Raw genomic sequence first — 57,671 nt, 5'->3', positions numbered from 1 at the left:
CCAGGTCGGCGCATAGAGGATCCGGCGGATGCCGGGTTCGTCCGGACCGAGAACAGCCGTCAGTGCGGAGAGCGCGTTTCGGCGCCGCTCCGCCGCGGTTCCGCGAGAAAGCACGTCCACGCGGGGTTCCCCCGTGACGGGGACCCGGTCTTCGGCCAGGCCGAAGGCCGACTCGAGCCGACCCCGCACGAGCTCCGACGCAGCGGGAAGGATGCGGATACGCGCCTGCGTGCGCCGATAAAGAGCGCGAAGGACCCCGTCGAGAGCAGGCAGCGGGCTCTGCGTCGTGACGGGCGAATCAAGACCTATCCGCTTGAGGGGGATGCCGTGCCACAACTGCGCGATGACGCCCCCGGTCGCCGCGTACCGGTTGACGTCGCCGAATCCGTGCGTGACGACGATCACCCGTGCTCGCGCAGTGAGCCAGAACCCTCGCCAGGATCCCTTCGGGACCGAGGGAATCCCGCGCCGCGCCGCCTCGGCGGCGTCGCGGGTTCCTCCCGTCAGCCAGATCGCGGCATCGCCCTCGGCGACAGCATGCTGCCACAGCGCCCAGGCACCGTCGGTGATGCCCACCGCGCATCCGAAGACCCACAGATCACGACCGCGCGGAACCACCGCGGTCACCAGCCGTCCACCCGCATACAACGGCATGCGCAGAAGCTTTCCGGCGTTGCCGGCGTCGAAGGAGAAGGACGCCACCCGGCGAGCCTATCGCGCGGGTGACGTCCTTCTCGTGGGGAGACTCGTCTCCTACGGAGTGAGCTCACCCAGGGTCACATCCACCGAGAGGGTCTTGCCGTCCCGGAGGTACACGAGCTCTGCGGAGCTGCCGGCGGCGAGCGCGCGCACTTGCGCCGTCAGGTCGGTCGCATCGGTGACCGGGTACCCATTGAACGACGTCACGACGTCGCCCGCCCTCAGCCCGGCGTCTGCGGCTGCTCCTCCGGAGGTCACCTCGCTGATGTACGCACCGGCCGTCGTCGCGTTCTCCTGCGCCGCAGCGTCCCCGACCATCGCGCCGAGCAGCCCATGCGTGGCCGTGCCATCGGCGATGAGTTCATCGGTGATGCGCTCGACGATGTTCGAGGGAATCGAGAAGCCCACGCCGATCGAGCCGGACTCGCTCGAGCTCGCGCCGGCCGCCGTCGCAATGGCGACGTTGATGCCGATGAGCTTGCCTTCACCGTCCACGAGCGCGCCGCCCGAGTTGCCCGGGTTGATGGCCGCGTCAGTCTGAATCACCGCGATCGAGATGGAACCCGCCCCTGCCGACGGCGACTGGCCCTGGCCGTAGTCGAACTGGAAGGGCGACCGGCGGTCTCCGTTGTTCTGCTGATCCTGCGCGTCGCCTTCCGGAGCCGCCGAGGACGCGATCTGGATCGAACGGTTCAGCGCACTGACGATCCCGGTCGTCACGGTGTTCGACAGTCCCAGCGGCGCCCCGACAGCAACCGTCTGATCGCCGACGTTGAGGTTCGACGAATCACCGAACTCGATCGGGGTGAGCCCCGTCGCGTCGGTCAGCTTGATGACGGCGAGGTCGTAGGTCGGATCGGTGCCGACGATCTCAGCCGCGTAGACCTTCCCTTCGGAGGTCGTGACGCTGAGTGCCGCATCGGAGGACGCGCCGTCGAGCGTCACGACGTGCGTGTTGGTGACGATGTAGCCGTCGCTCGTCAGGATCACACCCGAACCGGTCCCGCCCGACGAGCCCGACGACGCCGAGATCGTCACGACGCTCGGGAGCACCTTTGCGGCGATCGCGGTGGTCTGGTTGACGGAATCGCTGTTGTTCACCGTCACGGCGCCGGCTCCCGAGGTCACGACGGTCTGCGCCTGCGGGAAGAACGATGCGCCCGCGGAGGCGACACCGAGCCCCGCCGCGCCGCCGACCAGGGCAGCGGCGACCATGATGCCGACGATCTTGCCGGCGCCGACCTTGCCCGAGGCCCCGCCGTCGGGGGCCGGCGGTTGGTCGGATGAGACCCGCGCGGCCGCGTATGGCGACGTCGGGGCTGTCCCGTGGGGCGAGGTGGGTGTGGAGCCGTAACCCGGGTGGGCCGGCTCCACCCGCTCGGGCGCCGTGTAGGGGGCCGTTGTCTCATAAGGCGCGGGCGCGGGCGCGGGCAACGGCGGAACCGGCGGGACGACCACACCGGGTGGCACTGCCGCATCGGCGGCGGGGGCAGTCCCCTGGGCCCCCGGCTGGCCGTCGAGCGGCTGATCGGTGGAGGGCGTGTTGTCATTCATCTGTTTCCTTCTTCCCAAGACCTCTTCAGGATGCCCCCTGATTCTGTGTGTTGCTTATGCCCGCACCCCGACCGGGCTATGCATGTAACGTGAGCGGAATGCGAGAGATCCCCGGTGCCTGGCGCCGCGCGGCATCCGGGGCCGGCCTACTGGACGCGCACGGCACCGTGACGCCGACGATCTTCGCGGAGATGTCCGCGCTCGCGGATCGCACGGACGCGATCAACCTGGGCCAGGGCTTCCCCGATCAGGACGGTCCGGCCGAGGTGATGGAGGCGGCTCGCGCGGCGATCTCAGCGGGTGTCAATCAGTACCCGCCGGGCCGTGGCATGCCGGTGCTGCGGGAGGCGATCGCGGCGCATCAGCACCGCTTCTACGGCCTGGATGCGGATCCCGACCGTGAGGTCCTCGTGACCGCCGGTGCGACCGAGGCGCTCGCCGCGACCCTCCTCGCACTGATCGAGGGTCCGGACGACGAAGTCGTCGTCTTCGAGCCCTACTACGACGCCTACGCGGCGATCGTGGCTCTCGCCGGCGCGACGCTGGTCCCGGTCCCCCTGTCCTGGCCGACATTTCAGCCGGACGTCGAGGCGCTCGCGCGCGCGGTCACCGATCGCACACGGCTGATCCTCGTCAACGATCCGCACAACCCCACAGGCGCGGTGTTCTCGGCGGAGGTGCGTGCCGAGATCGTTCGACTTGCGGAGCGACACGACGCGATCATCGTGACCGACGAGGTCTACGAGCATCTCGTCTTCGACGCGCAGCACGTGCCGATCGCGACGCTTCCGGGAGCCGCCCAGCGCACGGTATCGATCTCATCGGCTGGCAAGACCTTCTCGATGACAGGGTGGAAGATCGGCTGGATCACTGCTCCCGCGGACCTCGTGACCGCGATCCTCGCGGTCAAGCAGTTCCTCACCTACGTCAGCGGCAGCCCGTTCCAACCGGCGATCGCCGTGGGTCTCGGGCTCCCCGACGCGTTCTTCACCGGGATCGCGGCCACGCTGCGCGTCAAGCGCGACGTGCTGGGCGCCGGTCTGAGCGCCGCCGGGTTCGACGTGTCCGCTCCGGCGGGTTCATACTTCACGATCGCGGACGCCGCACCTTTCCTCGCGAGCGGCATGGATGCCGGCGACTTCTGCCGCGGTCTCCCGGCACGTACGGGAGTCGTCGCCATCCCGCTGACGGCATTCGCAAGCCCGTCCCGCGCCGCGCCGTACCGAACGCTGGTCCGCTTTGCCGCGTGCAAACGCGTCGAAGTCCTCGATGAGGCATCTCGCCGCCTCGCCACGCTCACGCGGTGACTCGACGTCGTCGGGTGACTCAGGCGCGCGGATGAACGCCGAAGCGTCGAAGCTCGAGTGCCGGATTGACCAGGCGCACGCGCGCGACCGACTCGGCATCCAGCCAGGCCACGGCGATGTCACGATCGATGCCGACGCCGGCGATCTCGATGCCCTGCGGGTCGACGATCATCGACGCGCCGACGCCGACGGGCGGCGGGTGATCGGCCGCAGCCACGTACAGGGTGTTTTCGATCGCTCGTGCGTGCAGCAGCGTGCGCCAGTGATGCTCCTTGAGCGGCCCCCGCACCCATTCGGCGGCAACGAGCACGACGTGTGCACCGGCATCGGCGAGAGTCCGCGCGACCTCGGGGAACCGGAGGTCGTAGCAGGTCATCAGGGCGAAACGGATGCCGGCGAGCTCGAAGGTCTCCGGCGCGCCGATCTCACCCGGCTCCACCCAATCGGACTCGCGCTGTCCGAACGCGTCGTAGAGGTGCAGCTTCCGATAGGTCGCCCTCACGCCGTCGCCGTCGACGGCGACGACGGCGTTGCGCACGCGCCCACCATCGGGTGAGCGCTCGAGCAGACCGGCCACGACGACAGCGTCGTTCGCGGCCGCGATCCGGCACAGGCCCTGCGTGAACCGGCCGCCGACATCCTCGGCGTGGGCTGCGAGGCCCTCATCGAAGGGCTGGACGAAATAGCTCGAGTATTCGGGGAAGAGCACGACCCGGGCGCCGCGCGCAGCCGCGCGCGCCGTGAGTTCCTCGATCGTCTGGAGGTTCGCCTCGCGGTCCGACGTCGGTGCGAACTGTGCGACGGCGACCCCGATGCCGGTCACGGCCTGTCCCGCATCCGCCGAACGCGGCAGATCATGATCCCGACTCGTCATCGCCCGGTGTGCGCACACGTGTGTCGAAGGGGGATGCCATGCCCTCATCCTCGCGCGCCCACCTGCGCATCGGCAACCGCGAGGGACGCAACGCCTAGGCCGTGCTAGAGTGGTTCTTTGTGACGCGGGGTGGAGCAGCTCGGTAGCTCGCTGGGCTCATAACCCAGAGGTCGCAGGTTCAAATCCTGTCCCCGCAACGAAAGAAGGGCCCTTGGTCGGGAAATATCCTGATCAAGGGCCCTTCCACTTTCACGGAGAGCGCGTCTCGGTCAGCGCGGCGGACATGTCCGCCAGGAAGCGGACGATCGCCCGCAGCTCATCATCGGTGAACTCGGTCATCCCGTGCCGCATCCGAACCAGGCGCTCCCCGAAGTGGCGATAGAAGTCCGCGCGCGCGACATCGGTGAGCACCACGATGCGAGCACGTCGATCCCTCGGATGCGGGCGACGCTCGACGTGGCCGCTCCTGCTCAGGCGATCGAGGAGCTTCGTGGTCGACGCCGTCGAGATAGACAGGTGCTTGGCGATGTCCTGCGGCTGGACGACCGCCGCAGACCGTTCACGCATGATCAGCATGCGCAACGCCGCGACGTCGGTCGCGTTCATACCCATCTCGCCGCGTAGGCTACCCTTCATCTGGTCCAACGCATCGCTGAAGACCTGCACGGCCTCCAGTGCCCCGAGGACGAGAAGCCCGCGCTCGTCGGCGGGCATCCCGCGCTTCTGCACCGTTGGACACCCCCCGGTTTCGTTGGGTAGCATTTCCGACATCGCTAGATAAACTAGCGAACAAGGAGGAAAGATGACAGACCTGGACCTGGTGGTGCTGCTCGACGACAGTGGCAACGAGATCGGCACTGCTCCGAAGTCCAGCGTCCACGGCAGCGACACCGCTCTTCATCTCGCCTTCTCCTGCCACGTGCTCAACGACGATGGCAACGTGCTCGTGACGCGACGCGCACTGTCGAAGAAGACCTGGCCTGGCGTGTGGACCAACTCCTTCTGCGGTCATCCGCGCCCCGCGGAACCCGTCGCGACGGCCGTTCATCGCCACGCCGGGCATGAACTCGGACTGTCGCTCCGCGGCCTCGAGCTGGCGCTCCCCCTCTTCCGGTATCGCGCGATCGATGCCGACGGCACCGTCGAGAACGAGCTGTGCCCGGTCTACGTCGCCTACGCCGACGAAGAGCCGCGACCGAACCGCGCCGAGGTCATCGAGTCACGCTGGGTCGATCCGGCCGATCTCGCCACAGCGCTGACTTCGACCCCGTGGGCGTTCAGCCCGTGGCTCGTGCTGCAGTCCGAGCAGATGCACCTCTTCGATGCCCCCCGCCTGCGGCGCGCGTCATGATCACTCTCCCCCTGGACAGCGCTGCCCTCGTCGACAGCGCGATCGAGCGGAGCCTCGAGCGCCTGAGTTCCCGTGGCGCACGCTACTCACGGTCTCTCGACGAGCTGGTGCGGGCCACGGCGCACGCCGCGGACGGAGGCAAGAGGTTCCGCCCCGCACTCGTCGTCGCATCCTTCCGCGCCTTCGGTGGCAACACGGACGACCTTCCGGCCATCTGGGATGTGGCAGCGGCGTTCGAGCTGCTGCACACGGCATTCGTCATCCACGACGACGTCATCGACCGTGACGTCGAACGTCGCGGTGTGCCCAATGTCTCGGGCAGCTTTCGCCAGCGGGGCGAAGACGCCGGCGCCGCCCCCGCCAACGCGATCCTGCTCGGTAGCGCCGCCGGGGTGCTGGCCGGCGATCTGCTGCTCTTCGAGACCGTGCGCCTCATCGCGGCGGCCCCGCTGAGCTCCGCGCATCGCGATGGGCTGCTGGACCTCGTCGACGACGCCGTCCTGCGCTCGGCGGGAGGTGAACTGCGCGACGTCGAACATGCGATTCTTCCGAGCTTCCCGGATGCCGACGAACTGCTCTCCACGGCATATGAGAAGACAGCCGTGTACTCGTTCGAGGCGCCGATCGCCGCCGGCGCTCTTCTGGCGGGCGCGTCGTCGGCGCAGCGCGCCCAGGTCAGTGACGCGGCGGGCCGACTCGGACTGGCATTCCAGCTGGTCGATGACCTCATCGGCACCTTCGGATCGCCCGCACAGGCGGGACGCGCAGCGGGGGCTGACCTGCGCGAATCGAAACGAACGACTCTCATCGCTCTCGCCCAGCGCTCGCCCGACTGGGCTCGCGTGAGCGTCGCGCTCGACCTGGCCCCCACGGGCCCCATCGCGATCCGTCGGGCACAGGAAGAACTCACCTCCAGCGGCGCACGCTCGGCACTCGTCGATCTGATCTCCTCGATGATCGGGCAGGCGCGCATCGTCGCCGCCGATCCGCTCCTGCCCGCTCCGGCCGTGGAGCTGCTGGCCGGCATCGCCGATCGCATCGAGAAGCGGATGCCGTGACCACGTCTCTCCCCACCTACTCCCGGGCAGCGGTCGAAGCCGCCGCCACCGTCATCGGGGTGTACTCGACATCCTTCGGCCTCGCCGTGCGTCTGCTCGGACCACGCCCCCGGCCGCACATCCGCACCGTGTACGCCCTCGTCCGGATCGCCGACGAGGTCGTCGACGGTGCCGCCGCCGAGGCGGGCCTCGATCCCGCCGACATTCGCCGCGTCCTCGACGAGCTCGAAGCGGAAACCCTCGCAGCGCTGGCGCGCGGTTTCAGCACGAACGTCGTGGTGCATTCCTTTGCCCGCACAGCGCGCGAGTGCGGCATCGGGCCGGACCTCGTCCGACCGTTCTTCGCGTCCATGCGCACCGATCTCGATGTGACGGCGCACGATTCGGCTTCTCACGATTCGTATGTCTACGGTTCCGCCGAAGTCGTCGGACTCATGTGTCTGCAGGTGTTCCTCAACGCCGGATCGACCCGGCCACAGCAGCCGGCTGCCGACCTCGTCACCGGTGCCAGGCGGCTGGGTGCCGCGTTTCAGGACATCAACTTCCTGCGCGATCACGCGGCCGACGCCGACGTCCTCGGCCGTGACTACCTGGGGATCGATGGCCGTTCGGTCACGCGCGACGACGTGCTGGACCGCATAGAGGGCGACCTCGCCGTCGCCAACGCCGTCATCAGCTCACTCCCCGCGGATTGCCGCCGCGCCGTGAGCTCGGCGCACGATCTGTTCGCCGAGCTCACGCAGCGGCTGCGCCGTACGAGCGACCCGGGCGTGCGCGTGCGCGTGCCGGGGATCGCGAAGGCGGCGATCGTCGCACGTGCCGCCGTCGCGGCCGGCCCGAGACGGGTCGGCGCATGAACGCCGTCGTCATCGGCGGCGGGATCGCCGGTCTCGCCACCGCGGCGCTCCTGGCTCAGGAGGGCGGGGACGTCACACTCGTCGAAGGTCGAGACGAAGTGGGCGGACGCGCGGGCTCCTGGGAGCAGGACGGGTTCCGCTTCGACACCGGGCCCAGCTGGTACCTCATGCCCGAGGTCTTCGAGCGGTTCTTCGAGCTGCTCGGGACGACGGCTGACGCCGAACTCGATCTCGCCCCGCTGACGCCGGCGTACCGGGTCTATGCCGAGCCGTCCGGCGGCGGACCGGGCGAGCGAGTGGATGTCGTCAGCGGGCGCGCATCGGTGCGCGCACTTTTCGAACAGCGAGAACCCGGTGCGGGCGACCGAATCGAGGACTACCTGGATTCGGCGGGAGAGGCGTACGACCTCGCCGTCACGCGCTTCCTGTACGACTCGTACGCGACCACCGCGGGCCTCCGGGATCGCGAGCTACTCCGGCGCCTCCCGCAGCTGGCGCCCCTCCTGACCCGGTCACTCTCGCGCCACATCGAACGCCGGTTCGCCGACCCCGTCCTCCAGCAGATCCTCGGCTATCCCGCGGTGTTCCTCGGCGGCTCCCCGTATGAACTGCCGAGCCTGTACCACCTCATGAGCCACCTCGACCTGACGCAGGGCGTGCTGTACCCGGCGGGCGGGTTGATCGAGGTCATCAGCGCAATCGAGCGTCTCGCGCGGTCCGCGGGCGTCACCGTGCGCACCGGTGCTCCGGTCGCACGGATCATCACCGCCGGGCGTCGCGCGACGGGCGTCGCGCTGGAGTCGGGAGAGGTCATCCACGCCGACCTCGTCGTCTCCACCGCCGACCTCCACCACAGCGAGACCGCGCTCCTCCCGCCGAAGCTGCAGACGTACCCCCAGCGCTGGTGGGACTCCCGGACGCCGAGCCCGGGGGCGCTGCTCGTGCTGCTCGGCGTCGAGGGCGAATTGCCCGAGCTCGCCCACCACACGCTCCTGTTCACGCGCGAGTGGTCGAAAGGGTTCGACGCCATCTTCGGAGACGACCCGCGCATCCCCGACCCGGCATCCCTGTATGTGTGCACTCCGAGCGTCACCGATGCGACCGTCGCGCCGCAAGGCTCCTCCAACGTCTTCATGCTGGTTCCGATCCCCGCTGATCCGTCGATCGGGCGGGGCGGCATCGACGGCACGGGCGATCCGCGCGTCGAGCAGGCGGCCGATCGGGCGATCGACCAGCTTGCGCGATGGGCAGGGATCCCGGATCTCGCTGCGCGCATCCGGGTGCGCCGGACCATCGCACCCGGAGACTTCGAGCATGACCTGCACGCGTGGCGCGGCAACTCGCTCGGTCTCGCGCACACGCTTCGCCAGAGTGCGATGTTCCGCCCCAAGAATGTGTCTCGCCGTGTCTCTGGCCTCTACTACGCGGGGGGCTCGGCCCTCCCCGGAATCGGGCTGCCGATGTGTCTCATCTCGGCGGAGCTGGCCCTGGAGCGGATTCATCGCGACCGACCGGCCGCCGGCAGCTGATGCCGGGCCTCTACCTCCTCGCGATCCTCGTGTCCGCGTCGGGCGTAGCCGCTCTCGACGCGCGCCACCGACTCGCATTCTGGGATCGCCCCGTCCGTGCCGGACTGGCAGTCCTGGCGGGCACGGTGCTGCTGCTCGCATGGGACATCGCGGGTATCGCAGCGGGTGTCTTCGTCAAAGGGGACAGCGCCCTGCTCCTCGGCATCGATCTCGCGCCTCACCTGCCCCTGGAGGAGCCGTTCTTCCTGGCCTTTCTCTGTCAGCTCGCCCTGACGCTCTGGGCCGCCGCAGAGCGTCGAAGCACGCGCCGGCGAGAGGGGATGCCGTGACCTACGCTCTGCTGATCGTGCCGTTCGCAGCGGTGACGATCCTCGTGACACTCGCCACCGCACGGCGGGCCGACTTCGGCCACCGCATGGGTTCGTCCGCGATCGCGGCACTCGCGCTGTGCGTGCTCACCGCGATCTTCGACAACATCATGATCGCTCTGGGTCTGTTCACCTACCCGCCCGAGCACCTCTCGGGGATCCGCGTGGGCCTCGCCCCGCTCGAGGATTTCTCGTACCCCGTGTGCGCGGCCTTCTTCGTGCCCGCTGTCTTCACCCTGCTGAGCCGGCGGCGCGCATGAGCCGGCCGGGTCTGCTCGGCCAGCTCATCGTCTCTTCGCGACCGGTGAGCTGGATCAACACGGCCTACCCGTTCGCGGCCGCCTACCTGCTCTCGACCCACCAGGTCGATCTCACCCTCATCATCGGGACCGTGTTCTTCCTGATTCCCTACAACCTGGCGATGTACGGGATCAACGACGTCTTCGACTACGAGTCTGACCTGCACAACCCCCGAAAGGGCGGCGTGCAGGGCGCGGTGCTCGACCGCAGCCTGCACCGCGCCATGCTCTGGGCGGCAGCCCTGGCGTGCCTGCCGTTCGCTGTGTACCTCGTCGCGGTCGGCGGACCCCTCTCCTGGATCGTCCTGGCCGCGAGCCTCTTCTTCGTGGTGTTCTACAGTGCCCCGCCGCTGCGTCTGAAAGAGCGGCCATTCGCCGATTCGCTGACCAGCAGCATCCACTTCTTCTCCCCCGCGGTCTATGGGCTGATCCTCGGCGGCGCGCGCGGCGACAGGTCACTGGTCCTCCTGATCATCGCGTTCGCGCTCTGGGGCATCGCCTCCCACGCGTTCGGCGCGGTTCAGGACGTCGTGGCCGACCGAGAAGCCTCCATCGCGTCGATCGCGACCGCTCGCGGAGCACGGTGGACCGTGCGTTTCTCGCTCGCCTGCTACACAGCGGCAGGGCTCACGATGCTCGGCGTCACCTGGCCCGGACCGCTGGCGGCCCTGGCCGTCCTCCCCTACCTGATCGCCGTGTGGCCCTACCGCGACCTCGACGATGCCGAAGCGGCGCGCGCCACGACCGGCTGGCGCCGATTCCTCTGGATCAACCAGCTTTCCGGGTTCATTGTGACCCTCCTGCTGATCTGGTGGTGGCAGCTCACCGCGTGAGCCGTCACCACCACATCAGCGGGGAACGGTCACTCGCCCGAGAGCGAGAGGAGCTGGGTGACGGCCGCCGTCAGACGGGCATCAGCTTCCGCGAAGGCAGTCAGGTCTCCGGCCTTCAGCGCCGCATCACGGTCGAGCATCGCCTGCTGAGCATCGGCCAGCGCGGCTTGGAAAGCGACGTCCGTGGTGGTCGATCCGCCGCCGGTCGCATCTCCCGGGGCGCTGGACTCACTCGGCGCGGGAGTCGGTGTGGCGCCGCCGTCGCCGGCTTCGGCGCCGGAATAGCCGCCGAAGAGCGTGTCCAGCGCCCCCTGCAGGGTGTCCTCGAAGGCAACCTCATTGCCGAACGCGACCAGAACCTTCTGCAGCGTCGGCAGCTTCGTCGAACCCGACGACTGCACGAACACCGGTTGCACGTAGAGCAGGCCGCCGCCCACCGGGAGCGTGAGCAGGTTTCCGTTGAGCACCTCGGACTGGCCCTGCTTGAGGATGTTGATGAACGCCGACACATCCGGATCCGCATCGAACGTGTTCTGCACCTGACCGGGGCCGGGAACGGGTGTTTCGGCGTTGATCTCCAGCATCTGAAGCTTCCCGTAGGTGTCGCTTCGGACACCGTCTGCGGCGCCGGCATCCGAGTCCACCGACAAGTACCCCATCAGGACGTTTCGCGTGTCCTCACCGCCCGGGATGAACGTCGTGAACATGGAGTAGGTCGGCGCGTCCTGCCCGGGCATCTTCATCGTCAGGTAATACGGCGGCTGCAGCACGTCAGTCTTGGAGACCGGATCGTTCGGCGTCTTCCACGCGTTGTCACGCTGATAGAACGACTGCGCATCGTCGACATGGTACGTGCCGAGCATCGCTCGCTGCACCTTGAACAGGTCGGTCGGGTACCGCACGTGGCTCATCAGATCGCCGCTCATGTCACTGATCGGCTTGAGCGTCGACGGGTAGACCTTCTGCCATGCCTGAAGCAGCGGGTCGGTCTCATCCCACGCGTAGAGCGTGACCGAGCCGTCATACGCGTCGACCGTGGCCTTGACGGAGTTGCGAATGTAGTTGACGTCGTCCAGCGCTACACGAGGCGCCGTGTTGGTCGTGTCGCTGATCGCGTCCCGCAGACTCACGATCGACGAGTACGGGTAGTCGGCGCTCAGCGTATAGCCGTCGACGATCCAGACGATCCGTCCGTCCACGACCGACGGATACGGGTCGTTGTCGAGCTCCAGGTACGGCGCGACCTTCTGCACGCGCGTGACGGGATCACGGTCGTAGAGGATCTGGGACTCGTCATTGATCCCCTCCGAGAACAGGATGTCGGTCGACTGGAACTTCAGCGAGTAGATCAGCCGGTTGAAGATGCTGCCGACCATCGGTCCGCCGTCGCCCGTGAAAGTGGTCTTGGTCTGGGCCGCTCCGTCTTCCCCGCGGGGGTAGTCGAGCTCGATGCTCCCGGTGCCCTCCGGTGCGCCGACGATCGAGTAGGCAGGCGACGTCTCGCCGAAGTACACCCGCGGCTCATACTTCTCACCGTTGGTCAGGTCGCCCATCGTCGGGATGCCGCGTTCCACGAACACCGGGTTGCCGTCGGCGGTGCGCTCATTTCCCTTGGCCGCGACCATGCCGTACCCGTGGGTGTACACGAGTGTCGTGTTGTACCACGATGCCGCCTGTCCGAGCTGCTCGAGGTTGAGCTCCCGCACCGAGACGACGGTGTCTTGAGACTCGCCCTCGATCTTGTAGCGGTCGACGTCCAGCGGATCCGTGAACTGGTAGTACGAGCGGTACTGCTCGAGCTGGCGAACGGTCGGCGAGATGATCGCTGGATCCATGATGCGGATCGACGCGGTCGTGTCGGCGTCGGCGCGCAACTGGCCGGGCTCAGCGTCCGTCACGGCTTGGAAGTCGCTCTTCTCAAGCCCATCGATCCCGTACGCCTTCTGCGTCGCGTCGATGTTGCGCTGGTAGAACTCGCTCTCCAGCGTCTCCTGATTGGGGCGCACCTGGATGTTGGAGAGGACCCAGGGGTACGCGACGCCGACGACGAGCGCCGAGACGATCAGCAATCCCGTGCCGATGAGCGGGAAGCGCCAGCGTCCGATGATCGCCGTGACGAAGAAGAGCGCAGCGACGATGATGGCCGCCACCGTAAGGATCGTCAGCCCCGGGATGATCGCGTGTACGTCGACATACGTCGCGCCCGTGATGCGCTCACTCTGCTGCGTCAGCGTCTTGTACCGATCGAGCCACAGGCTCGCCGCCTGCAGCAGCATGTAGAGCCCGGCGATGATGGCGAGCTGAATACGGGCGGGCTTGGAAATGCGCAACTCGCCCTTGCCGACGCGGATCGACCCGTAGAGGTAGGTCACCAGCACCGTGACGACGAGGCAGACGAGGATCACGGCCGACGCGAAGCCCAGCACCGAGGTGAAGAACGGCAGGGAGAACAGGTAGAAGCCGGTGTCCATCTGGAACTGCGGATCGAGTTCCCCCGAATCGACCCGATTCATCCAGAGCCACGCGGTCTCCCACTGTGCGGACGCGGCGAATCCGGCGAACAAGCCGAAGAAGATCGGAATGCCCCACATGGCCAGGCGACGCAGCGGCTCCACGACTTCCTGGTAGTGGTCGAGCTGTGAGCTCAGACGTGCGTAGACGGGCCTGAGCCCGTACCCGAGCTGGATCGCCAGGAACACCGGCACGGCCATCGCGACGAAGCCGACGAGGAACATCACCACGCGAGCCGTCCACTGCGTCCACAGCACACCCTCGAAACCGAGCTGGTCGAACCAGAGCCAATCGGCGTAGAGGCTCGCGAAGATGAAGAACACCACCACGACAACCGCGATCACCGCGATCGTGATGCCGATCGCGCGGCGGAATGGATTGGGCGTGGCCTGTGTCGGCGCTGAAGGCGTGGTCACCCCTCCATCCTAGGCGCGTCCCACCCGACCCGGGCTCCGTCAGCGGCACGTGGGGAGCGAGTCCAGGTCCGCGCTGTCGCGGATCGCGGCGAGCACGGCGAGCGAATCATCCAGGTCCGCGACCGAGAAGACGCGCAGGCCGGACGGAATGTATCCGACGACCTCGTCGCAATTGCTCTCCGGGGCGAGGAAGAAGTCGGCGCCGGCGCCGAGGGCGCCGTGCATCTTCTGGCGGATGCCGCCGATCGCGCCGATCGCGCCGGACGCATCGATCGTGCCCGTGCCGGCGATGTTCTCACCGCCGTTGAGCTCGCCCGGAGTGAGCGTGTCCATGATGCCGAGTGCAAACATCTGACCGGCGCTCGGGCCGCCGACGTCGTCCAGCTGGATGGTCACGTCGATCGGAAAATCGTAGTCATGCAGGGTGGAGATCCCCACGAGCCACACCGACTCGCCGTCGACGATCGACTGCCTGGGCGTCACGGTCTCGGTCAGCGGCTGGCCGTCACGATCGATCGTCAGCTCGATGGGCGCTCCGTCGGCGGAATTGATGATGTCTCGAAGTTCGGCCGTATCGGCGACGGGGATACCGTCCGCCGCGCGGACGATGTCATCGGGCTGCAGCAGCCCCCGCGCAGCCGAGTCCTCCGTGAGCGAGTAGACCCGTACCATCGCCTTCACGTCGTAGCCGAGCTCTGTCAGCGCCGCGGCCGTCGCCTCCTTCTGTGAGTCGACCATCATGACGGCGCTCTCCTGGTTGCGCTCGTCGGTGCTCTGTCCCTGTGGAAAGACATCGTCCAGAGGCAGAACGGCCCGCGACGAGTCGAACCACGCCATGGCGAGTTCGAACCAGGTAGGTGTGCGCTCGCGGTTGCCCAGGACCTGCACGGTCAGCAGATCCAGCGTCCCGGCGGTCGGATACGTGTCCGCGCCGTCGACGCTGATCAGCGGCACCTCGTCGCCGTCGGCGCCGGTCACGGTCCCGAGCGTGTTGAAGACGGGGCCGGGCTGCTGGATCACGAACGAACTGGGCAGGAAGGTGAGCGCCAGCAGCGCGACCAGAGCCACCGTGAGCGCCCAGATGCCGGCCAGGGTGCCGCGCCGCACGCGCCGCCGCGGGGCCGGGACGATCGTCGAGTTCTCATCGAACAGTGCCACGGAGAGAGCCTTCCTGGCCGGCCGTTCGCGACCGGCGTACACGCGAGATCCTCCGCCGAGGCCGATCCCGGCCGCCGCGAGAGGACGTGCGACTAGCGTAGAGCGAGACGAGTTCTGCCCGCTGAAAGGCGCCTGATATGGCTGACGACAATCGCGACCGTTCCAACGACGACTCCCCCGGCGATCCCTTCGCCGACATGCTCCGCAACCTGTTCGGCGGAGGGGTGGAGGGGTTCGATCCGGCCCGAATCGAGGCCCTGTCGGGTCTCGGAATGGACCCCGCGATGCTGCAGCAGATCATGCAGCAGATGCGGGCGGCGTTTGCCGCGGATGGGGACGGCAGCATCGACTGGTCGGCCGCGAAGGCGGGTGCGCTCCATCTGGCCAACAAGGACGGACTGGGCATCACGACCGGCAGTCGCCAGGAGTTCGATCAGGCGTTCAGCCTGGCGACCCTGTGGCTGAGCGAAGCCACGACCATCTCGGACCTCCCCCGGGCGCCGCAGGCGATAACGCGCGGGCAGTGGGTGGAGCTCACCCTGCCGGTGTGGCAAGAACTCGCGGAACCGGTCGCCGACTCGATCTCCGGAGCGCTGACCACCGCGATCGGCGACCATGCTCCCGAAGAGATGAAGGGCATGATCGCCGGCGCCGGCCAGTTCATGCGTCGGATCGGGGGCTCGCTGTTCGCCGCTCAGCTGGGCGCGGTGATCGGACGCCTGTCGCTCGAGGTCGTTTCGGGCGGAGATGTCGGCATCCCGATCCTGCCCGACGGGGACGCCGTCATCGTTCCGCAGAACTTCGCCGATTTCGGCCGTGACCTCGACGTCGACGGCGACCAGCTCGCCCTGTACCTCGCGACGCGCGAACTCGCCCACGCCCGCCTCTTTCGCCACGCACGCTGGCTGCGCCTGCACGTGATCTCGCAGGTGAGCGAGTTCGCGCGTGGGATCCACGTCGATACGGTCGCGCTCGAAGACCTCGCCTCGCGGTTCGACCCGTCGTCCCCCGGCGAACTGCGCGCCGCCCTCGAGTCCGGTGCGCTGCTGCCCCAGCGCACCGCGGAACAGGAGGCCGCCCTCACCCGACTCGAGAACCTGCTCGCCACGATCGAAGGCTGGGTCGACGTCGTCACCGCAGATGCCACGGCACGCCTGCCGGAATCGGCCAAGATCGCCGAGGCCGTGCGCCGTCGGCGCGCGGTCGGGGGCCCCGCCGAGCAGGCCATGGGGTCGCTCGTCGGACTCGAGTTGCGCCCCCGGCGCCTCCGTGAAGCCGCCGCGATGTGGCGCGCCGTCACCGACGCAGTGGGCAAAGCCGACCGGGACGGTCTGTGGGACTACCCGGATCTCATGCCGGACGCGGCGGACATCGACGACCCGGCCGCGCTCGTGGCCCGCCTGCAGGCGCGCGCACGCGGCGAGGGGCCCGAGCGAGACGCGTTCGACGAGGCCCTGGACGAGCTGCTGAGCGAGGCCGACCGCGCCGCTGAGCCGGATGCCGGAGACTCTGACCCCGACGGCTCGGACATGCCGGAGGATCCGCGCCCCGTCTGACGCGAGGCGCTTCTGTGGAGAGCCGGTGCGCCGTTTCATGCTTCCGCGGCACAATCGGCGTATGCTCCGACTTGCGCCCTCGAAAGAACCCCTGTGGCGGACACCCTCCAGTCTGCAGCTGGGTGCGGACCCGGCCATCCGCGTCGACGATGTCACTCCGTGGCAGGAGAGCCTGCTGTCGGCACTGCACGACGGCATCCCCGATGCGATGATCCTGCCCCTGGCCGCGGCATCAGGTGCACCGGCTGAGGACGCGGCAGCGTTCGTCGAACACATCTCGCCCGCCCTCACCTTCGTGAGGGGCCGGCGCCAACGGACGCGGGTGGAGCTGCCCGGCGAACTCGGCGTGGGCGAGACCGACGCCCTCCTCGGCGCGCTCGACGCGGTCGGACTCGACGTCGTCAGCACCACCCGCTGGGCGCAGGCCGACCCCGATCCGGCCGTACCCGTGGTCATCGTCGCCCATCGCCTGGTGGAACCCCGCCGTGCGGCTCGGCTGATGGCTCGAGACGTGACACATCTGCCGATCGAACTCGCCGGCGACCGCGTGACAGTCGGCCCCCTCGTGGTTCCCGGTGTGACGGCGTGTCTGGCGTGCGTGCACGCGCACCGACGCGATGCCGATCCCGCGTGGCCGCTGCTGGCGGCACAGATGCTCGAGCGCGGCACGTTCCGCACCGACCTCGCGCTGCTCTGGGAAGCGGGCATCCTGGCCGGACGACTCCTCAGCTCGCCTCACCCGCAGACGGCGTCGGTGACCGTCAGCGCCGCGGACGTCCGCCGGAGTTGGCACGGACACCGGCCGCACGCAGAGTGCTGGTGCCGATCTCCTGAAGGAATCGCGACATCTGACGAGGTCGTTGCCCGCTCGCCCGCGACCACGACAGTGACAGAGTTCGACCGGCCCGCGTGATGCCGACGTAAGCGAGGCGGCGCTCTTCATCCACCTGCTCGAACGTCGTCGCGTACGAGATGGGAAGCAGGCCCTCGCTCATTCCCATGAGGTGCACGTGGTCCCACTCCAGACCTTTCGCAGCGTGCAGGGTCGCCAGGGTGACGGTGCGCAGGGCGGGTTCGTGCTGGCTCCTGGCGCGAGCGAGCAGCTCATCTGTGAAGGCACGCAGCGTCGTACCCGCCGGGGCTTGCTCAGCGAGACGCAGCACCGCCGACCGTGCTTCCCACGCATCGCGAAGGGCCCCGCCGGCCGGCGGGGGGTCGTCGCTCAGGCCGAGCGAGCGCAGGACGTCACGGACGGCCGCGACAAACGTCGTCTCGAGCGGAGCCACCGACGCGCCACGGAGGGCCATGACAGCCTGACGGACTTCGGGCAGGTCGAAGAACCGCCTGCCGCCGAGAACAGTGGCAGCGATCCCCCGACCGGCCAAGGCCGCCAGCACGGGTGCGGACTGCGCGTTCGCCCGGTAGAGCACGGCGATGTCGTGCGCGTCGATCCCGGCGGCCAGCTGCGCTGCGACCGCAGCCGCGACTCCGTCCGCCTCGGCCGTGTCATCCGGGTACGCCGTCACCGTCGGCTCGCCACCCGGTGCAGCCGCAGACGCGAGCTCGAGCGCACCGGGGCGCCCCCGCATGAGCGAATTGGCGACGGCGAGCACCGCGCCATCCGACCGATAGTTGCGCTCGAGTCGTACGACCTTGGCATCGTCGTACCGGTCGGCGAAGTCGAGCAGATAGCGCGGATCGGCACCGGCGAAGGAGTAGATCGTCTGGCTGGCATCCCCGACGACGCACAGATCACGGCGGTCGCCCAACCATAGTTCCAGCAGCCGCGCCTGCACCGGGGACACGTCCTGATACTCGTCGACCGTGAGGTGCCGGTATTGCTCGTGCACGGCGGCGGCGACGCGGGGCTCGGACTCGAGCATTCCCGCGCAGGCGAGAAGGACATCCTCGAAGTCGAGCTGACGGCGTTCGTCCTTGACCTTCTCATACGCGCGTTGCAGATCGGCGAGCGCCTGCACATCCATGCCCGGCAGACCGGTGGGGTGGTCAGCGGCATCGCGCTCGATCGAGTGCATCCGAACTTTGCGGGCTTCGATACGCCCGGCGACATCGCGCAGCGTCGGCGCGTCGATCCGCAGCCGCAAGCCGTCGGCGGCGTCGGCGAGCACGCGAACCTTCTTGTCGATGATCGCGGGGGCGGCATCGCCCGCCAGCTGCGGCCAGAAGAAGTTCAGCTGGGCGAGCGCCGTCGCGTGGAACGTGCGGGCCGCGACGCCCTCGACGCCGAGCGCGCGCAGGCGACCCCTCATCTCACCGGCAGCCCTGGTGGTGAATGTGACCGCCATGACCCGTCCGGGTGAGTATGCCCCGGTATCGACGCCGTGGGCGATGCGATGCGTGATGACCCGGGTCTTCCCGGTTCCCGCACCGGCGAGGACGCACACCGGACCCCGCAGCAGCGAAGCCGCCTCGCGCTGCCGGTCATCGAGACCCTCCAGCGCGCGATCGCTCACCCGTGAAGCTCCACCCAGTCGATGATCAGGCGATGCGCGATGGATGCCGTGCCCGGCAGCGCGAAGTCCGCCTCCCCCGCCAACCCCCGGTTGAGCTCGGCGCGGGTGAACCATCGGACGTCCACGATCTCCTCGCCGTCGGGGCGCGCCGCCGCATCGTCGACGGCGGAGGCGAGGTAACCGAGCATGAGCGAGTGCGGATACGGCCAGGCCTGCGAACCGCGGTATCGGATGTGTTCGACTTCAACCCCGGCCTCTTCGAGCATCTCGCGGATGATCGTCGCCTCGGCCGACTCACCAGCCTCGATGAAGCCCGCGAACGTGGAGTAGACGTTCTGGCCTTTCCACATCGCGTTCTGGCCGAGCAGCAGCCGTGACCCGTCAGCCGACTCGATCGCGACGATGACTGCGGGGTCCGCGCGTGGGAAGTGGTCGCGCCCGCAGTCAGGACAGCTGCGGGACCAACCGGCCGTGCGGACGATGGTGTGGCCGCCGCACGCGGGACAGAACGGCGCACCCAGCAGCCAGCGGCCGAGTGCGACCGCCTCGACCAGGAGTCCGGACTCGATCGGCGACAGCTCGCCGCCGATCGAGTAGAGGCTTTCCCAGTGCGCCGCGTCGATCGGTGGTTCGGCCGACGCGGCCACCGCGGCCAACAGCCGGGCCGATCCGTCCGCGTCTCGGCCCAAGAACGCCCATTGCGCGCCCTCGGCGACCGCGGCCGGCGCGACCAGCAGCAGCGTAGGAGTCTCCTCGCCGGATCGGAGCGGAGCCCGGTCTCCGTGAAGAGCGAGAACGCGGGTCGTGGGATCGATTCGCAGCGCGCCGAGGAGGCCCTCCTGGGTGCGTTCGTCAGCCGCCCGGTCGATCGTCGCGCGAGCCAGCGCGGGAGGGCGGAGATCATCGGTGGGTGTCATCACGAACCTCTCTCCGCCGGGCGCGGTGCGAATGCCGGGCGTGGCACGGATACTTCGCACCGCCGCGCGCCTACCCTGGGGGCATGCCACGCTCACCCCTCACTCTAGCCGCGTCGGTGACATCCGCTCTGCCCCGCGCGACCGTGATCGGCGTCGGTCCGCTGACCGAGGGCGTATCCGGTCGTTACGACAGCGCGATCGCCACTCTCGACGACGGGCGACGCGTCGTCGTGCGCGTGCCCACCGATCGTGAGGCCGACACCGACCTTCGAGCCGAGGCCCACGCGCTGAAAGCGCTGACGGCCGGCGTCCGCGGCGTGCTCCCCTTCGGCGCACCGGATGTGCTCGGGGAAACCTCCGTCGACGGCGTGCACGCCGTGGTTCAGACCCTGCTTCCCGGCTATCGCGTCGATGCCGTCCACGTTCCCGCCGGGGAGGGCGTGGCAACGGCGCTCGCCGTCGCGATCGCGAAGGTGCATGACCTGCCCGTCACGGTCATCCGCGACGCCGGGCTTCCCGTCCTCACCGCTGTGCAGGTGCGTGACGAAGCCGAACGTCTCCTGGATCGCGCCGAGGCCACCGGCCACCTGCCGTTCGGTCTGCTCCGTCGCTGGAGCACAGCACTCGGGTCCGAAGCGCTCTGGCGATTCGAGACGACCGTCACGCTCGGCGGCGTCGACCCGGCGTCCTTCGTTCTGGAGGACGACGACGACGGAGTGCCCCACGTCACCGGCCTGCTCTCCTGGGGGGGAGTGGGCGGAGGGGATCCCGCGGTCGACTTGCGCTGGACCGCCTCGGCACCTGATGCGCGCGAGGCCGTCATCGACACCTATACGCGTGTGTCCCACCGAGCACCCGACCGCCTGCTGCTGGCGCGCGCGCGCCTGCACGCCGAGCTGGAGTTCGCGAAGTGGCTCGTTCACGGCCACTCCACCGGCGCGGAGTCGATCGTCGCCGACGCGATCGAGCTGCTGACGGCGCTGGAGCAGAGCGTTCGCGATGAACCGCCGCTCGCCCACGAAACCGTGACGGTCGACGATGCGATCGCGGTCCTCGGACGAATCCGCGCGACGACGGGCGATCTCGGGCACAGGGAGATGGAGACCGACGCGTTCGACGCCGAGTCACTCGCTTCGTTCACCACCGACGAACGGGATGCCGGGGGAATCCCCACTTCTCCCATCGAGATGTCGGACTGGGCGCCGCTGCGCGGCGATACCGGTGGGGCTGTCGTCGCGCCACGCGACGACAGCGACGACGCCACGGACGACGATCCGGATGCGGCAGCGCGAAACGCCCTGCGGCGGTGGACCGACACGGCCTGAGAACCGTCCGAAGCGTGCTCAGTCACGCACGACGACGTCATCGGCGACGTAGTACAGGACGACGTCGATCTGCTCGAGCGGCACTCCGCTGCGCTCGTGGTACGCACGGCGGTACAGCCGCAGCTGCAGAAGGCGGTCTTCGCGCTCGCGCGGTGTCCGCGGCGGGCGCCCCGTCTTCCAGTCGACGATCTCGATCCGGTCCCCGCGGCGGTACACGGCATCCAGCTTGCAGATCGCTACGTGCGCTTGCCCATCGGCGAGCAGATCATCAAGAGCGACATCGATCTCGACCTCAACCTCGATCGGTGCCAGGTCCGCCCATTCAGACGCCAGAAAGCGCGTCTTGAGCTCCTCGAGCGCGCGAGTGTCGGCATCCGGCCCGCCGATCTGATCCTCGTCGAGTTCCCACAGGGCATCGTCGGCCGACACCCCCGCGCCGGTCAGCCCGGAACGTTCCTCGACCCATGCGTGGAACAGCGTGCCGAGGCGGGTCTGGCGATACGGCCGCTCCGGGAGTGGTCGCGCGATCGCCGCGACGGTGCCGGCATAGTCGGCGACGAAGTCCTTATAGCGAGACGCGGGCACCCGCACGGGCGCGGCGGCGCGAGTGCCGGCCGCCCGCTCGGCACGCTCGGCCAGCAGCAGCGTGAGATCGCGCGACGGAGCCGCCGGAGGCGGGGCGGCAGCCTCGCGCACGCGCGCAGCGGCCGCCGTCACGGCCCCCCGGCGCGCGCCGAGGGGGTCGATCGGCCAGGAGAGCAGGCGGCTCCGGTCGAGGTACGGGTCTTCGCCGGGCTCAGGGATCTCGAGCGGCAGCTCGAGCGCATCGGTGATCTCCGAAAGGAACCGGCTGGGCGCGCGTGGTGCCTTCGTTCCGGCCCACGCGGATCCGGTCAGCAGCAAATGGTCGCGAGCGCGGGTGACGGCGACGTAGGCGAGGCGGCGCTCCTCGTCGAGCCGGCGGTCTTTCAGCTCCTGCGCGAACCGGGTGAGCGCAGTGCGCAGGTCTTGCTGGGTCGGAGCTTCGTCCGCACCCCATGCGAGTCTCGGCAGCCACGCGCGGTCACCGCGGAACGGGTAGGGCAGGACCCCGAATCGGAGCCATCCGAGGCCCTCGCGCGGCTTGGCGGGAAGCTCGTCCTCGACGCAGCGCGCGAGCGCGACGGCGTCCCACTCCAGCCCCTTCGCCCCGTGGATCGTCAGCAGCTGTACGACGTCGTCCTCGGCCGGCTCGGTGCGAGGCGCAAACTCGTCGACGCGCTCGGCGCGATCAAGCCAGGCGAGCAGAGCGGGGAGCGACCCGCTGTCGTCGGCCGCGAGGAACCCGTGCAGCTCGTCGACGAACGCGCGCAGCTGGTCGCCGGCCACGCGCGCGGGCCCGCGCGCCTCATTGGCGGCCAGCTCGATGTCCAGCCGCAGTTCCACCGCGATCAGACGCACGAGATCCGGCACCGGAATGCCGGACGCCCGGCGCAGCCCCGCGAACACGCCCGCGGCGTCACGGAGGCGCGCGCGGGCCTCGGGGGTGAAGTCGCTGAGCCAGCCGTGGTCGTCGGGCTGCCGGCCGACGAACTCGACCGCATCGACGAGCGAGGCGCCGTCCTCGCCTGCACCGCGCAGGCGCGAGAGGATGTCCGCATCCAACGCATGCAGTGCCGAGTCGTGGCGTCCGATCCGCCGCGCCAACGCGGCCAGCGCACGCAGGTCGGGCAGGCCGATGGCCCAGCGCGGGCCACTCAGCAGCCGGATCAGTGCCGACCCCGCGCGCGGATCGCTGATGACGCGCAGCGCGGCGACGACATCGACGACCTCGGGGGTGGACAGGAGTCCCCCGAGTCCCAGAATGCGATGTGGTATGCCGCGGCGTCCGAGCGCATCGGCGAAGCGCACCATGTGCTTCTTCGCACGGAAGAGGATCGCCCCGGTCGTGGCCTCTCCGCCCGCAGCGCGCCGCGCTCGGACATCCTCGAACCACTCCGCGACGTGATCCGCCTCCGCGTCCACATCCACCTCGAATGATGCCGTCACATTTCCCGGGGGGGCGTCCGGACGTGAACGCAGTGCGCCGACCCGCACGGGCGCGCTAGCCGCGAGCGGGGCGAGCACGGCGTTGGCCGCATCCAGGACACGCTCGCTGTTTCGCCAGCTCGTCAGCAGCGAATACGTCGGCGCGGTCCCAGAGGCGCAGAACGCCTCGGCGAAGCCGCCGAGGTTGCCGGCACTCGCACCCCGCCAGCCGTAGATCGACTGATGGGGATCGCCGACGGCCATGACGGCCGAATCGGCGAACAGCGCCGCAAGCAGATCGCTCTGCACGACCGACGTGTCCTGATACTCGTCGAGCAGCACGACACGGAAACGCTCACGCAGCTCCTCGGCCACGGGCCGGTGCGCGCGCACGATCCGCAGCGCGCCGGCGACCTGATCGGAGAAGTCGATCAACCCGCGTCGCCGTTTCTGCGCATCGTATTCGCGCGCCAAGTCCGTCAGCACCTCGAGCCCGCCGACCGCGACCAGGGCCTTCTCGACGTCGGCATAGACGGTGGTATTCGCGCGCGTGGAAGGGCGCTCACGCACCTGCGCCAGCCGCGCCGGCAACGCCGCGACGTCGGCGAGGTCAACAAGGTTGTCGACGCCGTCCCGAGCGATCCGCAGCGCGGCATCGATGATCGTTGCGGGACGATACGCGACCGTCTCGAGCCGCGGATCGTCAGAGGCATGGACGATGCTGCGCATGAGCAGCCACGCCGCGGACTCGCTGAGGACGACCGCCTCCGCATCGCGTCCGATGCGGACGGCGTTCTCGCGCACGAGCTGATCCGCGAAGCTGTTGTAGGTGGCGACGGTCGGCCGGTGCAGCAGCACATCGACGTCGGGCGGCTGCGGGCCGGCGAGGACCGCGAGCGCGTCCAGCGCGGCGCGGCGCTGGGCTTCAGCCCCCGCACCGGTCGCCTCGCGCTCGATGCGACCGAACACGTCCAGGCGTCCGTCGCGGTACAGCTGTTCGAGCGCGGGCAGCAGTCCACGCTGCTCGAACTCGGCCAGCCGGGTCAACCGGCGTTGGATCCGCCCGGAGAGCTCACCGGCGGCCTTCCGGGTGAACGTGAGTCCGAGGATCTCCTCTCGGCGCACGAGACCGTTGGCGACGAGCCAGACCACCCGGGCCGACATCGTCTCGGTCTTGCCGCTTCCGGCGCCCGCGACGACGAGCACGGGCTCACGGCGTGCGGCAATGACCGCGGACTGCTCGGCAGTCGGCGGGAACTGGCCGAGAGCGGCCGCGATCGCCTCGGGAGAGATCAGCTCCGTGCCGATCATCGGAGGTGTCATGAGCTGCTCACCGGTCCGATCGTGTGGATGCGGCAGAACCCGTAGGTGTGCTCGTCTCGGCAGTGGGATTCGTAGGGCGCAAGGAACTCTCCCCCGCCCATGGCACGCGCGGCGTCGCCGATCCGCTCGATGAACGCGGCACGCCGGTGCTCGTCGAACGGATCCTGCGTGGGCGTCGCATACGCCCCGGTCCGGTTCTGCTTCAAGACCAGCAGCTTCGCTCCGCCGGAAGGGCGGCCGGTCGCGACGGGGATGGCGCCCTGCTCGAGTGCGAGCTGGTAGGCGCTGAGCTGCGGGTTGTCGGCCGCGGCGGAGGGACTCGTGGACTGACTGCGGCCGGTCTTCAGGTCGATGATGACGACGGCGCCCTCCGCCGTCAGCTCGACGCGGTCGATCGTTCCGCTGAGGACGGCGGGCAACGGCACCCCCGCGAGGGGAACCTCCAGTTCGAAGTTCGGCTCAGCAGTCAGGAGAGTCGTCCCCGCTGCCTGCGCGTCCTGCAGATAGCGACTGAGTCGTGCCACCAGATCCCTCGCGCGCGCTCTCTCGGCGCGCTCTATCCACACCGCATCGAACTCGAGCTCCGACCAACGACTCTCGACCGTGCGCCACAGTCCCGCCTCGTCGGTGCCGTCGGCATGCTCGAGGGCCGCGTGGATCAGTGTGCCCAAGCCCGCCCCGACGCTGCCGGCATCACCGCCGAGCTCGCCGATCACCCAGTTGAGCTGACACACATCGATCGCCTCGAGCTTCGACGGTGACACACGCGCCTGCTCGAACTCGAGGTCGATCAGCGGACCGACCGATGTCTGAGGCGCGATGCCGTACCAGTCCGTCGGATCGGCGCCGGCAACTCCGGCTTCGGCGAGGAGCGCCAGCTGCCCGGCGGCTTCTGCTCGGGCTCCGGACGACGTGCGAACGTCCGTCAACGTGCGCCGATACTGCGCGACCAGCCCGCGCAGCGACAGCGGATGCTCTGCTCTGCGTGGCGCGGACTCGGCCGTCGGCAGGAACTCGAACAGCACGCTCGGCCCGGTGTCGTCGTCATCGACAGCGGTGACGATCAGCCGGGACTGCGCACGAGTGATGGCGCGCAGGAACAATCGAAGCTCGTCATGCAGGACGGCTCGGCGAAGATCCAGGGTCTCGGCGGGTTCGTCGTCTTCGGCGGTCGCGAGGCGCCCGGTCTCCAGCAGTCCGCCGCGCGTTCGGAGATTCGGCCAGACACCCTCCTGGACGCCGGCGATCACGACCGTGTCGAACTCACCGCCGAGAGCGCCTGCGGGCGTCAACACCTGCACGACGCCACTCGGCGTCGGGGCGCTCAAGCGGTCTTCCGCGACGTCGGACTGCAGCACGCCCCGCACGAACGCCATCGGAGCGGTGCCGTCTTCGCGCTCGCCGTGACGTTTGGCCGCCTGGAAGAGCGCGACGACGGAATCGAGGTCGCGGCCGGCCTGATCTGCGAGGGGACCGCGGCCGGCCGCCGCCTGCCGCCACGATCGTTCACGGCCGGAGCGCTCCCAGGCCGTCCACAGCAGTTCGTGGGCCGTTGCACCGCGGTCGAGCTGATCCCGCAGCAGCGCGATGGTTTCGGCGATGCGGGCCGCGCGACGACCCTCGCGCGTGTCGAGCAGCTCGAACTCGAGTGGATGCCGGAGCCCCGACGCGAGCAGCTCCCGCGATGAGGGGACGGAGTCCGCCCCCTCATCCTTCTGCCGACGCAGTGCGTCGTGACGCAGAGCCGTCCGGAGTCTGCGCAGCTCGATGCCGTCCAGACCGCCGTTTCGCAGCGCCTCGGCAGGCTCATCCCCCTGCCACTCGTCGCGCTGCGCGAGCTCGACGAGCGTCAGCAGTTCACGCACGGCGCGCGTCTCGCCGAGCGTGCGCCCCTGTCCGCTCGCGAAGGTCGGAACGTCCCGAGCGGACAGCTCCGCCTCGAGCGCGATCACCTGACGCGTGTCGTGCGCGACGACGGCGCAGCGTTCCCACGGGATTCCGTCGTGCACATGGCGTTCGCGGAGCAGTCGCGCGATCGTTTCGAGCTCCTCACCGCTCGAGCGCACGGCGAAGGCCCGGACCGACTCATCCGGGTCGGCGTCGATCTCTGCGGAATCCGGTGCGCGCCGGTGCGCGACGACGCCGACCGTGCCGATCCGGCTCGTGACCTCTGACGCGAGACGGCGCAGCGACGGCGTGCCGCGGTGAGGTGTGTCGAGGACGTGCAGGGGAAGGCCTCGCGCCAGCCGCGCGAAGTTCTGGGGCGTGGCGCCACGGAATGAACCGGATCCGACGTCGGGGTCACCGAAGGACAGAACGGCGATGCCCCGCGCACGGCAGGCCTCGAGAAGCTCGATTCCTCCCAGGGTCAGTTCCTGGGCGTCGTCGACGAGCAGGGCATGCAGCCCCGACAGGACGCCGGGCGCCACGGACCCCGGCATCCGCGCGAGTCCGACAGCCTCGCGGACGAGCCCCGCGGCGTCGCGGTGCGCTCCTCGCATGTCCGCGCGTACCGCGCGGTATTCCGCGGCAAAGCCTGCCAGCGATGCCCACACGTCGCGGTCCTGGCGCTGCGCGAGTTCGGCGAGGTGCGCTGGTTCGATGCCGAGCGTCGTGCACTCCGCCAGGAAGGCCCGCACCTCCGTGCGGAATCCTCGCGTTCCACGGATGTCGGCGCTGAGCCATGCGGGCCATCGGCTCACGAGTCCAGCCGTCTCATCGTCCGCGTCACCGTCGAGGAGATCCATGATGATGCGATCCTCGTCGGGCCCGGTCAGAAGCTGCGGGGGCTCGAGTCCCGCATGAACGGCATGCCCGCGCACGAGCTGGTATGCGAAAGCTGCCACGCTGCGCGCCAGCGGCCCCGGCGTGGCGACCCGCACCCGCAGCGCGAGACGATCGCGGAGCACCGTGGCCGCCTGACGTGTCGGCGTGAGAACCAGGATCTCGTCAGCTCTGACGCCGCCGGCGAACAGCGCCGCCACCCGCTCGATGATCGTCGTCGTCTTGCCGCTCCCGGGCGCTCCCACCACGACGCCGGACGCCGTCGGGGCCAGATCGATGACCGCCCGCTGCGCGAGGTCGGGCACCAGCGGGGACATGGTTCCACGCTATCCGGCGCTGCCGACACCACGCTTCGGCAGTGCGTTCGCCGACAGCGTGCAGGCGGGCCGCCCTTGCTGGCCGGTCACCGCGCGCCGTGTCGTAGAGTCGAGATGCGCCCGCTGCCGCGGGCCCCGAACCGGCAAGAAGGACGTGGCACCACCGTGGAGATCCGCATCGGCATCGCGAACACCGCTCGCGAACTCAGTTTCGAGTCGGCAGAGTCCGCCGAATCCGTCAAGAAATCCGTCACGGCGGCGATCGACGGCGGCACCGCCGCCATCACCTTCACCGATATCAAGGGCAACGCCTACATCGTCCCGACCGCAGGGATCGCGTTCATCGAGGTGGGGACCGAGGAGTCTCGTCGCGTGGGCTTCGTCGCCTGAGGCCTCGGCATGGAGATCCTGCTGGGCTTCATCTTCGGCGCCGCCGTCGGAGGTGCTCTGCACTACCTGCAGCCCGGTCGCGCCTCCCGGGGCGCGGCCCTGGCACCCGTCTCGGGCGCCGTCGTCGGCGGGATCGCGTGGCTCATCCTGACTTGGGCGGGCATCACGACCGAGACCCCGTGGATCTGGGTGGCGCCGATCGCGCTTCCGGCGATCGTCATTTCCGTGATGCTGGGCATGCTCACCCGCTCACGGACAGCACACGATGCCCGCGAGCGCGTGCGGCTGAAGATCGCCTGATCAGGCTTCCTGATCTGACCCATCGCGGTCACCGACTTCACCACGCGAACGGAAACGAACGACGGGGTCGACGCTTCCCCCGATATGATGGATCCATCATGTCACTAACTCTGGGTCAACGACCGCTCTACGAGCTCAAGGCGGGACTGTTCAAGGGACTGTCGCATCCCCTGCGAATCCGCATCCTCGAGCTGCTGTCGATGCGCGATGAGCGCACCGTCGCGGATCTGCAGACCGAGACCGGGCTCGAGGCGTCGCACCTTTCGCAGCATCTCGCGGTGCTCCGACGCAACCGTCTTGTCGAGTCCGATCGCCGGGGAAGCCACGTGCACTACCGCCTGGCCTATCCGGAGGTCGCCGACCTGTTGACGACCGCGCGAAGCCTCTTGCTTCGGATCGTCGAGACCGACGGCGCACGCGCCGCGGATGCGGCGTCTCTGCCCCCGTTCGGACCCAAGGAATGAGTCGCGCCGCAGAGTACGCGACCGCGCTGCTGCCGTCCGCTCGCGACTACCGCGAGGCGGGCCGGACGTGGCGCGGCGACCTGCTCGCCGGACTGACCGTCGGAATCGTCGCTCTTCCGCTCGCCCTCGGCTTCGGGATCGCTTCGGGTGCGGGTGCAGAGGCCGGGCTGATCACGGCCATCGTGGCGGGGGTGCTCGCCGCCGTCTTCGGAGGCTCGAACGTCCAGGTTTCGGGACCGACCGGCGCAATGGTCGTCGTGCTCGCGCCGATCGTCACCGCGCACGGCATGGCCGCGGTCGCCGTGGTCAGCGTGCTCGCCGGCATTCTGGTGCTCGTCGCGGGCGCACTCCGGCTCGGTCGGGCGGTCTCCTTCATCCCCTGGCCGGTCATCGAAGGTTTCACCCTCGGGATCGCCGTCATCATCTTTCTGCAGCAGATCCCCGCGCTCACCGGGGCGGATGCCGACGGCATTCTGCACACGAACGTGGTGACCAGCGCCCTGTCGTCTCTCGTCAATGCCGACCCGGGGTATCTCGCGTGGTCGCTCACCGCGGTCGCGGCGGTGGCAGCGTGCATGTATCTCCTGCCCCTCGTGCATTCCGCCATTCCCGGTTCGCTGGTCGGGATCGTGCTGGTGACGATCCTCGCTCTGGTGCTCCCCTCCCCGCTCGCCGTGATCGGAGCGCTTCCCTCGCGCCTGCCGGCGCCCGGCCTGCCGACGCTCTCCATCGACACACTGTCCGCCCTCGTGCTTCCCGCTGTCGCCGTCGCGGCGCTCGCGGCGATCGAGTCGCTGCTGTCGGCGCGCGTCGCCGCCTCGCTGGCCGACACCGGGCCGTATGACCCCGATCGTGAGCTCGTCGGTCAGGGCATCGCGTCGATCGGCGCGGGGCTGTTCGGTGGGATGCCGGCGACAGGAGCGATCGCGAGGACCGCGGTCAACGTGCGGGCAGGCGCGAAGAGCCGCATCGCCGCCATCTTCCACGCGCTGGTGCTTCTGCTCGTCGTCCTCGTGGCGGCGGGTCCCGTCGGCGCGATTCCGCTCGCAGCCCTTGCGGGGGTGCTGATGGTCACCGCGATCCGCATGGTGCAGCCGGCGACCGCTCGCTCGATCCTGCGCTCCACTCGCGCCGATGCGATCGCCTATATCGTCACGGCGATCGTGACGGTGTCGGTGGATCTGATCGTCGCCGTCGCGATCGGCATGGCCGTGGCCGGAGTGTTCGCGATCAGGAGCCTCTCGCGTGCGACCGGAGTGGCTCGCGAGGAGATCGGCGGGCCCGCCGTGGCCGGGGATGAACGCATCGCCGTCATCCGACTCGACGGCCCGCTGTTCTTCGCCGCGGCGGACCGGGTGCTCGAGACCGTCATGTCGCTCGACGACGTGACGGTCGTGATCCTCCGGATGTCTCAGCTCGAACTCGTTGACGCGACCGGAGCGCACGTGCTGTCCGAGATCGTCCAGCAGCTCGAGCGTCGTGGCGTGACCGTGCTGATCAAGGGCGTGCGCGCCGGACACGTCGAGCTGTTCACAACCGTGGGCGTACTCAGTTCACTCCGCCACGCCAGGCACCTCTTCGATGATCTCCCCTCCGCCGTCGCGCACGCGCGCAGTCACGTGGCCCGCACCGGCGCCGAGTAGCGCGGATCCCCTGGCTGCCGACCGGGGGTTGCGGCACGCTCCGGTAGGCTGAAAGGGTCCCGGCGATGGATCGGGGCCACCGCGCCTGTGGCTGAGTGAAGGGCGTGGATCTCTTCATCGGCGGCTTCTCACCGCCAGACAGGCATGACACCATGACGACTTTCGCCGAACTCGGCGTCGATCAGGATATCGTCGACGCACTCGCGGCCAAGGGCATCGTCGACGCGTTCCCGATCCAGGAGCAGACGATTCCGCTCGGCCTTCCCGGCCAGGACATCATCGGCCAGGCCAAGACGGGCACCGGCAAGACCTTCGGCTTCGGCATCCCCGTCGTCCAGCGACTGGGCCTCGACCCCGAGCCCGGTGTCAAGGCGCTCATCGTCGTCCCGACCCGCGAGCTCTGCGTACAGGTGTACGAGGACATCGACATGCTCACCCAGAATCGCGCGACGAGCGTCGTGGCGATCTACGGAGGCAAGGCGTACGAGGGGCAGATCGAGCAGCTGCAGGCCGGCGCCCAGATCGTCGTCGGCACGCCCGGTCGCCTCATCGATCTGAACAACCAGCGCCTGCTCGACCTGTCGCACGCGACCGAGGTGGTCCTCGACGAGGCCGACAAGATGCTGGATCTCGGCTTCCTCCCCGACATCGAGAAGATCTTCCAGAAGGTGGCGCAGGTGCGCCACACCCAGTTGTTCTCGGCGACGATGCCCGGGCCCATCGTGGCTCTCGCGCGCCGCTTCATGACCAACCCCATCCACATGCGCGCCAGCGACCCGGATGAGGGGCTGACGCAGGCCAACATCCGCCATCTCGTCTACCGCGCGCATTCGCTCGACAAAGATGAGGTCATCGCCCGCATCCTGCAGGCCGAGGGGCGCGGCAAGGTCGTGATCTTCACCCGCACCAAGCGCGCGGCACAGAAGCTCGTCGATGAGCTCAACGACCGCGGATTCAACGCCGGCGCCGTCCACGGTGACATGAGCCAGGAGAGCCGGGAACGCTCAATGGCCGCGTTCAAGGCCGGCAAGAAGGACGTCCTGATCGCGACGGATGTCGCCGCCCGCGGCATCGATGTCAACGACGTCACCCATGTGATCAACCACACGATCCCCGAGGACGAGAAGGCCTACCTCCACCGCGTCGGCCGCACGGGACGGGCCGGCAACACCGGCATCGCGGTGACGTTCGTCGACTGGGATGACCTGCACAAGTGGGCGCTCATCAACCGCGCGCTGGAATTCGGCCAACCCGAGCCGGTCGAGACCTACTCGTCGAGCCCGCACCTGTACGCCGATCTGAGCATCCCCGCCGGCACGAAGGGGCGCCTCACGGCGGCTCCCAAGACCACTGCCGTCCGCACGCCGCGGCCCGCGCGCGCCGCTGACATCGCCGCAGAAGGCGCCGAGGCCGGGACGACGCGTCGTCGCCGGCGCGGCGGGCAGGAGCACGTCGGAGCGAGCTTCATCGAGCAGTCGGATGCCGGCTCTCCCCCCGCATCCGTGAACGCCGCCGCGCGCGGAGCCGATGGCGCAGACGCGCACACCCGTGCCGGTACGGAGCATCACGACGGCAAGCCGGCTCCCTCGCGCCGCCGCCGCCGCCGTGGCGGTTCGGGCGGAACCGGGACCCCGGTCGCAACCAGCTGAACCTTGCCGAACGGTCGCCGGACCACTAGCTTGAGCGCCGACGGCCGCGAATGCCGCCCGTCGACCAGCTGAAGGCCAAGGCTCTCGCCTGAGCCCCCGAGCACAGCGCCCCCGTCCCCCTCAGGGATGGACGGGGGCGCTACCGCTTGCCCGGGCGATGATGCGGGCGACCATGGCGTCGGTCGTGGTGTTCTCGCCCGGCACATTCGGCTTTCCCCGACCGTGATAGTCGCTGGACCCTGTGGCGATGAGGTCACGGGCCGAAACGAGCGAGCGCAGCCGGGAGAGCGCGGGCTCTTCATTCTCGCGATGCTCAAGCTCGAACCCGGCCAGCCCGGCCTCCAGCATCGCTTCGACGAGCTTCCGGGGCAGGAGCCCGGCGCGTCCGGCGGGGTGAGCGATGATCGGCACTCCGCCCGCGTCCGCGATCGCAGCGACGGCCGTCACCGGGTCGGGCGCATACAGCGACACGTAATAGTCACTGCCGGGATGCAGGATGTCGGCGAAGGCCTCACCGCGATCGCGCACGTGTCCTCTCGCGATCAGTGCGTCCGCCAGGTGCGGCCGGCCCACGGTCGCGCCCTCCGCCGTCTGGGCGACGATGTCGTCCCAGGTCAAGTCGTAGTCGCGGCCGATGCGGTCGGCCATCGTGCGGGCGCGGGTAATTCTCGACGTGCGGATGCGGTCCGTGAGCGCGCGCAGTCCCGCGTCTTCCGGGTCGAACAGGTAGCCCAGCACATGAACGCTCCGGTGCTCGTAGCGCGCGGACAGTTCCATGCCCGGAACCAGCGTCATTCCGAGCGAGCCGGCGGCCTCGGCCGCCTCGGCCCACCCCGATGTGGTGTCGTGGTCGGTGAGCGCCACCGTTCGCAGCCCCGCCGTGTGCGCCGCGACCATCACCTGCGCGGGCGGCTCGGTGCCGTCAGAGTGATCGGAATGCAGGTGCAGATCGCTCGGGCCCACGACCGCCCGCGCTGCGCGGTCCCCTGCATGCACCATGATCTGAGCGTACCGCCGCCCGGGTGCAGGACCGCGGCATCCGTCCTTCTCTCAGCCTGCTGACATAGAGTCGCCGGCGTGCTTCGCCTGTTGGGACTACTGATCACCGTGCTCACGGCCATCGCCGTCGCGATCGTCACGTGGCCACAGTTCTTCCGCCTCGAGCGGACGTTTCCCATGGCACAGGTCGTGTCCTTGAGGCCCATCACGGTGATCGTGCTGGCCGCCGTCTGCGTCCTGTTCCTGTTCCTGAGTCTGGCGCGCCCCGTGCGCGCCTTCGCCGGATCGATCGCCGTGATCACCCTGATCGGCGCGATCGCCGGAGGCGGCATCCTCCTCTCCCGCGGAGTCGGGCCCGGCGGGCTCCCCGACGCCACTGGCACCAGCGTGCGCGTCATGACCTGGAACACGGCCGGGGGCGCCGCGGATGCCGACGTGATCGCACGGACCGCCGTGGCCATGCAGGCCGACATCGTGTCGTTGCCCGAGACCACAGAGGAGGTCGGCATCGCGGTCGCCGTTGCGATGCGTGCCCTGGGGTCCCCGATGTGGGTTCACAACGAGAACTACGAGGGATGGGATGCCAACTGGACGAGCCTGCTGATCTCCCCGGGGCTCGGCGACTACGCCGTCGTCGAATCGACCGTGGAAGGCACGACGAACACCTCCGAGGTGCCGAGCGTGGTCGCCATGCCCGTCGACGGCAACGGGCCGGTCGTCGTGGCCGTCCACGCCGTCGCTCCCCGCCAGGCGTACATGGCCGACTGGCGCCGCGACCTGCAGTGGCTCGCCGATCAATGCGCCGCCGACAGTGTCATCATGGCGGGAGACTTCAACGCGACGCTGGACAACATGGCGCGCTTGGGCGTCGGCGGCGCCGATCTCGGCCGTTGCCATGATGGCGCCGCGGCCACCGGCACCGGCGGTGTCGGCACCTGGTCGACCAGCGTCCCGTCCCTCCTCGGCACACCGATAGATCATGTGATGGCGACGGCGGGCTGGGTGGCGACAGGCTCGGCCGTGCTGACCTCGCTCGACGGCAGCGGCAGCGACCACCGCCCGCTCGTCGTGCAGCTCGAACCCTCCCCGTGAAGACACGATTCGGGCGAAGTGCGAGACTGGATGCCATGAGCACGAGCGAGGGCGACACGATCGCCGAGACCAGCACCCAGATCTCGGCGGCGGAGAACACGAACCGCAAGCAGCCCTTCCCGCAGGGGTTTTTGGACCAGATCTCGACGGGCTGGGCCGAGCGACCCGATCAGGCACCGCCGCAGCGCGCGCAGGCCGTGTACGCCGCCGCGCGCCGTGCCGCGGTGTCGGCTGCGTTTCCGGGTGAACGCCTCGTCTTTCCCGCCGGATCGCTCAAGCAGCGCTCGAACGACACCGATTATCCGTTCCGCGCGCATTCCGCCTTCGCGCACCTCACGGGGTGGGCGAGCGACACCGTGCCCGACTCGGTGCTGGTGTTCGAGCCGACGGCATCCGGCCACGAGGCGACCCTCCACCTGCGCGAGCGCGCAGACCGCACCACGACCGAGTTCTACGCCGACGCTGCGGTCGGAGAGTTCTGGATCGGGCCGCGCCCCGCGCTCGCGGGTGTCGCGGGCGACCTGGGCCTCACGACCGCGCACCTCCACGAGTTCGCCCCCGCTGAGGGCGACCGCATCGCTGACGAAGACGACGAACTCGCGCGGTTCGTCTCGGAACTGCGGCTCGTGAAGGATGCCTACGAAATCGAGCAGATGCGGTTGGCGGTCGAGGTCACGGCGCGCGGCTTCGACGACATCGTCGCCGACTTCCCACGTATCGTCGCCACCCCGCGCGGTGAGCGCGCGGTCGAGGGCGTCTTCCACCATCGCGCGCGCACCGAGGGCAACGGCGAAGGCTACGACACGATCGCCGCGTCCGGTCCGCACGCGTGTTATCTGCACTGGACGCGCAACGACGGCGCCGTGGTTCCGGGGGATCTCATCCTGGTGGATGCCGGAGTCGAGGTCGACAGCCTTTACACCGCGGACATCACGCGCACACTCCCGGTCTCGGGCAGGTTCACCCCCGTGCAGCGCAAGATCTACGAGGCGGTGCGGGAAGCGGCCGATGCAGCCTTCGCCGCTGCTGCGCCCGGGGTGACGTTTCGCACCGTCCACGAGACCGCGATGCGTGTCATCGCCGAACGCGTCGCGGAATGGGGTCTGCTTCCGGTGAGCGCCGAAGAGGCGCTCGCGGCGGACCGCGGCGGACAGCACCGTCGATACATGGTGCACGGCACCTCGCACCATCTCGGGATCGACGTCCATGACTGCGCACAGGCTCGCCGCGAAATGTACTACGACGGTGTCCTCGAGCCCGGAATGGTCTTCACGATCGAACCCGGACTCTATTTTCAGATCGACGACCTCACGGTTCCCGAGGACTACCGCGGGATAGGCGTGCGCATCGAGGATGACATCCTCATGACCGCGGATGGCCCCGAGAACCTCTCGGCCGGCATCCCGCGTACGGCCGACGAGGTCGAGGCATGGATCTCGCGGCACGCGCGCTGATCCGGAGCGTCATCGGGATTGCTCGCCGCCCCCGCCCGGATGCTCGAGAAGGTTCTGGTTCGACGGATCGATGCGCTCTCCGTACCGCGGAGGGCCCGGAGGATCCACCCGCTCGCCGTACTCCGGCGGGTCGGATGTCGGCGGTTCCGATGCGGGAGCCGCGGCCGGGGCAGGATGTCCGAGCGTCGCCTGTGACGCGGTCCGACCGACGATCTCACGCGCCCGCTGCATCGAGCGGGGCAGCACCGTGACCTCGTAGTGGTCTGCGATCACCTGCGTGATCGATGTGTAGTCCCTGCGGCGACGCAGCAGGGCATAGGTGGTGATGCTGAGCAGCATGCCGATCGCGATGCCGACCAGCATGACGCCGATGAACAGCTGAATGGCCGCGTCCGGGGTGCCCAGCACGAAGATCGCCGAGAACAGCAGCCCGAGCAGGATTCCATTGATCGCCCCTGATCGCGCGGCGGCCGCATAGCCCAGACGGCCCGTCACCGTCTCGACCGACCGCAGGCCCCGACCGACGATCGCGATGTCCTTCGCGGGGATGTCGGCCTCGATCAGCTGCGACACGACCTTCTGCGCGCCCTCATAGGTCGCGTGGTCGGCGATCGTCTCGCCGTGCTCCTTCGGGGTGCCGCCGATCATGCTCATTGATCCATCTTCTCACGCGGCGTCCACGCGAGAGCTGACGGTTTCCCGCAGGTCGCGCGCACTACGCTGGACACGTGAGTACGCAGAGGGTTTTCGTGGCGCGCCTGGCCGGCTGCACCGTCTTCGACCCCGCGGGCGACCGGCTCGGAAAGGTCCGAGATGTCGTCGTGATCTACCGCAAAGATGATCCGCCGCGCGTCGTGGGTCTCGTCGTCGAGATCCCCGGTCGCCGCAACGTCTTCCTCTCGATCGGGCGCGTCACCTCGATCGCGACCGGGCAGGTCATCACGACGGGCCTGATCAACGTGCGACGGTTCCAGCCGCGCGGCGGGGAGGTGCGCGTGATGGCCGAGCTCCTCGGCCGCAAGGTCTATTTCCGAGACGGCTCCGGCCACGCCGTCATCGAGGATGTCGCGATCGAGCGCAATCGGCTGGGCGACTGGGATGTCGGCCAGCTGTTCCTGCGCAAACCGAAGACCAGCGCGACTCCCTTCGCGAAGGGCCCCACGACATTCGCCTCCTGGTCCGACGTGCGCGAGGAGCAATCGCCCGGTCAGGCGCAGTCCGCGGAGCAGCTGGTGGCCACGTACTCCGAGCTCAAGCCCGCCGACCTCGCCAACACCCTGCTCGATCTTCCGGAGGAACGACTCCTCGAGGTGGCCGAAGAACTCTCCGACGAACGACTGGCCGACGCGCTGGAGGAGATGCCGGAGGACGACCAGATCCACATCCTCGGGGCGCTGGGCGACGAGCGGGCAGCCGACATCCTCGACCAGATGGAACCCGATGACGCGGCCGACGTCCTCGCTCAGCTGTCGGAGGATCAGCGCGAGGAGCTGCTCGAGCTGATGGAGCCCGAAGAAGCCGAGGACGTGCGGGCGTTGCTGCAGTATGGCCCTGACACGGCCGGTGGCCTGATGACCAGCGAGCCGATCGTGCTGTCCGCGGATGCGACCGTTGCCGAGGCCCTCGCTCTCATCCGCCGTCACGAACTTCATCCGGCACTTGCCGCCGCAGTGTTCGTGACGCTGCCGCCGTACGAGACTCCCACCGGCCGGTTGCTGGGCACCGTCCATTTTCAGCGGATGCTCCGGTACCCGCCGCACGAGCGTCTCGGCGCGATCATCGACGACACGGTGGATGCCGTCCCCGTCACCGCGACAGCGGCCGAAGTGGCCCGCCTGCTGGCCAGCTACAACCTCGTCTCCGTGGCGGTGATCGACGCGGCTCACCGCCTCGTGGGGGCGGTCAGCATCGACGACGTGCTCGACTATCTGCTGCCCGAGGACTGGCGCTCGCACGACGGCGACGAGGCGTCCGCCCACGTCGACACGGGAGCCCCGCGATGATGGCGAAGACCCCGAAGGTCACGCTGGAGGACCCGCGGGGGCGTCGATCGAGCGTACTCACGCGCACGCCGCAGCCGTCGCGCGACCGCTTCGGCCGCTTCACCGAGTGGATCGCGCGCGCGATGGGGACCCCCTTGTTCCTCTTGATCCTGTCGCTGTTCTGCGTCGCATGGATCTCATGGAACACGCTGATGCCGGGAATGCTGCGCTTCGACTCGGCCGCAAACGGATTCACTGCTCTGACCCTCATGCTGTCGCTGCAGGCGTCGTACGCCGCACCACTCATCCTGCTCGCTCAGAACCGGCAGGACGACCGCGATCGCGTGCAGATCGAGCAAGACCGTCAGCGCGCCGAGCGCAACCTCGCCGATACCGAGTATCTGGCACGCGAAGTCGTGGCCCTTCGCATGGCTCTCGCCGACGTGACCGAGCAGGTCATCACGCGAGAGGTCCTGCGTCAAGAGCTGCGCACGCTTTTCGAGCAGTTGGATGACCGCGAGCAGCGCGACGAGTCCGCCGCGCCATGACGATCACCGATGCGGTCCGCAGTGCCGTCGGCGACGTGACGGATCCAGAGCTGCGCCGACCCCTCGCCGAACTCGACATGATCCGCGCGGTCGACGTCTCCGGCACGACCGCGCGTATCGAGGTGGCGCTGACGATCGTCGGCTGTCCGGCCGCCGACCGCATCGCGCGCGATGTGCGGGATGCTGCGGCGTCCGTGGACGGCATCACAGACGTCGCGCTGGAGATCGGCGTCATGACGCCCGCGGAGCGTGCTGCCCTGACCGAGCGGCTCCGCGGGGGGCGCGGCCGGGTCATGCCGTTCGGCCCGGACTCGCTCACGCGCGTGATCACCGTCACCAGCGGAAAGGGCGGCGTGGGCAAGTCCACCGTGACTGCCAACCTCGCGGTCGCACTGGCCGCGCGAGGGCTCGCCGTGGGACTCATCGACGCCGACGTGCACGGGTTCTCGATTCCCGCGCTGCTGGGGCTGATCAGCCCAGACGGTCTGTCACCGCAACCGACACGGATCGACGACCTCATGCTCCCGCCGGTGGCGCACGGCGTCAAGACGATCTCCATCGGCATGTTCCTGCCCCGTGATCAGCCCGCGTCCGCTGTCGCGTGGCGCGGACCCATGCTGCACCGCACCGTGCAGCAGTTCCTTACGGACGTGTTCTTCGGCGACCTGGACGTCTTGCTGATCGACATGCCGCCCGGCACCGGCGACGTCGCGATCTCGATCGGCCAGCTCCTGCCGAACGCCGAAGTGCTCGTCGTCACGACACCGCAGGCCGCCGCCGCCGACGTCGCAGTCCGCAGCGGCCTCCTCGCTCGGCAGACCGGTCAGCGCGTCGTCGGTGTCGTCGAGAACATGGCCGCGTTGGCGCTCGCCGACGGCAGCACGCTCGACCTCTTCGGTTCGGGAGGCGGGCAGGCCGTCGCGGATGCGCTGTCGACCACGGATGCCCAGGTCCCGCTGCTCGGATCGATTCCGCTGAGCATCGCTCTCCGCACCGGAGGGGACGCGGGCGAGCCCGTCGTACTGACCGCACCGGAGGATCCCGCAGCACGGGCGATCATCGTCATCGCCGACCTGCTTGCGCGCGCGTCGCGCGGCCTCTCCGGCCGGGCACTCCCCCTCTCGCCCGCGTGAGCGACGCTCCGTCGCGAGCCGATCCGAGAGCGGACATCAGGTCATCTTCCGCGGCGGACCGCCGTGAGCTGTCCGCACCGCGGGGTCAGGTGGCTTCCGAATCGAACGGGACGGGCAACGTGCGATCGACCATTGTCGTCGGCATCGACGGCGATGTCGCCGCGATCGAAGCGCCGGCCGCGGCGACCTGAACGGGCGGGACCGGAGCATCTTCCAGAAGCGCGTCGCGAATGATGCGGCGCGGGTCATACTGGCGCGGGTCGAGCTTGCGCCATTCGATGTCGTCGAAGTCCTCGCCCATCTCCTCTTTGACGCGGGTTTTCGCTCCCCCGAGCCATTCCCGGACCCGCACGGTGAACCGACCCAAGGCTTCGGCATAGTGCGGGAGACGTTCGGGGCCGACAAGGATCACCGCAACGATCCCAATGAGCAGGAGCTTGTCCCAATCGAGCCCGAAGAACATGGCTCCAGGCTACCCGTGCGCCTGGCGCCGCGATCACGCACCGCACCGTACGCTGGCTCTGGAGGGCAACATGGCCGAGTACGACGCGATCCGCAGGTTCGTCGATGAGATGACGACCGAGCCCGAATCGATCACGCGGGCGCGCGCGCGCGCCGTCGAGCTCGGAGCCGACCCGATCAGCGCACCCGTCGGCGCGCAGATCGCCGTGCTCGCCGCCACAGCAGCAGCTCTCAACATCGTCGAGATAGGCACCGGGGGCGGCGTGTCGGGCTTGTGGCTTCTCCACGGTTCGCCACGCGCGACGCTGACGACGATCGACAAGGAGCCCGAACATCTCGCGGCCGCTCGCGCGGCGTTCACCGACGCGAAGATCCCGCCCGCCCGTGCACGTTTCATCACCGGACGTGCCGCCGACGTGCTTCCGCGGATGAATGAGGCGTCCTACGACATCGTCCTCGTCGACGCGGATGCCGACGGCGTCATCGAGTACGTCGAACACGGCCTGCGGCTCGTGCGCGTCGGCGGCACCGTCCTCGTGCCCCGCGTGCTCGCGGGCGGCGCCGTCGCCGACCCGGTCCGCCGCGACGTCCTCACGAGCGCGTATCGCTCCCTCGTCCAGGAGACCCAATCCTCCCCCGCGGTCGTCAGCGCCCTGTCGATCGTGGGCGAGGGCCTCTTGCAGGTCACCACGACAGATCGACACTGACACGCGCGACCGCTTCCGAAGGCCGCTGACAGTCCTGACGGCCAGGAAAAGTCGAATGGCCGGTCCGAGGACCGGCCATTCGCGGCGACGGGATGTCAGGCGGCGCCGACGACACCAGCGAGAACGCCGTGAAGTTCTTTGGCCTCTTCATCGTTGACCGAAACGACCAGGCGTCCGCCGCCCTCTAGTGGCACGCGCACGATGATGAGGCGCCCCTCCTTCACGGCCTCCATCGGTCCGTCTCCGGTTCGCGGCTTCATGGCTGCCATGGCGGCTTCCTTTCGTCAGAGGACTACCAGAGAAGTTTACCCGGTCCCGGCGACACCAGACGCTCGCGGGAACGCGACTGCTCCACGTCAGGGGATCCGTGCATACGTGTTCCCGAGAGCGAGCATCTGATAGATCCACCACGCCTGCGCCACGAGCCCGAGCACGAGCATCGTGACGCGCCACGCGACGGACCTCGGCAGCGCCAGCGCGCCGTAGAGCGGAGCGAGCGGCAGCAACAGGCGGAAGACGCTGGACTGGGGGAAGAACACCGCCAGGAGGTAGACCAGGTAGCTCGCCGACCACAGGCGCACCTCGGGTCCGAGTCGGCGCACGTGTCGCGAGAACATGAGCACGGCCGTCGCGGCGGCGACCACCAGAGCGAGAGCGACGTAGCCCAACACCTCGGGAAGTCCCCACAGGCGGAACCAGATCACCGCGGCCTCGATGAAGCCCGAGAACGGAACGAACCCGCTCTCGTCCTCCCCCGTCCAGCTCTGCCGCCAAGAGAGCTCGGTGTCCAGGTATGCGGAAGGATCCCCTGTCACGGCACCCGCGATCAGCTGCCATGAGAACCCCACCGCTGTCGCGAGCGCGCCGAGGGCGAAGATGTGGACCATGTGAGCGGGTGGTAGCGGGTCGACGCGTCGCCGCCACCACCGGTGCAGCCCGTAGAGACCCAGCAGAAGCGCAAACGCGAGGACACCGGGTCGCGTGTAGCCGAGCAGCGGGATCAGCAGGTACAGCCAACCGAATCTGCGCCGCACGAGCGCCCACAGGGCGAGGAACAGCCAGGTCAAGAAGAGCGTCTCGGCGTAGCCCATCTGAAACAGCGCGCCCATGGGTCCGGCAGTAAACAGGGCGACGGCCCAGAGCGCAGAGGTGGCGTCGATCCGCTCGCGCAGCAGATGGAACAGCACCAGAGTCGACACGTATCCGGCGACCAGGGCGAGCAGCACCGCCGCGATCGGGTACGACCCGAGCACGACGCTCAACCCGCGCGACAGCGCCGGATACAGCGGCATGAACGCCCACGCGTTCTGGGCGACGGCTCCGGCATCATCCAGCGGTAGCCTGGCAGGATAGCCCGTCGTGCCCACGAGCCAGTACCACTGACCGTCCCAGCCCATCGACAGCGATCCGAGAGTCGCATCGGCGCCGAAGCGCGACTCCGGGCCCGACAACGCGGCGGCGATCAAGAGGAACGCCGTCGTGATCAGGCGCGCGATGACGTAGACGATCGCGACGCGCAGCGCAGCCGGCGCCGCAGAGCGCCGAGCGCGAACGGTCACGCGCTGAGCCACGCCCGCAAGCCGCGTTCGACGTCTTCGATCTGCGCGACCGGGACGCGCTCTTCGTCGTGGTGGGCCAGGTGCGGGTCGCCGGGACCGTAGTTGACCGCGGGCACGCCCATCGCCGAGAAGCGCGCGACATCGGTCCACCCATACTTGGGGCGCGGCACGGCTCCGACGGCCGCGACGAACTCCTGCGCGAGCGGGGCGTCGAGGCCCGGCCGCGCGCCGGCCGCGCGATCGACGATCTCGACGTCGAAGCCGGCGAAAACATCGCGCACATGGTCGGAGGCCTGCTCCACGGTGCGGCTGGGCGCGAAGCGGTAGTTGACCTCCACTTCGCACAGGTCGGGGATCACGTTGCCGGCGACACCGCCGCCGATGCGCACCGCGTTGAGCCCCTCCCGGTACACGAGGCCCTCGACGTCGATCTCACGCGCGCGGTACTCCGCGAGCCGCGCGAGGACCGGGGCGGCCTTGTGGATCGCGTTCTCCCCGATCCAGGAACGCGCGCTGTGCGAACGGACGCCGTGGGTGCGGACGATGGCGCGGAGGTTGCCGTTGCATCCGCCTTCGACCTGGCCGCCCGAGGGCTCTCCCAGAATCGCGAAGTCGCCGGCGAACAGATCGGGGCGCGCCGCGGCGAGGCGCGTCAGACCGTTGAGGTCGGCGTCCACTTCTTCATGGTCGTACCACATCCACGTGATATCGACGCGAGGTTCGACGAGCTCCGCGGCCAGCTTCAGCTGCACGGCGACGCCGGCCTTCATGTCGACGGTGCCGCGTCCCCAGATGTGCGGCTCGCCGTCTATCATTGCGCCCCGGGTCGGGAGGTTCCGATTGATCGGGACGGTGTCGAGGTGCCCCGCGATCACGACACGCTGCGCGCGTCCGAGGTGCGTGCGCGCGACGATCGTGTCGCCGTCGCGATGGACCTCGAGGTGCCCGAGTGCGGTCATGGCATCGAAGATCAGGTCTGCGAGCAGCCGCTCCTCCCCTGACACGCTCGGGATGTCGCAGATCGTGCGCGTCAGGTCGACAGCGGATGAGGTGAGGTCGAGCGGCGGCATGGCCCCGAGTCTATCGAGCCGGGTCGCCCGCTACCCTGGTGTGGTGACAGTGCAGCGGTGGGTGTGGGGCGCGGGACTGGCGACGATTTCGCAGAACGGCACGGTGTTGGACACATGGTTTCCCGCGCCGGCTCTCGGCCGCTCCCCCGAGGAGGTCGACACGTCGCAGCTCGACCCGCTCGTGGGCGCGGATGAGCGTCGAGAGGTGAGCACCGAAGTGGTCATCGTCGATGTCGATCTGGATGCCGCACCCACCGGCACGAGCGATGCCTACCTGCGCCTGCACGCGCTGTCTCATCTGCTCGTCGCGCCGAACGATCTGAACCTCGCGGGAGTCTTCGCGCACCTGCCGGTCGTGGCGTGGACCAATGCCGGGCCCGTCCACCCGGATGATGCCGCCCGACTGCGCGGTCGCCTGATGCGCGCCGGCATCCAGGTGCAGGGGCTCGACAGGTTTCCGCGACTGACCGACTATGTCACGCCCACGGGCGTGCGCATCGCCGATGCCTCTCGTGTTCGCCTGGGCGCCCACCTCGCCCCGGGTACGACCGTGATGCACGAGGGCTTCGTCAACTTCAACGCCGGCACCCTCGGCGCATCGATGGTCGAGGGCCGTGTTTCGCAGGGCGTCGTCGTCGGCGACGGCAGCGATATCGGCGGTGGCGCCTCGATCATGGGAACCCTCTCCGGCGGCGGCGCGCACCGGGTGTCGATCGGCGCACGGACGCTGCTCGGCGCCAATGCGGGCATCGGCATCTCGCTCGGCGATGACTGCGTCGTCGAGGCGGGCCTCTACGTCACGGCCGGGTCGAAGATCTCGCTCGCGTCCGAGCCGCCGCTTGACGACGGCACGCGACCCGTTGTCAAGGGCGCTCAGCTGTCCGGACAGAACGGCATCCTGTTCCGTCGCAATTCGATCACCGGCGCGATCGAAGCGGTCCGCCGCTCGGGGGTCGGCGTCACGCTGAACGAGGCCCTGCACGCCTGACGGGTACGCTCGGGGCATGAGCGAGCGGATGCCGAAGAATCTGTATGAGCGCGAGATCAAGGCGCTGCAGGCGCGATTGGTCGACATGCAGGCCTGGGTGCAGGACACCGGCGCCCGCGTCGTCGTGATCTTCGAGGGCCGCGATGCCGCCGGCAAAGGCTCGACCATCAGCCGCGTCTCACAGTACCTCAACCCCCGGGTGACCCGCGTCGTCGCGCTGCCGACCCCGACCGAGCGCGAGAAGAGCGAGTGGTACTTTCAGCGCTACGTCGCACACCTTCCCGCCGCGGGCGAGATCGTGCTGATGGACCGCTCGTGGTACAACCGCGCCGGGGTCGAACGCGTCATGGGCTACTGCACGAACGCCGAATACCACCGGTTCCTGCGTCAGGCGCCGGTCTTCGAGCGGATGCTGGTCGAGGACGGCATCCTGCTCCTGAAGTACTGGTTCAGCGTCTCAGACGTCGAGCAGGAAAGACGATTCCGCTCCCGGAACGACGATCCGATGCGGCGCTGGAAGCTCTCGCCCAACGATGTCCTCTCGATCACCAAATGGGAGGACTACTCGCGCGCGAAGGATGCCATGTTCGTGCACACCGACATCCCCGAGGCACGCTGGCACGAGGTCGACAACGAGGACAAGCGCCGTGGGAGGATCAACATGATCCACCATCTTCTCTCGCAGATCCCCTACACGCTGGTCGAGCGCGAGCCGATCGAGATCCCGCCGCGGCCGGCTTCCCACGGGTACCAGCGCCCGCCGCGCGAGCTGCAGAACTATGTGCCGGATTTCGTGGGGAGTCTCCTCGCCGGGAAGTAGGCGATCCGGTGACAGTGTCCGAAATCGTCCGTTCGCGGTGCGTCCGTCAGCCGCGCCGCCAGGGACCGACCGGCTCCTCGGCAGTCCAGATCACGCGGGGGGCGATACCCGGCCGCACGAGACCGGTGAGCCAGTACGTCTCGTCGGGGCCCCATCCGCCGATGACGGACGAGTACTCGTCGTCCACGACGATCTCCCGGGTCGCAGCGGTCAGGTAGCACCAGGTCGTCAGGTGCACGGCATCCCATTCGCCGGCGACGCGACCCCAGTCCGGCAGGAGCCACCGCCCCGCGCGCCCGGTCGTGCGGTACCAGTCGTGACGCCTGCTCGCGGTGACCTCCAGTGGATACCGTGCGCACAGGTGCGCCCAATCCGCCTCGGAGCGGATCTCAAGGGTCCGCCCGGCACCCGCAACCGGAATCGCCACGGCACGCGTCCACCCGAATCCGTCTTCGACGAACGGTATGCCGGCCGGCAGCCCATCCGGCCGCTCGCCTGTCGTGTGGGGCGCACCCCACGGGTGCGACCACCAGTTACCGCTGAACATCGCGGTCGGATCCTCCGGTCGCTCCCGCGCGGCACGCTCTTCCTCCGCTCGGGTGGACGCACTCCAGCGCGTCGCGGCGTCGAGCGGCAGTCCGAACGGCGACGCGTCACCGACGGGATCGAACTCGATCGCCCACTGGTCGGCGGTCCGGGCGCGCCTCCACCACGCCGCAGCGGAGTGCGCGCTCACCTGCGCGGCGACCCCGCCGAGCGCCGAGAGGACGCCGAGATCTGCGGCCACGATGTCCGCACCGTCCGGCTCCTGCCAATACCGTGCGGCGTCGACCGAACACCGCAGCGCCTCGTCGAGCGCGGCGGCGCTCACCTCGAGCTGCGGCAGCTCGCGGATGAGCGAGGCGAGGTCTCCGAGGGTCGCCGCCGCATGCACCGGCCCGCCGGACTCGAAGGCGACTGCATCCCCGGTCCACCCGAAGCGCACGACGGGCGCACCCGCGGCGACATCGGCGTTGTAGGCCAGATCGAACAGCGCCTCCCTGACCCGCGAGTCGGCTTCGCGGGCGATCTCGAGGCAGACACGACGCCCGCGGGGGCCCGCGAGGAGGTCATGGCTCATCCCTCGATCATCCCACGCACCGCCTGCCGCGCGAGGCGCGGCACCGGATCCGCAGGCCGACCCCGTGCCGGTCAGGCCCCGGGGTAGTCCCGCGCGCCGGCGCCGGTGTACAGCTGCTGAGGGCGACCGATCTTGGTCTGCGGGTCGTTCTGCATCTCGGTCCAGTGCGCGAGCCAGCCCGGAAGGCGCCCGATCGCGAAGAGAGGCGTGAACATGCGCGTCGGGAAGCCCATCGCCTTGTAGATCACGCCGGTGTAGAAGTCCACGTTCGGATACAGCCGGCGCTCGCGGAAGTAGTCGTCCTTGAGTGCGATCTCCTCGAGTTCCTTCGCGAGGTCGAGCAGCGGATCGTGCACCCCGAGCTCGTTCAGCACCTCGTCGGCGGACTCCTTGACGAGCTTCGCGCGCGGATCGTAGTTCTTGTAGACGCGGTGGCCGAAGCCCATGAGCTTGACTCCGTCTTCCTTGTTCTTGACCCGTTCGACGAAGCGCTCAACGCTCTCACCGGAGTCACGGATGCGCGCCAGCATGTCGAGCACAGCTTCGTTCGCGCCGCCGTGCAGCGGACCATAGAGGGCATTGATCCCCGCCGAGATCGACGAGAACTGGTTCGCTCCGGTGGATCCCACGAGCCGCACCGTCGAGGTCGAGGCGTTCTGCTCGTGGTCCTCGTGCAGGATCAGCAGGCGCTCGAGCGCGCGCGAGGTGACGGGGTTGACCTGATAGACCTCGGCGAGATTGCCGAAGTTGAGCTTGAGGAAGTTGTCGACGAAGCTCAGCGTGTTGTCGGGGTAGAGAAACGCCTGACCGACGCTCCGCTTGTGCGCATACGCCGCGATCACGGGCAGCTTCGCGAGCAGTCGGATCGTGTTCATCTCGACATGCTCGGGGTTGTTGGGGTCGGACTGGTCCTCGTAGTAGGTCGAGAGGGCGGCCGTGGCCGCCGAGAGCACCGACATCGGGTGCGCCGTGTGCGGCAGCGCCGAGAAGAAGCGCTTCAGGTCCTCGTGCAGCAGGGTGTGGTGACGGATCTTCTCATCCCAGTCGCCGAGCTGGTCGGCGGTGGGGAGATCGCCGTAGAGCAGGAGCCACGCCACTTCGAGGTAGGTGCTGCCTTGGGCGAGCTGCTCGATCGGATACCCGCGGTAGCGGAGAATCCCCGCGTCGCCGTCGATGTAGGTGATCGCGGATTTGGTCGCGGCGGTGTTGACGAAGCCGTAATCCAGACTCGTGTGGCCGGTCTGCTTCGTGAACGTCGAGAAGTCGACGCTCGGAACCCCTTCGGAACCTGCCAGAATCGGCAGCTGGGCGGTCTTGTCACCGACAGTGACAGTGGCCGTCTGGGGGTTGCCCGTCTCGCTCACGAAGCCTCCTAGCGTTCTCTGAGTCCCTACAGCCTAGTGGCCGCTCGGGCCTACTCCGATCGGACCCAAAGGATGCCCCCTTATGTAGGAGGATCGCTACGAACCGGCGAGTCGTCGCGCCGCTTCGGCGATACGCTCGTCGCTCGCCGTGAGCGAGAACCGCACGTGGTCGGGAAAGTGCGCACCGTAGAAGTGTCCCGGACCGGCCAGGATGCCGTGCTTCGCGAGCCGCCCCATGCTGACCCACGCGTCGTCGCCCTCGGACGCCCAGAGGTACAGACCCCCCTCGGATCGGTCGATGCGGAAACCGGCCCGCTCGAGCGCAGGGCGCAGCACCGCACGACGAGCGCGGTAGAGCTCCTTCTGTGCCCGCACATGCCGGTCATCACCCAGTGCCGCCGTCATCGCAGCCTGCACGGGGCCCGGCACCATGAGTCCGAGGTGCTTTCGTGCCGTCAGCAGGCGGGCGATCAGCGCGGAATCGCCCGCGGCGAACGCGGCACGATACCCGGCGAGGTTGGACTGCTTGCTCAGCGAGTACACCGACAGCAGGCCTGTCCTCACACCGCTCGTGACGCGCGGATCCAGGATGCTGGGCACCGGGGCCGACGCCCACTCGCCATCCCAGCCGAGCTCGCCGTAGCACTCGTCCGAGGCGATGACCGCACCGAGCGCACGTGCGCGCGCCACGGCGGCGCGGTAGTCGTCGACGCCCAGCACGCGACCATCCGGATTGCCCGGCGAGTTCAACCAGATGAGCTTGGTACCCTCGGGCCACTCGGCCGGATCATCCGCGGCCACCGGCGTCGCCCCGACCAGGCGCGCGCCGACCGCGTACGTGGGATACGCCGCGCGCGGATGCACGACGATGTCGCCGACGGTGATGTCCAGGAGCAGAGGCAGGAGCGCCACGAGCTCCTTCGATCCGACCGTCGGCAGCACCTCATCGACTGTGAGCCCCGGAACGCCGCGGCGACGGGCGTACCACGCGACGATCGCCTCCCGCAGAGCGGATGTGCCGGCCGTCTGGGGGTACGCGTGCGCGTCCGCAGACGCCGCGATCGCCGCGACCACCACCTCCGGCGCCGGGTCCACAGGAGACCCGATCGACAGATCGACGATTCCCCGGGGATGCGAGCGAGCGGTCTGCGCATACGGCGCGACGGCATCCCACGGATAGTCGTCGAGGTCGCGGACCGCCATCAGTGGGTCTGCGGCGGAAGCGCCGAGATGACCGGGTGATCCTTCGCGATCACGCCCACCTTGGCCGCTCCGCCCGGCGAGCCGATGTCTTCGAAGAACTCCACGTTGGCGGTGTAGTAGTCCTGCCATTCGCTCGGAAGGTCGTCTTCGTAGTAGATCGCCTCGACGGGACACACAGGTTCGCACGCGCCGCAGTCGACGCACTCGTCGGGGTGGATGTAGAGGGAGCGCTCGCCCTCGTAGATGCAGTCGACGGGGCATTCGTCGATACAGGCTCGATCCTTCACATCCACGCACGGGAGCGCGATCACATACGTCACGCCGTCCAGTCTAGTTCGTGGTCCGAGCGTCCCAGGGCTCAGGCACCCCGCTCGACCGCATCCGCCGGCATCCCGCCGGCGGGAAGCTTCGGCCAGGCGATCACGACCGCCGCGATGATCGGCACCGCGAGGGTCCAGACGATCCCCGTCGACAGCGCACCCTCCGCGGGCGCCGGCACCACGACCGAGCCTCCCGGACCCTTGCCCGAGAACACGAGAGTCGAAAGCATCGCACCCACCGCGGTTGCCAGCGTCGTCCAACGGTCATCCGTCAGCAGCCGAACGGCCGCCAGCAGACCGCCGACGCCGATCAGTGCGACGACGAGCCCCAGCGGGAACCATCCCCCGGAAGCTGCCTGACCGATCGTCCCGGCGATGCCGTAGACGATGCCGATCACGAGGGAGACGGCCCAGGTGCCGATGCGTGCCAGGTGCGTTCTCACCCGCCGATCATACGTCGGCGCCCGTTGACGGAGGGTTCATCGCGGCCGCTCGGCTGACTCGCCAGCTACCCTGGCAGTCATGAGCAGGATCTTCGGCATGAGCGTCGCGTCGGTCTATGTCCACTACGTCGCGAAGGCGGAACGCAAGGGCCACACCAGGGCAGAAGTCGATGAGGTCACGCGGTGGCTGACCGGATACTCCCCCGCGGAACTCGACGCCCATCTCGCCGGCGGCACGACCTTCGAGGACTTCTTCGCCTCTGCGCAGCTGAACCCGAACGCGGCCCTGATCACGGGGGTCATCTGCGGCATCCGCGTGCAGGAGATCGACGACCCCCTCATGCAGAAGGTCCGCTACCTCGATCTGCTCGTCGACGAGGTCGCACGCGGCAAGGCGATGTCGAAGATCCTCCGCGCCTGACCGGTCTTCGAACCGCGCTCAGGCGCCGGCGTCCTGACGCTTCAGGCGCGCCGCGGCGCGGCCGCGCGAGGTGGCATCGAGGTCGACCTTGCGGATGCGGACGACCTCGGGGGTGACCTCGACGCATTCGTCGTCGCGGGCGAACTCGAGGCTCTCCTCGAGGGTGAGCAGGCGCGGTGGCGTCATCGACTCGAAGGTGTCCGAGCTCGCGGCGCGCATGTTCGTGAGCTTCTTCTCCTTCGTGATGTTGACGTCCATGTCATCCGCACGCGAGTTCTCGCCGACCACCATCCCCTCGTAGACCTCCTGAGTGGGCTGCACGAAGAAGGACATGCGCTCCTGGAGCGCGATCATCGCGAACGGCGTGACCACGCCGGTGCGGTCGGCGACGATCGATCCGTTCTGACGTGTCGAGATCTGCCCCGCCCACGGCTCGTAACCGTGGGCCAGTGCGTTGGCGATGCCGGTGCCGCGTGTGGTCGTGAGGAACTCGGTGCGAAAACCGATGAGTCCGCGGGAGGGGACGATGAACTCCATGCGCACCCAGCCGGTGCCGTGGTTCGTCATGTTCTCCATGCGTCCCTTGCGGGCCGCGAGAAGCTGGGTGATCGCGCCGAGGTACTCCTCGGGGGCATCGATCGTCAGGTGCTCGAACGGCTCGTAGGTCTTGCCGTCGATCTTCTTGGTGACCACCTGCGGCTTGCCGACCGTGAGCTCGAAGCCTTCACGGCGCATGTTCTCGACGAGGATCGCAAGGGCCAGTTCACCGCGGCCCTGCACTTCCCAGGCATCCGGTCGCCCTATGTCGACGACCTTCAGCGACACATTGCCGATGAGCTCCCGGTCGAGGCGATCCTTGACCATGCGCGCCGTGAGCTTGTGGCCTTTGACCTTGCCCATCAGCGGGGAGGTGTTGGTGCCGATGGTCATCGAGATCGCGGGGTCGTCGACCGTGATCGCCGGCAGCGGCCTCACGTCGTCGGGATCGGCGATGGTCTCGCCGATCGTGATGTCCTCGAAGCCCGCGATGGCCACGATGTCTCCGGGTCCGGCGGATTCGGCGGGATAGCGCTCGAGGGCGCGGGTCTTCAGCAGCTCAGTGATGCGGGCATTGCTCGTCGAGCCGTCTGCGCGCACCCAGGCCACGGTCTGGCCCTTCTTCAGCGTGCCGTTGAAGATGCGCAGCAGCGCGAGGCGCCCGAGGAACGGGCTCGAGTCGAGGTTGGTCACCCACGCCTGCAGCGGCGCCGCATCGTCGTAGGCGGGGGCCGGCACGTGCTCGAGGATCGCCTCGAACAGTGGCTCGAGATCGGCATTGTCGGGCAGCGAGCCGTTGTCGGGGCGAGTGCGCGATGCGGCGCCGGCGCGACCGGAGGCATAGACCACCGGCACGTCGAGCAGCGCGTCGACATCCAAGTCGGGCACGTCGTCGACGAGGTCGGATGCAAGGCCCAGCAGCAGGTCGTGCGACTCTTCCTCCACCTCGGCGATGCGAGCGTCCGGGCGATCCGTCTTGTTCACGAGCAGGATGACGGGCAGTTTCGCCTCGAGCGCCTTGCGCAAGACGAAGCGCGTCTGCGGCAGGGGGCCCTCGCTTGCGTCGACGAGCAGCACAACCCCGTCGACCATCGACAGCCCGCGCTCGACCTCGCCGCCGAAGTCGGCGTGGCCGGGAGTGTCGATGACGTTGATCGTCACCGGAGTGTCGGTGTGGATGCCGGAGTACGTGATCGCCGTGTTCTTGGCGAGGATGGTGATGCCCTTTTCGCGCTCGAGGTCGTTCGAGTCCATGGCACGCTCTTCCATGTGCTCATGGGAGCCGAACGAGCCGGTCTGGCGGAGCATCGCATCGACGAGCGTGGTCTTTCCATGGTCGACGTGCGCGACGATCGCGACGTTGCGAAGATCCGAGCGGAGGGCGTGCGCCATGGATGTGTCCTTGCCAGGTGGGGGAGAAAGTCGATCGCTGTCCGCGGAAACGCAGACGTGCGCCCCTCCAGCGTACCGCAGGGTTCCTTGGGGGTCGCCCGGCGGCGCAGCGAGCGCAACGGGGCGGACTCCCGAAGGAGGCCGCCCCGCATTCCTGCGTGATCAGCTGATCAGCTGATCAGCTGATCAGCTGATCGCCCAGCCAACCGTGGTCCAGTCGATCGACTCGAACTGAGTGGCACCCCAGTTGACGAGTCCATCCTTGACCGCGTACACGTTCGGCAGTGGTGCGAGCGGGAACATCGGAACGTACTCCCAGATCACATCGTTGATCTGCTTGGCGATCTCGACGCGCGCGGCCGGGTCAAGCTCCGAGTTGACCTGGTCGTACAGATCACCCAGTCGATCGTCGGTGGTGCCCGTGAAGTTCGACTCCGAGTCCAGTGGGTAGAACAGCGCCTCAGACGACGAGATCGGGAACGGCGTACCGACCCATGAGAACGACACCATCTCGAAGTTGCCCGGGATGACATAGTCGCTGAAGTACTGCTGCGCCGGCACGGTTGTCAGCTCAACGGGGATGCCGAAGTCGCCCAGGTCGGCCTGGACCTGCTCAGAACGCTGGATGTTCGTAGCCGTGTCAGCTGGAACCGTGATGCTGAGCTTGAGCTGCTCGCCGTCCTTGGTCCAGGTGTCGCCTTCCTGGGTGTAACCGGCGTCTTCGAGGAACTGCTTGCCTGCCTCGGGGTCGTACGGCAGCGCCTTGTCCTCGTACCCGTTCTGGCCGGGCATGAAGATGTAGTCGCCCTGGGTCACCGGCGGGGCGTCGACGGGCGTGTTCGCCGAAGCGGCAATGCCCTCTCGGTTCACGATCGAGGCGACGGCCTTGCGGACGTTTACGTCTGCAAGGGGGCCCGACTTCGCGTTCATGGTCACGTGGGTCCAGGTGAGACCGCCTGAGGTCTGGATTTCGGCATCCGAGCGAGTCTGTGCGGTCTGGTAGAGGTCAGCGTTGGCCGAGATGTACAGTGCGTCGATCTCGCTGTTCGCAAAGGACGCGCCCTGCTGGTCCTGGCTCACGGCCTTGTAGAGGACTGTCTCGAGCTTGGGTGTCTCGCCCCACCACGCAGGGTTGCGCTCGAGCGTCACGACCTGGCCCGTGACATCGATGTTCGAGATGCGGAACGGTCCGGATGATGGAACAGCCGTCTCGCGGTAGCCGTTGTTGTACGCTTCAGGGTCGCTGGAAATCTCTGCGGGCAGGAGGCCGCCGGTGAACAGGGCTTGCCAGTCGGCGTAGACAGACGAGAAGGTGACCTGCATATCGAACTCGTCGGTGCCCTGCTCGATCGACGAGATGTCCTCAAATCCCGCGGTGGATGCGGGCGTGTACGCCTCGTTGGAGCCGTTCTGTGCAGCCCAGAAGGCCTGGTAGTCGGCGACCGTGATCGGCGTGCCGTCTTCCCACACTGCGTCCGGATTGAGCTTGATCTCCACGACCTGAGGGTCGTCGCTCGTAACTTCGGCGGAGCTCGCGTAGTTCTCATCGACTACGGGAGTGCCATCTTCCTCGACCATGATCGGGCCACCGGTTGTGGCAGCGACGATGTCCACGGTGTCGGACTCGTTGCCGTCGACCTCGTTGATGTTGAACTGGACGGGAAGGGAACTCACCGCCAGGGTCAGTGTCCCGCCGTCCTGAACATCGGCGGCGTCTGCTCGCACCCAAGCGGTGGCGGGAAGTTCGTCGGTGTCCGTCGCCGAGCCTGAGCTGCTGCCGGTGTTTCCGGCTGCGCAGCCCGTGACGATGAGCGCCGCAGCGCCGAGCATCGCCAAAGAGCCGAGCGCCCTCGCACTCTGATTTCTCATGTGATCGTTCCTCTCGATTTTTTTTGGGGCCCTTCGTTGCGCGGTGCCGCGACGAGGGAGTTCACAGTGTGGTGGCCGTCTCGGACGAAGCCACGATATCGACGAGCGCCGACTGGTCGACGTGGTGGCAGGCCACGCGCACGCTGCCGTGCGGCAACAGTGCGGGCTCGTTGTCGCGGCACCGCTCCTGCCGCGACGAGTCGAGCATCGTGTAGAGCGGGCACCGGGTTCGGAACCGGCAGCCGCTGATCTCCTGCGTCGGGCTCGGAAGATCGCCATGCAGAAGAATCCGCGCTCGACCACGCTCAATGCGTGGATCCGGGATCGGCGCCGAGGAGGTGAGCGCCTTCGTGTACGGATGCCGGGAGTTCCCGAAGACGTCACCGATGGGCCCCTGCTCGACGACGGCACCCAGATACATGACGGCGACATCGTCGGCCATCTGGCGGACGACCGCAAGATCGTGCGCGACGAAGACGTACGAGAGACCGAGCCGGTGCTTGAGGTCCTCGAGAAGGTTGATGATGCCAGCCTGGATCGACACGTCCAGCGCGGACAGCGGCTCATCGAGCACGATGACCGAAGGGTCGGTTGCGAGCGCACGGGCAATGCCGATGCGCTGTCGCTGCCCACCGGAGAACTCATGAGGGTAGCGATCGGCCATCGCGGGGTCGAGTCCGACGAGTTCGAGAAGCTCCACAACCCGTTGGTCCCGGTCCTGCTTTGAGGCTCCCTGAACGAGGAGCGGCTCGCTGATCACCTCACCGATCGGAAGGCGCGGGTCGATCGCACCCATCGGGTCTTGGAAGACGATCTGAACGTCCTTGCGCAAATCGTGCCGCTCGTTGCGGGACAGCGTCGCGACGTCCTTGCCCTGGATAGTGATCTTCCCGTGCTGTGGCTTGGTCATCTCCATGATCTCGAGGATGGCGGTGGTCTTGCCACAGCCCGACTCCCCGACGAGACCGAGGGTGCGCCCCGGATGCAGCGAGAAGCTGACACCATCGACCGCGCGGACCGTGCCGATTCGGCGAGGGAAGATCGCGCCCTTCATCAACGGGAAATGCCTCTTGAGATCCTCGACAACGATCACGGCCTCATCGCCGGCATCGGCGATGTTCTCGGACGGCAAGGGCTCGGGCCGAGGGAACACTTCGGCGCGATTCAGCTCGCCGCGAACGATCTCGTCAGCGCGGATACAAGCCGCCAGGTGCAGAGGCTCGGCTCCCCGGTCGTGTGCCGCAAGGGCAGGTTCGACCGAGCGACATTCGTCCACAGCGATCGGACAACGGGGCGCGAACGGGCATCCGGTCGGCAGGCCGTTCAGAGACGGCGGACGCCCCTCGAGCGGCACAAGCCGGTGGCTGCCGGCGGTGAGCATATTCGGCACGGAGCGGAGAAGCCCGATCGAGTATGGCATGTGCGGATTGTGGAAGATCTGATCGGTACTGCCGATTTCTACGAGCTTTCCGGCGTACATGACGCCCACTCGATCGGCATGTCCGGCCACGACCCCGAGATCGTGCGTGATGAGCACGACGGCAGCTCCGGTGATCTCCTTGGCCTTCTCGAGCACGTCGAGGATCTGAGCTTGAATCGTCACGTCGAGGGCCGTGGTCGGCTCGTCCGCGAGAATGACCTTCGGGTCGTTCGCGATCGCCATCGCGATCATGGCGCGCTGTCGCATACCGCCGGAGTATTCATGCGGGAACGCACGGGCGCGACGAGGCGCGTCTGGAATGCCGACCACCTTGAGAAGTTCGATCGCGCGTGCTTCTGCCGCCTGCATGGAGAGCTTCGAGTCGTGCACGCGGAGCGCCTCCGCGATCTGCTGACCAACCGTGTAGACCGGCGTGAGCGCCGACAGCGGGTCTTGGAAGACCATCGCCAACTCCTTGCCACGGACGCGGGAGAGTTGAGCGTCGTTCATATCGAGTAGCGAGCGGCCTTCCAGCTCGATGGCACCCTCGACCTGCGCAGTGGAGGGCAGCAAGCCCATCACTGCAAGAGACGAGACCGATTTGCCCGAACCCGACTCTCCAACGATGCCGAGGAACTCCCCAGGGAAGACGTCGTAAGAGATGCCGCGGACAGCCTTGACCGGATCGCCGCCGCGCTGCGGAAAAGTGACGCTCAGTTCGCGCACGGAGAGGAGTGGGGTGCCGTGCGGCCGTCCACCGCGGGAGATGAGCTCAGCCACGGTTCGCTCCGGATGTCGGGTCGATCGCGTCGCGCAGGGCGTCGCCTATGAGACTGATTGCGAAGAGCAAGATGATGAGCACCAGAGCGGGGAAGACGAACAACCATGGCCGAGTGAGGGCGGCCGACGTCCCGTCGGCCAGGAGGGTGCCGAGGGAGACATCGGGCTTCTGCACACCGAAGCCGAAGTAGCTCAGCGAAGTCTCGGCCATGATCGCCGAGACAACACCCAGCGTCGCATCGATGATCAACAGCGATGCGATGTTCGGGATGATGTGGCGCCGCAGGATCTGTCCCGTCGGCATACCCATGTAACGCGCAGCGCGCACGAAGTCCCGATTGCGCAACGAGCGCGTCTGACTGCGGACAACCTGGGCCATGATCATCCAGCTGAAAATCGCGAGGAAGATCGTCAGAGCGACCCATGAGAGCCCCTTGTAGATGGGGCTGAGCAGAACCAGGATGAAGAACGAGGGGATCACCAAGAGCAGGTGCACGAACCAGCCGATGACGTTGTCCACCCATCCACTGAGATATCCCGCGGTGGAGCCGACGACGGCGGCGATGAGCGTCGCCGCGGGACCCGCGATGAGACCGATCACGAGCGACTTCTGCAATCCAGAAAGGGTCTGCGCGTAGAGATCCTGACCGATCGCGTTGGTGCCGAACCAGTGTAGAAGCGTCGGGCCCATGTTCATGTTGAGGGGGTCCCGGGTCGTCGGCGACCATGCGTAGAGTGCGGGGCCGATGAAGGCCCAGAGAATGACGAAGGCGATGACGGAGGCGCCGACCCAGAACCTCGGCATCCCGCTCACACGTAGCCAGACCAGCCGGTTGCGCGACATCGGGCGACGAGCTGGTCCGACGGCCAGGTCTGAATGCAGGGAGCGTTCGACGGCCTCTTCCTGAGTGGTGGTCATCTCAGCTCCTGACTCTCGGGTCGAGCGCGGCATAGAGAATCTCGGAGAGCGTGGATGACAGCAGCACGAGAACCGCGATGTACAGAGTCGAGCCGGCCATCACATTGATGTCGTTTTTGGATACTGCCTCGAGCGTGAACTGGCCCATCCCGCGCCAGCTGAAGACGATCTCAAGCATGGCCGATCCAGCGATCAACGTGCCGAAGCTGTACGCGAAGAACGTGGTCATGGGGATGAGCGCGATACGCACGCCGTGTCGCACGAGTGCAGTGTTGCGTTGAAGACCCTTCGAACGAGCGGTGCGGATGTAATCCGCCCCCAGAACGTCAAGCATGACGCTGCGCTGGTAGCGCGAGTACGAAGCCGCTCCGATGAGCGCCAGGGCGATGGTGGGCAGCAGGAGGTGGACGGCGCGGTCGAGGGCGAGATCCCACCACGAGCCAGAAATTCCGGCCGTGTACTCGCCGGTGAAGCGGATCGCCTGCGATCCGATCATGTTGTTGAATGCCGTCGCGGCGATCATCAAAAGCACACCGATGACGAAGGTGGGCATCGCGAACACGAGAAAGGACGTGTACGTCACGATCTGGTCGCTCACGCGGTACTGACGAACCGCACCCCAGACGCCGAGCACGACGCCGAGAATCGCCCCGATGACCGAACCGATGAGCAGCAATCGCAGGCTCGCACCCGAGCGGGCGACGATTTCCGCGGTCACCGACTGGCCGCCCACTGTCGTACCGAGCGAGAACTGCGTGAAGAGGTTGACGAGCCATTCCCACAGTCGGACCAGAACGGGAACGTCCGGGTTCACGCCCATCGCATTCAACGAGGCATCAATGGACGACTGCGGCGGCCGGGGGTTCATGCCGTAGAACCGCTCGGCCGGGTCGAGGATCACGCTCGCGAGGATGTAGGCCATGCACGTCGCCACCAGCGAGAGAATCGCGTAGTTGATGAACCGTCGGATGATGTAAAACGTCATCGGGTGGCACCCGGTCGCACGGGAACGGCGGCCTGCATCTGCACGGATCTTCTTTCGTCCAGCAGTCGCCGCCTGACGGGCAACGACTCAATGGTTATCCGGTGGATAATCCGGTGACTAG

Annotated in this window: 50 protein-coding genes and 1 tRNA gene (1 of these 51 running past the window's edge); 25 read left to right on the top strand and 26 right to left on the bottom strand. The window is 68.3% G+C overall.

Annotation, left to right across the window (positions count from 1 at the left end; genetic code table 11):
• Nucleotides 1–702: the 5' portion of a CDP-glycerol glycerophosphotransferase family protein gene (locus tag QZV81_RS06280; protein ID WP_292834429.1), read on the bottom strand. The gene continues 531 nt to the left of window position 1, outside the view; 702 of the gene's 1,233 nt are visible here — the first part of the coding sequence; its start codon is at nt 700–702; the stop codon falls past the left edge of the window.
• A gap of 51 nt (nt 703–753) precedes the next feature.
• Entirely contained in the window at nt 754–2,253 is a 1,500-nt protein-coding gene (locus QZV81_RS06275) for a trypsin-like peptidase domain-containing protein (RefSeq protein ID WP_292834426.1), read from the bottom strand.
• A gap of 98 nt (nt 2,254–2,351) precedes the next feature.
• Here QZV81_RS06275 and QZV81_RS06270 point away from each other — a divergent pair, with 98 nt between their 5' ends.
• On the top strand, nt 2,352–3,560 hold the full coding sequence (locus QZV81_RS06270) for an aminotransferase class I/II-fold pyridoxal phosphate-dependent enzyme (protein WP_292834492.1): 1,209 nt from the start codon (nt 2,352–2,354) through the stop codon (nt 3,558–3,560).
• A 19-nt stretch (nt 3,561–3,579) separates the two neighbouring features.
• Here the strand turns inward: QZV81_RS06270 and QZV81_RS06265 are convergent, their stop codons facing one another.
• The gene (locus QZV81_RS06265) at nt 3,580–4,434 is read right to left on the bottom strand and encodes a carbon-nitrogen hydrolase family protein (protein WP_292834423.1); all 855 of its coding nucleotides are present in this window, start codon (nt 4,432–4,434) and stop codon (nt 3,580–3,582) included.
• A gap of 123 nt (nt 4,435–4,557) precedes the next feature.
• Here QZV81_RS06265 and QZV81_RS06260 point away from each other — a divergent pair.
• A tRNA-Met gene (locus QZV81_RS06260) sits at nt 4,558–4,631 on the top strand.
• 52 nt (nt 4,632–4,683) lie between these two features.
• Here QZV81_RS06260 and QZV81_RS06255 read toward each other — a convergent pair.
• Nucleotides 4,684–5,148: a MarR family transcriptional regulator gene (locus QZV81_RS06255; protein ID WP_292834420.1), complete on the bottom strand. Its 465-nt coding sequence runs from the start codon at nt 5,146–5,148 to the stop codon at nt 4,684–4,686.
• Nucleotides 5,149–5,236: 88 nt separating this feature from the next.
• On the opposite strand from QZV81_RS06255, the gene idi reads away from it, so the two are divergent.
• The 7 genes from idi to QZV81_RS06220 are packed head-to-tail and all read left to right on the top strand — an operon-like array spanning nt 5,237 to nt 10,729.
• Nucleotides 5,237–5,785, top strand: coding sequence for an isopentenyl-diphosphate Delta-isomerase (idi, locus tag QZV81_RS06250; RefSeq protein WP_292834418.1), 549 nt, complete (start codon nt 5,237–5,239; stop codon nt 5,783–5,785).
• Nucleotides 5,782–6,843: a polyprenyl synthetase family protein gene (locus tag QZV81_RS06245; RefSeq protein WP_292834415.1), complete on the top strand. Its 1,062-nt coding sequence runs from the start codon at nt 5,782–5,784 to the stop codon at nt 6,841–6,843. Before idi ends, QZV81_RS06245 begins: the two co-directional genes overlap by 4 nt.
• Nucleotides 6,840–7,700, top strand: coding sequence for a squalene/phytoene synthase family protein (locus QZV81_RS06240; protein ID WP_292834412.1), 861 nt, complete (start codon nt 6,840–6,842; stop codon nt 7,698–7,700). Before QZV81_RS06245 ends, QZV81_RS06240 begins: the two co-directional genes overlap by 4 nt.
• On the top strand, nt 7,697–9,229 hold the full coding sequence (crtI, locus tag QZV81_RS06235; protein ID WP_292834409.1) for a phytoene desaturase family protein: 1,533 nt from the start codon (nt 7,697–7,699) through the stop codon (nt 9,227–9,229). The genes QZV81_RS06240 and crtI overlap by 4 nt, the downstream gene beginning before the upstream one ends.
• A complete protein-coding gene (locus QZV81_RS06230; RefSeq protein WP_292834406.1) occupies nt 9,229–9,558 on the top strand; it encodes a lycopene cyclase domain-containing protein in 330 nt (109 codons plus the stop codon). The genes crtI and QZV81_RS06230 overlap by 1 nt, the downstream gene beginning before the upstream one ends.
• Entirely contained in the window at nt 9,555–9,857 is a 303-nt protein-coding gene (locus QZV81_RS06225) for a lycopene cyclase domain-containing protein (RefSeq protein WP_292834403.1), read from the top strand. The genes QZV81_RS06230 and QZV81_RS06225 overlap by 4 nt, the downstream gene beginning before the upstream one ends.
• Entirely contained in the window at nt 9,854–10,729 is an 876-nt protein-coding gene (locus QZV81_RS06220; protein WP_292834400.1) for a prenyltransferase, read from the top strand. The genes QZV81_RS06225 and QZV81_RS06220 overlap by 4 nt, the downstream gene beginning before the upstream one ends.
• A gap of 29 nt (nt 10,730–10,758) precedes the next feature.
• Here the strand turns inward: QZV81_RS06220 and QZV81_RS06215 are convergent, their stop codons facing one another.
• Together QZV81_RS06215 and QZV81_RS06210 are read right to left on the bottom strand one after the other, a co-directional pair.
• Entirely contained in the window at nt 10,759–13,656 is a 2,898-nt protein-coding gene (locus QZV81_RS06215; protein WP_292834397.1) for a UPF0182 family protein, read from the bottom strand.
• Nucleotides 13,657–13,695: 39 nt separating this feature from the next.
• Entirely contained in the window at nt 13,696–14,814 is a 1,119-nt protein-coding gene (locus QZV81_RS06210; protein ID WP_292834394.1) for a PDZ domain-containing protein, read from the bottom strand.
• Nucleotides 14,815–14,951: 137 nt separating this feature from the next.
• Between QZV81_RS06210 and QZV81_RS06205 the strand changes: the two genes are divergently transcribed.
• Entirely contained in the window at nt 14,952–16,370 is a 1,419-nt protein-coding gene (locus QZV81_RS06205) for a zinc-dependent metalloprotease (protein WP_292834391.1), read from the top strand.
• A 761-nt stretch (nt 16,371–17,131) separates the two neighbouring features.
• Here the strand turns inward: QZV81_RS06205 and QZV81_RS06200 are convergent.
• Both QZV81_RS06200 and nudC read right to left on the bottom strand, forming a co-directional pair.
• Nucleotides 17,132–18,844, bottom strand: coding sequence for an ATP-dependent helicase (locus tag QZV81_RS06200; RefSeq protein ID WP_292834387.1), 1,713 nt, complete (start codon nt 18,842–18,844; stop codon nt 17,132–17,134).
• A complete protein-coding gene (gene nudC / locus QZV81_RS06195; protein WP_292834384.1) occupies nt 18,841–19,761 on the bottom strand; it encodes an NAD(+) diphosphatase in 921 nt (306 codons plus the stop codon). Before nudC ends, QZV81_RS06200 begins: the two co-directional genes overlap by 4 nt.
• A gap of 83 nt (nt 19,762–19,844) precedes the next feature.
• On the opposite strand from nudC, the gene QZV81_RS06190 reads away from it, so the two are divergent.
• On the top strand, nt 19,845–21,086 hold the full coding sequence (locus QZV81_RS06190) for a phosphotransferase (RefSeq protein ID WP_292834381.1): 1,242 nt from the start codon (nt 19,845–19,847) through the stop codon (nt 21,084–21,086).
• A gap of 18 nt (nt 21,087–21,104) precedes the next feature.
• On the opposite strand, the gene QZV81_RS06185 is transcribed toward QZV81_RS06190, so the two are convergent.
• Both QZV81_RS06185 and QZV81_RS06180 read right to left on the bottom strand, forming a co-directional pair.
• Nucleotides 21,105–24,416 (bottom strand): ATP-dependent helicase, encoded by a 3,312-nt coding sequence (locus QZV81_RS06185; protein ID WP_292834378.1) that lies wholly within the window; start codon nt 24,414–24,416, stop codon nt 21,105–21,107.
• Entirely contained in the window at nt 24,413–27,517 is a 3,105-nt protein-coding gene (locus QZV81_RS06180; protein WP_292834375.1) for an ATP-dependent DNA helicase, read from the bottom strand. The genes QZV81_RS06185 and QZV81_RS06180 overlap by 4 nt, the downstream gene beginning before the upstream one ends.
• A 165-nt stretch (nt 27,518–27,682) precedes the next feature.
• Here QZV81_RS06180 and QZV81_RS06175 point away from each other — a divergent pair, with 165 nt between their 5' ends.
• The 5 genes from QZV81_RS06175 (at nt 27,683) to QZV81_RS06155 (ending at nt 31,963) form a co-directional block, all read left to right on the top strand.
• Nucleotides 27,683–27,907, top strand: a complete 225-nt coding sequence (locus QZV81_RS06175) for a DUF3107 domain-containing protein (protein WP_292834489.1) — start codon at nt 27,683–27,685, stop codon at nt 27,905–27,907.
• 9 nt (nt 27,908–27,916) lie between these two features.
• On the top strand, nt 27,917–28,207 hold the full coding sequence (locus QZV81_RS06170; RefSeq protein ID WP_292834372.1) for a hypothetical protein: 291 nt from the start codon (nt 27,917–27,919) through the stop codon (nt 28,205–28,207).
• Nucleotides 28,208–28,305: 98 nt separating this feature from the next.
• Nucleotides 28,306–28,671: a metalloregulator ArsR/SmtB family transcription factor gene (locus QZV81_RS06165; RefSeq protein WP_292834369.1), complete on the top strand. Its 366-nt coding sequence runs from the start codon at nt 28,306–28,308 to the stop codon at nt 28,669–28,671.
• The gene (locus QZV81_RS06160; RefSeq protein ID WP_292834366.1) at nt 28,668–30,314 is read left to right on the top strand and encodes a SulP family inorganic anion transporter; all 1,647 of its coding nucleotides are present in this window, start codon (nt 28,668–28,670) and stop codon (nt 30,312–30,314) included. The genes QZV81_RS06165 and QZV81_RS06160 overlap by 4 nt, the downstream gene beginning before the upstream one ends.
• Nucleotides 30,315–30,466: 152 nt before the next feature.
• Entirely contained in the window at nt 30,467–31,963 is a 1,497-nt protein-coding gene (locus tag QZV81_RS06155; protein ID WP_292834363.1) for a DEAD/DEAH box helicase, read from the top strand.
• A 120-nt stretch (nt 31,964–32,083) separates the two neighbouring features.
• On the opposite strand, the gene QZV81_RS06150 is transcribed toward QZV81_RS06155, so the two are convergent.
• Nucleotides 32,084–32,962, bottom strand: a complete 879-nt coding sequence (locus QZV81_RS06150; RefSeq protein WP_292834360.1) for a PHP domain-containing protein — start codon at nt 32,960–32,962, stop codon at nt 32,084–32,086.
• A gap of 78 nt (nt 32,963–33,040) precedes the next feature.
• Here QZV81_RS06150 and QZV81_RS06145 point away from each other — a divergent pair, with 78 nt between their 5' ends.
• A complete protein-coding gene (locus tag QZV81_RS06145) occupies nt 33,041–34,054 on the top strand; it encodes an endonuclease/exonuclease/phosphatase family protein (protein ID WP_292834357.1) in 1,014 nt (337 codons plus the stop codon).
• 35 nt (nt 34,055–34,089) lie between these two features.
• Nucleotides 34,090–35,508, top strand: coding sequence for an aminopeptidase P family protein (locus QZV81_RS06140; protein WP_292834354.1), 1,419 nt, complete (start codon nt 34,090–34,092; stop codon nt 35,506–35,508).
• Between the two features lie 9 nt (nt 35,509–35,517).
• On the opposite strand, the gene QZV81_RS06135 is transcribed toward QZV81_RS06140, so the two are convergent.
• Complete coding sequence (locus QZV81_RS06135; protein ID WP_292834351.1) at nt 35,518–36,162, bottom strand: general stress protein; 645 nt, start codon at nt 36,160–36,162, stop codon at nt 35,518–35,520.
• 74 nt (nt 36,163–36,236) lie between these two features.
• Between QZV81_RS06135 and QZV81_RS06130 the strand changes: the two genes are divergently transcribed.
• The 3 genes from QZV81_RS06130 to QZV81_RS06120 are packed head-to-tail and all read left to right on the top strand — an operon-like array spanning nt 36,237 to nt 39,171.
• Nucleotides 36,237–37,511, top strand: a complete 1,275-nt coding sequence (locus tag QZV81_RS06130; protein ID WP_292834348.1) for a CBS domain-containing protein — start codon at nt 36,237–36,239, stop codon at nt 37,509–37,511.
• Entirely contained in the window at nt 37,511–38,038 is a 528-nt protein-coding gene (locus QZV81_RS06125) for a DUF1003 domain-containing protein (RefSeq protein WP_292834486.1), read from the top strand. The genes QZV81_RS06130 and QZV81_RS06125 overlap by 1 nt, the downstream gene beginning before the upstream one ends.
• Entirely contained in the window at nt 38,035–39,171 is a 1,137-nt protein-coding gene (locus tag QZV81_RS06120) for an Mrp/NBP35 family ATP-binding protein (RefSeq protein ID WP_292834345.1), read from the top strand. The genes QZV81_RS06125 and QZV81_RS06120 overlap by 4 nt, the downstream gene beginning before the upstream one ends.
• Before the next feature lie 85 nt (nt 39,172–39,256).
• Here the strand turns inward: QZV81_RS06120 and QZV81_RS06115 are convergent, their stop codons facing one another.
• Nucleotides 39,257–39,634 (bottom strand): twin-arginine translocase TatA/TatE family subunit, encoded by a 378-nt coding sequence (locus QZV81_RS06115; RefSeq protein WP_292834342.1) that lies wholly within the window; start codon nt 39,632–39,634, stop codon nt 39,257–39,259.
• Nucleotides 39,635–39,704: 70 nt separating this feature from the next.
• Between QZV81_RS06115 and QZV81_RS06110 the strand changes: the two genes are divergently transcribed.
• Nucleotides 39,705–40,340: a class I SAM-dependent methyltransferase gene (locus QZV81_RS06110; RefSeq protein WP_292834339.1), complete on the top strand. Its 636-nt coding sequence runs from the start codon at nt 39,705–39,707 to the stop codon at nt 40,338–40,340.
• Between the two features lie 95 nt (nt 40,341–40,435).
• On the opposite strand, the gene QZV81_RS06105 is transcribed toward QZV81_RS06110, so the two are convergent.
• From QZV81_RS06105 to dapE, 3 genes are all read right to left on the bottom strand, one after another.
• On the bottom strand, nt 40,436–40,609 hold the full coding sequence (locus QZV81_RS06105; protein ID WP_203188199.1) for a DUF3117 domain-containing protein: 174 nt from the start codon (nt 40,607–40,609) through the stop codon (nt 40,436–40,438).
• 87 nt (nt 40,610–40,696) lie between these two features.
• Nucleotides 40,697–41,899, bottom strand: a complete 1,203-nt coding sequence (locus QZV81_RS06100; protein WP_292834330.1) for a hypothetical protein — start codon at nt 41,897–41,899, stop codon at nt 40,697–40,699.
• Nucleotides 41,896–42,969, bottom strand: a complete 1,074-nt coding sequence (gene dapE / locus QZV81_RS06095) for a succinyl-diaminopimelate desuccinylase (RefSeq protein ID WP_292834327.1) — start codon at nt 42,967–42,969, stop codon at nt 41,896–41,898. The genes QZV81_RS06100 and dapE overlap by 4 nt, the downstream gene beginning before the upstream one ends.
• Nucleotides 42,970–43,012: 43 nt before the next feature.
• On the opposite strand from dapE, the gene dapD reads away from it, so the two are divergent.
• Both dapD and ppk2 read left to right on the top strand, forming a co-directional pair.
• Nucleotides 43,013–43,957 (top strand): 2,3,4,5-tetrahydropyridine-2,6-dicarboxylate N-succinyltransferase, encoded by a 945-nt coding sequence (gene dapD, locus QZV81_RS06090; protein ID WP_292834324.1) that lies wholly within the window; start codon nt 43,013–43,015, stop codon nt 43,955–43,957.
• Nucleotides 43,958–43,985: 28 nt separating this feature from the next.
• Nucleotides 43,986–44,777 (top strand): polyphosphate kinase 2, encoded by a 792-nt coding sequence (gene ppk2 / locus QZV81_RS06085; protein ID WP_292834483.1) that lies wholly within the window; start codon nt 43,986–43,988, stop codon nt 44,775–44,777.
• Nucleotides 44,778–44,823: 46 nt separating this feature from the next.
• Here ppk2 and QZV81_RS06080 read toward each other — a convergent pair whose 3' ends face one another.
• From QZV81_RS06080 to QZV81_RS06060, 5 genes are all read right to left on the bottom strand, one after another.
• A complete protein-coding gene (locus tag QZV81_RS06080; protein WP_292834321.1) occupies nt 44,824–45,897 on the bottom strand; it encodes a hypothetical protein in 1,074 nt (357 codons plus the stop codon).
• Between the two features lie 71 nt (nt 45,898–45,968).
• Nucleotides 45,969–47,261, bottom strand: coding sequence for a citrate synthase (locus tag QZV81_RS06075; RefSeq protein WP_292834318.1), 1,293 nt, complete (start codon nt 47,259–47,261; stop codon nt 45,969–45,971).
• A gap of 96 nt (nt 47,262–47,357) precedes the next feature.
• Nucleotides 47,358–48,464, bottom strand: coding sequence for a succinyldiaminopimelate transaminase (gene dapC, locus QZV81_RS06070; RefSeq protein WP_292834314.1), 1,107 nt, complete (start codon nt 48,462–48,464; stop codon nt 47,358–47,360).
• Nucleotides 48,464–48,784 carry a ferredoxin gene (gene fdxA / locus QZV81_RS06065; RefSeq protein WP_203190481.1) on the bottom strand — a complete coding sequence of 107 codons (321 nt, stop codon included), beginning with the start codon at nt 48,782–48,784 and terminating at the stop codon, nt 48,464–48,466. The genes dapC and fdxA overlap by 1 nt, the downstream gene beginning before the upstream one ends.
• A 38-nt stretch (nt 48,785–48,822) precedes the next feature.
• The gene (locus tag QZV81_RS06060; protein ID WP_292834305.1) at nt 48,823–49,227 is read right to left on the bottom strand and encodes a DUF6113 family protein; all 405 of its coding nucleotides are present in this window, start codon (nt 49,225–49,227) and stop codon (nt 48,823–48,825) included.
• 79 nt (nt 49,228–49,306) lie between these two features.
• On the opposite strand from QZV81_RS06060, the gene QZV81_RS06055 reads away from it, so the two are divergent.
• Entirely contained in the window at nt 49,307–49,648 is a 342-nt protein-coding gene (locus tag QZV81_RS06055) for a DUF2200 domain-containing protein (RefSeq protein WP_292834302.1), read from the top strand.
• A gap of 18 nt (nt 49,649–49,666) precedes the next feature.
• Here QZV81_RS06055 and typA read toward each other — a convergent pair whose 3' ends face one another.
• From typA to QZV81_RS06030, 5 genes are all read right to left on the bottom strand, one after another.
• Nucleotides 49,667–51,577, bottom strand: a complete 1,911-nt coding sequence (typA, locus tag QZV81_RS06050; protein WP_292834299.1) for a translational GTPase TypA — start codon at nt 51,575–51,577, stop codon at nt 49,667–49,669.
• A gap of 186 nt (nt 51,578–51,763) precedes the next feature.
• The gene (locus QZV81_RS06045) at nt 51,764–53,446 is read right to left on the bottom strand and encodes an ABC transporter family substrate-binding protein (RefSeq protein WP_292834296.1); all 1,683 of its coding nucleotides are present in this window, start codon (nt 53,444–53,446) and stop codon (nt 51,764–51,766) included.
• 61 nt (nt 53,447–53,507) lie between these two features.
• Nucleotides 53,508–55,646 carry an ABC transporter ATP-binding protein gene (locus tag QZV81_RS06040; protein WP_292834293.1) on the bottom strand — a complete coding sequence of 713 codons (2,139 nt, stop codon included), beginning with the start codon at nt 55,644–55,646 and terminating at the stop codon, nt 53,508–53,510.
• Nucleotides 55,639–56,565: an ABC transporter permease gene (locus QZV81_RS06035; RefSeq protein ID WP_292834290.1), complete on the bottom strand. Its 927-nt coding sequence runs from the start codon at nt 56,563–56,565 to the stop codon at nt 55,639–55,641. Before QZV81_RS06035 ends, QZV81_RS06040 begins: the two co-directional genes overlap by 8 nt.
• 1 nt (nt 56,566) lies before the next feature.
• Nucleotides 56,567–57,550, bottom strand: coding sequence for an ABC transporter permease (locus tag QZV81_RS06030; protein WP_292834287.1), 984 nt, complete (start codon nt 57,548–57,550; stop codon nt 56,567–56,569).
• Nucleotides 57,551–57,671 lie beyond the last annotated feature (121 nt).

It is taken from the genome of Microbacterium sp. (assembly GCF_011620665.1).
Lineage (GTDB): Bacteria > Actinomycetota > Actinomycetes > Actinomycetales > Microbacteriaceae > Microbacterium.
Note: the sequence above shows the minus strand (reverse complement) of the source record. Positions and strands in the feature narration are given on the sequence as shown.

Excerpts from the sequence above, each read along its gene's own strand:
- QZV81_RS06135 (WP_292834351.1), bottom strand. The coding sequence starts at position 36,162 with ATGAGCATGATCGGCGGCACCCCGAAGGAGCACGGCGAGACGATCGCC.
- QZV81_RS06180 (WP_292834375.1), bottom strand. The coding sequence starts at position 27,517 with ATGTCCCCGCTGGTGCCCGACCTCGCGCAGCGGGCGGTCATCGATCTG.
- QZV81_RS06035 (WP_292834290.1), bottom strand. The coding sequence starts at position 56,565 with ATGACCACCACTCAGGAAGAGGCCGTCGAACGCTCCCTGCATTCAGAC.
- QZV81_RS06155 (WP_292834363.1), top strand. The coding sequence starts at position 30,467 with ATGACGACTTTCGCCGAACTCGGCGTCGATCAGGATATCGTCGACGCA.
- QZV81_RS06190 (WP_292834381.1), top strand. The coding sequence starts at position 19,845 with ATGCCACGCTCACCCCTCACTCTAGCCGCGTCGGTGACATCCGCTCTG.
- typA (WP_292834299.1), bottom strand. The coding sequence starts at position 51,577 with ATGGCGCACGCCCTCCGCTCGGATCTTCGCAACGTCGCGATCGTCGCG.
- QZV81_RS06115 (WP_292834342.1), bottom strand. The coding sequence starts at position 39,634 with ATGTTCTTCGGGCTCGATTGGGACAAGCTCCTGCTCATTGGGATCGTT.
- ppk2 (WP_292834483.1), top strand. The coding sequence starts at position 43,986 with ATGCCGAAGAATCTGTATGAGCGCGAGATCAAGGCGCTGCAGGCGCGA.
- QZV81_RS06030 (WP_292834287.1), bottom strand. The coding sequence starts at position 57,550 with ATGACGTTTTACATCATCCGACGGTTCATCAACTACGCGATTCTCTCG.
- QZV81_RS06160 (WP_292834366.1), top strand. The coding sequence starts at position 28,668 with ATGAGTCGCGCCGCAGAGTACGCGACCGCGCTGCTGCCGTCCGCTCGC.
- QZV81_RS06055 (WP_292834302.1), top strand. The coding sequence starts at position 49,307 with ATGAGCAGGATCTTCGGCATGAGCGTCGCGTCGGTCTATGTCCACTAC.
- dapC (WP_292834314.1), bottom strand. The coding sequence starts at position 48,464 with ATGGCGGTCCGCGACCTCGACGACTATCCGTGGGATGCCGTCGCGCCG.
- QZV81_RS06205 (WP_292834391.1), top strand. The coding sequence starts at position 14,952 with ATGGCTGACGACAATCGCGACCGTTCCAACGACGACTCCCCCGGCGAT.
- QZV81_RS06165 (WP_292834369.1), top strand. The coding sequence starts at position 28,306 with ATGTCACTAACTCTGGGTCAACGACCGCTCTACGAGCTCAAGGCGGGA.
- QZV81_RS06140 (WP_292834354.1), top strand. The coding sequence starts at position 34,090 with ATGAGCACGAGCGAGGGCGACACGATCGCCGAGACCAGCACCCAGATC.
- QZV81_RS06080 (WP_292834321.1), bottom strand. The coding sequence starts at position 45,897 with ATGAGCCATGACCTCCTCGCGGGCCCCCGCGGGCGTCGTGTCTGCCTC.
- QZV81_RS06255 (WP_292834420.1), bottom strand. The coding sequence starts at position 5,148 with ATGCCCGCCGACGAGCGCGGGCTTCTCGTCCTCGGGGCACTGGAGGCC.
- QZV81_RS06270 (WP_292834492.1), top strand. The coding sequence starts at position 2,352 with ATGCGAGAGATCCCCGGTGCCTGGCGCCGCGCGGCATCCGGGGCCGGC.
- QZV81_RS06230 (WP_292834406.1), top strand. The coding sequence starts at position 9,229 with ATGCCGGGCCTCTACCTCCTCGCGATCCTCGTGTCCGCGTCGGGCGTA.
- QZV81_RS06220 (WP_292834400.1), top strand. The coding sequence starts at position 9,854 with ATGAGCCGGCCGGGTCTGCTCGGCCAGCTCATCGTCTCTTCGCGACCG.
- QZV81_RS06245 (WP_292834415.1), top strand. The coding sequence starts at position 5,782 with ATGATCACTCTCCCCCTGGACAGCGCTGCCCTCGTCGACAGCGCGATC.
- QZV81_RS06265 (WP_292834423.1), bottom strand. The coding sequence starts at position 4,434 with ATGACGAGTCGGGATCATGATCTGCCGCGTTCGGCGGATGCGGGACAG.
- QZV81_RS06110 (WP_292834339.1), top strand. The coding sequence starts at position 39,705 with ATGGCCGAGTACGACGCGATCCGCAGGTTCGTCGATGAGATGACGACC.
- QZV81_RS06120 (WP_292834345.1), top strand. The coding sequence starts at position 38,035 with ATGACGATCACCGATGCGGTCCGCAGTGCCGTCGGCGACGTGACGGAT.
- dapE (WP_292834327.1), bottom strand. The coding sequence starts at position 42,969 with ATGCCGCCGCTCGACCTCACCTCATCCGCTGTCGACCTGACGCGCACG.
- QZV81_RS06125 (WP_292834486.1), top strand. The coding sequence starts at position 37,511 with ATGGCGAAGACCCCGAAGGTCACGCTGGAGGACCCGCGGGGGCGTCGA.
- QZV81_RS06170 (WP_292834372.1), top strand. The coding sequence starts at position 27,917 with ATGGAGATCCTGCTGGGCTTCATCTTCGGCGCCGCCGTCGGAGGTGCT.
- QZV81_RS06105 (WP_203188199.1), bottom strand. The coding sequence starts at position 40,609 with ATGGCAGCCATGAAGCCGCGAACCGGAGACGGACCGATGGAGGCCGTG.
- QZV81_RS06275 (WP_292834426.1), bottom strand. The coding sequence starts at position 2,253 with ATGAATGACAACACGCCCTCCACCGATCAGCCGCTCGACGGCCAGCCG.
- QZV81_RS06185 (WP_292834378.1), bottom strand. The coding sequence starts at position 24,416 with ATGACACCTCCGATGATCGGCACGGAGCTGATCTCTCCCGAGGCGATC.
- crtI (WP_292834409.1), top strand. The coding sequence starts at position 7,697 with ATGAACGCCGTCGTCATCGGCGGCGGGATCGCCGGTCTCGCCACCGCG.
- idi (WP_292834418.1), top strand. The coding sequence starts at position 5,237 with ATGACAGACCTGGACCTGGTGGTGCTGCTCGACGACAGTGGCAACGAG.
- QZV81_RS06045 (WP_292834296.1), bottom strand. The coding sequence starts at position 53,446 with ATGAGAAATCAGAGTGCGAGGGCGCTCGGCTCTTTGGCGATGCTCGGC.
- nudC (WP_292834384.1), bottom strand. The coding sequence starts at position 19,761 with ATGACACCCACCGATGATCTCCGCCCTCCCGCGCTGGCTCGCGCGACG.
- QZV81_RS06150 (WP_292834360.1), bottom strand. The coding sequence starts at position 32,962 with ATGGTGCATGCAGGGGACCGCGCAGCGCGGGCGGTCGTGGGCCCGAGC.